Here is a 55,218-nt window from a genome sequence, read left to right on the forward strand (position 1 = left end):
GCCAGTACGAGCGCGCCACCGACCGCTACTCGCCGTACCGCAAGATGCTGGCCGCGCTGTGGCGCGAGTCTCCGGTCAACCACCTCCGGGAGGGCGAGCGCCTGGCGACGATGGCCTCGCTGCTGCACGTCGACTCCGAGGGCAAGTCCTTCGTCGGCGCGCTGATCGAGGAGTCGGGCCTGACCCCGTCGGAGTGGCTGAAGCCGTACCTGAAGGCCTACCTCCTCCCGCTCCTGCACTGCTTCTACCAGTACGACCTCGCGTACATGCCGCACGGCGAGAACACGATCCTCGTCATCGAGAACGGCGTGGTGAAGCGGGCGATCTTCAAGGACATCGCCGAGGAGATCGTGGTCATGGACCCCGACGCGGTCCTCCCGCCGGCCGTCGAGCGCGTCAGGGCCGACATCCCGGAGGACATGAAGCTCCTGTCGATCTTCACGGACGTCTTCGACTGCTTCTTCCGCTTCCTGGGCTCGATCCTCGTCACGGAGGGCATCTGCGAGGAGGACACCTTCTGGCGGGCGGTCGCGGACTGCGGCCACGCCTACCAGGAGTCGATGCCGCAGCTCGCGGAGCGCTTCGAGCGGTACGACCTGTTCGCCGAGGAGTTCCAGCTGTCCTGCCTGAACCGGCTCCAGCTGCGCAACAACAAGCAGATGGTGGACCTCGCCGACCCGGCGGCCGCCCTCCAGCTGATCGGCACCCTCAAGAACCCCGTCGCGCGGTTCGCTGCGCGACGGTGACGAAGGAGCGGGCGGGCAGCCGAGCCGCCCGCCCGTCGGCTACGACCACGGCACGTCCGGCGCCCGGTGGTAGTTCACGTCCTGCGCGTCCAGGCGCGGGCCCTGGGCCGCCACCCGCCGGGAGTACTCGGTCCAGTTCCGCGGGCCCGGGCTCCAGCCCAGTTCCGCCAGGCCGAGGACCCGCGGGAAGGCCATGAACTCCAGGTCCGAGCGGGTCGCGATCGTCTCCGTCCACAGCGGCGCCTCGACGCCGAGGACCGCGGACTCCGGCACTCCGGAAGCGGCCAGGTAGGTCCCCGGGTTCCAGTCGTAGGCCCTGCGCACCGGGACGAAGCCCGCCCAGGCCAGTCCCGGCTTCGTCGTCAGGTCGTACTTCATGTCCAGGTACAGCCGGTCCGCCGGCGACAGGATCAGCGGGTGGCCCGCCTTCGCCGCCGCTGCCACCGCCGCCTTCTCGGCGGCCGTGGTCCTGTCGTGGCCCCAGTACTGGAGCACCGCCCCCGGCGCCGGCCGCGCCGTCGCCAGCTGGTGCCAGGCCACCACCGTCTTGCCGTGGCGCGCCACCACCTGCTGGGCCCGGTCCATGAACGCCGCGTAGTCCGCCGCCGGCGTGGAGAGCGCCTCGTCGCCGCCGATGTGCAGGTAGCGGCCCGGCGTCAGCCCGGCCAGCTCGCCGAGCACCTCGTCGATGAACTCGTACGTCCGCTCCTTGCCGACGCACAGCGAGCTGAAGCCGACCTTGATCCCGGTGTAGCGCTCGCGCGCCTTCCCGTCGCAGTTCAGCTCCGCGTACGAGGCCAGGGCGGCGTTCGCGTGCCCCGGCATGTCGATCTCCGGGACCACGTCCACGTACCGCTGCGCCGCGTACGCCACGAGGTCGCGGTACTGGTCCTTCGTCCAGTACCCGCCCGGCCCGCCGCCGACCTCGCTGCCGCCCCCGTACTCCGCCAGCCGCGGCCAGGAGTCGACCGCGATCCGCCAGCCCTGGTCGTCGGTCAGGTGCAGGTGCAGCGTGTTGACCTTGTACTGGGCGAGCTGGTCGACGTACCGCTCGACCTGCTCGGCCGTGAAGTGGTGGCGGGCGATGTCGAGCATGGCGCCCCGGTACGCGAAGCGCGGCTCGTCGGTGATCTCGCCGCCGGGCACCGTGCCCGGGCCGGCCACCGGCAGCAGCTGGCGCAGCGTCTGCCCGGCGTGGAAGAGCCCCGCCGGGGTCCGGGCGGTCAGCGTGACCCCGCCCGGGCCGGACTCCAGCCGGTACCCCTCGGCGCCGGTGCCCTCGGCCGCCCCGTCGAGGCGCAGCCGGATCCCGTCGCCCTCCGCCCCGTCGACCACCGGCAGCGGGAGCCCGCTGGGGCCCCGGAGCTGCTCCGCGAGGAGCTCGCCGACCCGGCGGACCTCTTCGCCGCCGCTCGCGCCGGTACGGATGACCGTGCCCGCCCCGACGGCGTACCCGGGGCCGTCGGCTCGCATGGAGGCGGGCGCCGGCAGGAGCTGTTCGTAGGGGGCGAGGACGGCGGGGCGCGCGGCCCCGGGTCTGGCGTCGTCGCCGGGGGACGTGGCGCAGGAGACGGCCGCGCCGAGGAGGAGGAGGGTGCCGAGCGTGCGTCGCAGGACTCTCATAGGGCAGGTATAGGCCAACTGGCCTGCTGTGGCCGGTGCGAGAATCGTCGGATGGCGGAAATCATCCAGAAGGACGGCACATGGACCTTCGACGGGGACGCGGTGCGTATCGTGCCCGGTCGCGACAAGGGGGTGGGGCTGCTGCGCCAGACGCTGGGCGAAGTGGTCGTACCGCTGCGCGCGCTCGCCGGGGTCAGTTACGAACCGGGCCGCAAGACGGGCCGGTTGAGGCTGAAGCTGCGTGACGGCGCCGACCCGCTGCTCCAGGTGACGGGCGGGCGGCTGCCGGAGGCCTCCGACCCGTACCGGCTGACCGTGGAGGCGGACCGGACGGGCGTGGCGGAGTACTTCGTGGACGAGGTCCGCAATGCGCTGCTGCTGGACCAGGTGGACCCCGGCCCGGCGGACGCGTACCTGCTGCCGGGGCCGGCCGTGCCGATCACGGTGGCCGCGGGGGACGGGACGGTGGCCTTCGACGGGGATCGGGTGGGGCTGGACTGGAACTGGACGACGGAGGAGGCCAAGAGCTCCGGCGGGCCGCGCGAGTTCCGGGTCGCGGACCTGAGGGCCGTGGAGTGGTCCCCCTCGAAGGGCCTGGACAACGGATGGATCCGGTTCACGCTGGCGGGTGCCCCGGCGGCTCCGGCGCCCAAGTACGACCCGTACACGGTGGAACTGTTCGGTTTCAAGAAGGACCCGCTGATGGCGCTGGTCGCGGCGGCCGTGGCGGTGCGGATGCCCCACCCCCGCGGCTCCTCGGCGTCGGCCGAGGCCGCCACGGTCCTGTCCTCGGCGCCGGTGCCGGAGCTCGCGGCCTCGGCCCCCGAGCCGACGGCCCCCGAGGACCACGACGCGCTGCTGCGCCGGCTGCGCGAGCTCGGCGATCTGCATCAGGGGGGCATCCTCACGGCCGAGGAGTTCGCCGCAGCCAAGCAGGCCGTTTTGCGCCGGTTCTAACCCTTTGGTGAGTGGATTTACGCATTCCGCTGGTCTGGACCAGATAGATCCTGCCCGATTCCGGGCAGGATCTTTGCGTTCGCGGCCGCGGCCCGTCAGTATCTACGAGTGCTCGACCGCCGCCCGTCTCATGACGATCTTGTCGACCACCTGGTGCGCAGCACCGCGCTGCAGCGCGGCGAAGCCGTCCGGGTGGTGCTCGACGTCCTCGCGTACTTCGACGAGACGACCGAGGAATTCGTGCGCCGCCGCCACCGGGAGCTCCAGTCCGGCGGCGCGGTCAACGCGGAGATCTTCGAACGGATCGCGGCCGAGCTGCCGCACCGCGCCGTGGCGCCGCCGGAGCTCTCGCTCCGGCAGCTGCGCCGCATCGTCTACGGCTGAGCGACAGGGCCGGCCGACGGCCAGGCGCGGCGACGACAGCGGCAAGGGCAACCGAACTTCAGGAGGGGCAAGACTTTATGTGCGGAATCGTGGGTTACATCGGCAAGCGTGACGTGGCACCGCTGCTGCTGGAAGGCCTGCAGCGACTGGAGTACCGCGGATACGACTCCGCGGGCATCGTCGTCAACAGCCCGAAGTCCCCCGCGCTGAAGGTGGTCAAGGCCAAGGGCCGCGTCCGCGAGCTGGAGTCGCGGGTCCCCAAGCGCTTCACCGGCACCACCGGCATCGCCCACACCCGCTGGGCCACCCACGGCGCGCCGAGCGACATCAACTCCCACCCGCACCTGGACGCCGAGAGCAAGGTCGCGGTCGTCCACAACGGCATCGTCGACAACGCCGACGAGCTCCGCGCCAAGCTGGAGTCCGAGGGCGTCGTCTTCGTCTCGGAGACCGACACCGAGGTGATCGTCCACCTGGTCGCCCGCTCCCAGGCCGACACCCTCGAGGAGAAGGTCCGCGAGGCCGTCAAGGCCATCGAGGGCACCTACGGCATCGCCGTCATGCACGCCGACTTCGCCGACCGCATCGTCGTGGCGCGCAACGGCTCCCCGGTCGTCCTCGGCATCGGCGAGAAGGAGATGTTCGTCGCCTCGGACGTCGCCGCACTCGTCGCCCACACCCGCCAGGTCGTCACCCTCGACGACGGCGAGATGGCCACCCTCAAGGCCGACGACTTCCGCACGTACACCACCAGCGGTGCCACCACCACGGCCACGCCGGAGACCGTGGAGTGGGAGGCCGCCTCGTACGACATGGGCGGCCACGACACGTACATGCACAAGGAGATCTCCGAGCAGCCCGACGCGGTCGACCGCGTGCTGCGCGGCCGGATCGACGACCGCTTCAACACGGTGCACCTGGGCGGCCTGAACCTGGACCCGCGCGAGGCGCGCGGCATCCGCCGGGTCAAGATCCTGGGCTGCGGCACCTCGTACCACGCGGGTCTGATCGGCGCCGGCCTCATCGAGAGCATGGCCCGCATCCCCGCGGACGCCGAGCCGGCCTCCGAGTTCCGCTACCGCAACCCGGTCGTGGACCCCGACACGCTGTACATCGCCGTCTCGCAGTCCGGTGAGACGTACGACGTGCTCGCCGCCGTGCAGGAGCTCAAGCGCAAGGGCGCCCGCGTCCTCGGCGTCGTCAACGTGGTGGGCTCCGCGATCGCCCGCGAGGCCGACGGCGGCGTGTACGTGCACGCCGGTCCCGAGGTCTGCGTCGTCTCCACCAAGTGCTTCACCAACACGGTCGTGGCCTTCGCGCTGCTCGCCGTGCACCTGGGCCGGATCCGGGACCTGTCGGTCACCGACGGCAAGCGGATCATCGAGGGCCTGCGCAAGCTGCCCGCGCAGATCCAGGAGATCCTCGAGGGCGAAGAGGACATCAAGAAGCTGGCGGCCGATTACGCCGAGGCCAAGTCGATGATGTTCATCGGCCGGGTCCGCGGCTACCCGGTGGCCCTGGAGGCCTCCCTCAAGCTGAAGGAGATCTCCTACATCCACGCCGAGGCCTACCCGGCCTCCGAGCTCAAGCACGGTCCGCTCGCGCTCATCGAGCCGGCGATGCCGACGGTCGCGATCGTCCCGGACGACGACCTGCTGGAGAAGAACCGCGCGGCGCTGGAGGAGATCAAGGCCCGCAGCGGCCGGATCCTTGCGGTCGCCCACCGCGAGCAGGAGAAGGCCGACCACACCATCCTCGTGCCCAAGAACGAGGACGAGCTGGACCCGATCCTGATGGGCATCCCGCTCCAGCTGCTGGCGTACCACACGGCCCTGGCCCTGGGCCGGGACATCGACAAGCCGCGGAACCTGGCGAAGTCGGTCACCGTCGAGTAGGCGCACCGAGCACGCGGAACGGCCCCCGGGGGGATTCCCCCGGGGGCCGTTCCCGTGGTGCGGGGCTCAGCCCGCGGCGACCGCGCCGCGGCGGGAGGCCTTGCCCAGTGCGGTGGGCCAGTGGGCCAGCGCCGCGGTGGCGCCGTACCAGAACAGCAGCCCGGAGACCGCGGCCACCCAGCCGGCGACCTTGGCGAGCCCGCCGACGTCGGCGAAGGAGCCGACCGCGAGGAGCAGCAGGGAGAGGGTGAGCAGGGCGTACGCGCCCTGACCGAACAGTCCGCTCGAGGCACTGACCGTGAGGGTCAGCGCGAGCAGGGCGAAGAGGACCAGGAACAGTCCGGCCGCGTGTGCCGAAACCTTTCCGTCCGCCCCCGCGGCCCAGGTGAACCAGAAGGCGCCGAGGCCCGCGTACGCCGTGCCGTTGAAGCCGTTGCCGCCGCGGAACTCGAGGATTCCGAGGACGAACAGGGCGAGACCGCCGACGTAGGTCGCGAGTGACACGGAGTTGGCGACGGACACGCCGCTGACGATTGCGGTGTGGCCGATACCGAATGCGAGAAGGGTGAGACCCAGGGCTATGTTCCCGAGGGTCGAAGTCGAGGCCGTGCTTCCCGCAGAGACACCATTGTCCACGGCGGGCTCCCTTCGATCTGCAGTTGTTTGCTGCGTCCCAGCAGCATTTATCTACCCTTTACATGGGGGTTCACAACCGCACAACCGACGTACAGCGGGTTACGGAATGACAACAACCGGTCGCTGTGCGCGCTTGGCCAGCCGGCCCGCCACGGACCCGAAGATCCGGCCCACGATCCCGTGCGTGGAGCCGACCACGATGGCGTCCGCCGAGTACTCCCGGCCGACCTCCTCCAGCTCGTGGCAGATGTCCCCGCCCCGCTCGACCAGGATCCACGGCACCTCGGCCAGATAGTCCGCGCAGGCGAGCTCCAGCCCCAGCACCTCGGTGCGGTGGTCCGGTACGTCAACGAAGACGGGCGGCTCGCAGCCGGCCCACACGGTGGTGGGCAGCCGGTTGGCCACGTGCACGATGATCAGGCCGGATCCGGACCGGCGGGCCATCCCGATCGCGTACGCCAGGGCGCGCTCACTGGACGTGGAGCCGTCGAACCCCACCACGACCCCGTGCCGGAAGGCCGGGTCGCAGGGATGACGTGTCTGTTCCGCCGCGCGCAGGTCGCTCGACGCGTGGTCGGCGAGGGGTTTGCGCTTGCGGTCCGCGGGTTCGGGGAATTCGTGACCGGCCATGGGTGTCTCGGCGAAGGGGTCCTCGGGGGAAGGGACAAGGCGACGGGGCGGCAAATGGGCGGAAGCGACGATTGAAAAACGACGACTCAGGGTGACGGAGCTCTGTCCGGGAAGCATCTTCCCAAGCCCATACCCACCAGGGTACGGCGACACTCCTGTCCTGCACAGGGCATGCCGCCCTTGGAGAGCGTCCCAGGGAGCATGCCGGAGCGAGGGCTCCTTGGCAATGGCCGCTGCCCCCTACAGCCAGTGACGAGCGGCGGCACGCGCCACCCGTGCGCGCAGTGACCGAGCACCGCCGCACACCGTTGGACAGGCGTCCGACCGTCCAGGAAGAGCCCGCAGGGAGCACGCCGTGCCCGGCCATCCGGTCCACCCCGTCCAGCCCGCTCAGCCGACCCAGTCCGCCCGCTCCGTCCGGACCGCGCAGCACACCGACACGACCCCGCACTTCACCCACGCCGCCGTTCACCCTTCCGTGCACCACGGCAGACGCCCCCATGACGACCCCGCGGGTGACGTGGTGCGCTGGGCCGCCTTCAGCTGCCTGCTCGTCCCCGTGGTGCTCGTCGTCTACGGGACCTCGTTCGACGGAGCGGCCGTTGCCACGCTCGGGCTGGTCGCCGTCACGGCCGCGTGCCGGGCGATGCTGCGGTACTCGGAGAAGGCGGAGCGGGCCTCCCTGGTCCTCGCGGAGGACCGGCTGCCGCCGGGCGGGCACCGCCGGCGTTCGCGCGCCGGAGCCGCGTCCGGGACCGGCGCCGGGAGCCGTGCGCGCCGCGGCTGTCACACCTCTGGTGGAATTTCCCCTGAGGACTGACTGATTCGTACACCCACACCCGCATGTTTTCAGCCAACTTCCCGGCACAGTGGCGTTCTTGCCGGAATGCCCCGTCAACCCCCCTACCACCAGCGACTACACCGCCAGGGGGGCTCCGAGACCCTACGGGTACTGGCCATGGCCGGACGGCGAGCTTCCCACTCCGGTAGCGGAGTGGAAGGCTTCCTGATCGAATGCTTTTCGCCAAGTTGCCAAGTCGACATAGCGCTGCGTGCTGAACTTGTCACGCCGACACCACGGGACGCAGTAGATTCGATCATGTATTTACGGCGGGGGATCCACGTGCAAGGCCGAGGGGAAACGTGCAGGTGCGACCAGACCAAGGAGTCGCGACACCCAAGGGGGGCTTAGCCATGAGCCAGGATTCCACCGCCGTCGTCGCGGACGCCGGCAGGAAGCTCGCGGGGCGTCGCCGCAGGGAGATCGTCGCGGTGCTGCTGTTCAGCGGCGGGCCGATCTTCGAGAGCTCCATTCCACTTTCCGTGTTCGGCATCGACCGGCAGGACGCGGGAGTTCCACGCTATCGACTGCTCGTATGCGCCGGGGAAGACGGTCCGCTGCGGACCACCGGCGGACTCGAGCTCACCGCGCCGTACGGGTTGGAGGCGATCGCCCGGGCAGGCACGGTCGTCGTTCCGGCCTGGCGCTCGATCACTTCACCGCCGCCTCCGGAAGCGCTCGACGCACTGCGTCTGGCGCACGAGGAGGGCGCCCGGATCGTCGGACTGTGCACGGGAGCCTTCGTGCTCGCCGCCGCCGGTCTGCTGGACGGCCGGCCCGCGACGACGCACTGGATGTACGCGCCGACGCTGGCCAAGCGGTACCCGTCCGTCCACGTCGATCCGCGCGAGCTGTTCGTCGACGACGGCGACGTGCTGACGTCCGCGGGCACCGCGGCCGGAATCGACCTGTGCCTGCACATCGTGCGCACGGACCACGGCAGCGAGGCGGCCGGGGCACTGGCCCGCCGGCTCGTCGTCCCGCCGCGCCGCACCGGCGGCCAGGAGCGCTATCTCGACCGGTCGCTGCCGGAGGAGATCGGCGCCGACCCGCTGGCCGAGGTCGTCGCCTGGGCACTGGAGCACCTCCACGAGCAGTTCGACGTGGAGACGCTCGCCGCCCGCGCGTACATGAGCCGGCGCACGTTCGACCGGCGCTTCCGCTCGCTGACCGGCAGCGCGCCGCTGCAGTGGCTGATCACCCAGCGGGTGCTCCAGGCGCAGCGGCTGCTGGAGACCTCCGACTACTCGGTCGACGAGGTCGCCGGGCGCTGCGGGTTCCGCTCGCCGGTCGCCCTGCGCGGGCACTTCCGGCGGCAGCTGGGGTCCTCCCCGGCCGCGTACCGCTCGGCGTACCGGGCGCGCCGGCCGCAGGCCGACGTGTCCCAGGTGGCCGAGATCCAGGGGTCCCCGGTACCGCACCAGCGCACGCCGCAGCCCCAGCGGGCGGCGGCGGCCCTGGCCGCGGCCGGCCCGACGGTGACCGAGCTGTACGCCCCGAACCGGGTCCTGCGCGAGCACGCGTAGCTCCCGCGACGGGCACTGCCTGACGAAGGTCCCCCGCATCGGTCGTCACCGAGGCGGGGGACCCTCCGCGTAATCCGCATAAGCTGGGCCGCATGAACGATCGCATGGTGTGGATCGACTGCGAGATGACCGGGCTCTCGTTGACGGACGACGCACTTATCGAGGTGGCCGCACTGGTCACCGACTCGGAGCTCAACGTGCTCGGCGAAGGCGTGGACCTCGTGATCCGCCCGCCGGACGCGGCCCTGGAGACCATGCCCGACGTGGTGCGCGAGATGCACACCGCCTCCGGACTGCTCGACGAGCTGGCCGGCGGGATCACCCTCGCGGACGCCGAGGCACAGGTCCTGGCGTACGTACGGGAACACGTGAAGGAGCCCCGCAAGGCTCCTCTCTGCGGGAACTCGGTCGGCACCGACCGCGGCTTCCTGCTGCGTGACATGCCCGCGCTGGAGAGCCATCTGCACTACCGGATCGTGGACGTGTCCTCGGTCAAGGAGCTGGCGCGCCGCTGGTACCCGCGGGCCTACTTCAACAGCCCGCCGAAGACCGGCAACCACCGGGCGCTCGCGGACATCAAGGAGTCCATCGCCGAGCTGCGCTACTACCGGGAGGCGGTCTTCGTGCCGCAGCCCGGGCCCGACTCGGACACCGCCCGGGCCATCGCCGCCAAGCACACCCTGTCCGCCGAATAGGACCCGGCACGACCCTCCGGAGACGGGTCGGGGAAAAGGGGGGAGCGAGCACCCTTCCGGACCCTGTACCCTTTTCTTCGGCCGGTCGGTTTTCCGACCGGACATGGTGGGTGTAGCTCAGTTGGTAGAGCACCTGGTTGTGGTCCAGGTGGCCGCGGGTTCAAGTCCCGTCACTCACCCTGCGAGAGGTCCCCGGCCCGCGAAAGCGGACCGGGGACCTCTGCGTTTTCCTGGGGCTGTGTCCGGTCACCAGCCGCCGGTCAGGAGGGTGGAGCCGGCGAAGGAGGCATCGCCGTGGCCGGCCCAGCTGCGGAGCTCGCCGGTGCTGTCGTCGCGGGCGATCAGGTCTGTCCTGCCGTCGCCGGTGAAGTCGGCCGCCACGGTCTGGGAGAAGGTCCAGCCTCCGGTGACGGTGACCGGGGCGTTGAAGTAGCCGCCGGCGTTGTGGGTCCACATCTTGAGCGTGCCGGAGCCGTCGCGGGCGATGATGTCGGCCTGGTGGTCGCCGTTGAAGTCCGCCGCGGCGGTCTGGGTGAAGTTCCAGCCGGCGGTCAGGACCACACCGGCGCCGAACGTGCCGTTGCCGCGGCCGGCCCAGATCTTCAGGTTCCCGGAGGAGTCGCGGGCGATGAGGTCGGCCTTGCCGTCGCCGTCGAAGTCGGCGGCCGCGGTCTGCGAGAAGTCCCAGCCGCCCGTCACCGTGACGCCCGAGCCGAACGTGCCGTCGCCGCGGCCGTTCCAGAGCTTCAGGTTGCCAGAGGGGTCGCGTGCGATGAGGTCGGCCTTGTCGTCGCCGGTGAAGTCGGCCGCCACGGTCTGCGAGAAGGGGCGCCAGCCGCTGGTCACGTCGACGGCGGAGGCGAAGGTGCCGTTGCCGCGACCGAGCCACATCTTGAGGATGCCCGTGGAGTCCTGGCGTGCGACGAGGTCCCGGACTCCGTCGCCGTCGAAGTCCGCAGCCGCGGTCTGGGACATGTTCACGCTGGGGCCGTCGGTCCCCCGGAGCAGGGTGTCCGCGAGGACCTTGGTGCCCGCGTCGCCGAAGTGCAGGTGGTCGTCGCCGCCCGGCTTGAGCATGCTCGCCAGGAGCTGGGAGGGCATGTCGGGGTCCCGGGTGACGAGGTCGAAGTCGGTTCGGGCGTCGGCCTCGGCCGTCGTCCTGATGAAGGCGTTGACCTGCTGGCGGGCGTTCTCCTTGGCGTCACCGTAGGCCGAGTACCCGCCGAACGCGGGGATGGTGGCGACGACCGCGCGGATGCCGCGCGCCTTCGCCTGGGCGCAGATGCGGCGGATGGCGTCCTTCACGGACTCCGCGGACGCGCTGTCGTGGGCGAGGTCGTTGATGCCTTCGTAGAGGACGACCGTACGGACGTTGCTCTGGGCGAAGACGTCGCGGTCCAGCCTGCTCAGTGCGGCGGGTCCCGCGGTGTCCGCGCGGTCGCTCAGCAGACGGTTCGCGCTGATGCCGGAATTGACGACGCCGGCCGTCTGGGAGCTGCTGTTCAGGGCCGCCGCGTAGTGGTCGGGCCAGCGCTGGTTCTTGTCCGGGGTGGAATGCCCCCCGTCGGTCTGGGAGTCGCCCAGGGCGACGACCGTTCCGATGTTGTCGGCCGCGGCGACGTCGACACCGCTGACCAGGGTCCAGTACGAGAGGGTGCCCGGGAACGCGGCCCCGCCGGTGTCCGTGGTGTGGTCGCCTGCCAGGCGGCTGCTGACGAAGGAGGTCGTCAGGGCGTAGTCGTGCGTGGGGACCGTGGTGACCGGATCGGGAAGGTAGATGCTGACCAGGAGGTTCTTCCCGGCGGTGACGGGGAAGGCTACGGGGTCGCTGTAGATTTCGCCGCCGGCCGGGAGGATCGTCTCCTGGCTGCCTCCGAAGGTGAGGGAGAGGGGTGCCTGCGTTGCGGCCGCGCCGCCGGCCTGGACCTGGGAGGCCACGGTCACGTGGCCGAGTCTGATCGGTTGCGGCGAGAAGGTGTTGGCGAACCGGATCCGGGCCGTGCCGCCGCTGGTGTGCGGGTTCACGACCATGCGCAGGGTCTGCTGGGCCCAGCCCTGCGGGGCCGGCTGCTGGGCCGAGCCGAAGGCGGCGCCCCAGCTTCCCGCCCAGAACTTTCCGCCCGGAGCGGCGGGTGTGCTGCGTATCGCGATGTCGAACACGTGCAGGGCGGAGGCTCCCGGAGCGGCGGCGCTGCCGGTCTTCGGCAGGGTCACCGACGTGATGGTCTTCCTCGGGTCGAGCGGCACGGTGACCGCGTACAGGCGGGCCGGGGCCGCCTGCTGCCCGGATGCGGTGTTGCGGTGGTCCAGGCTGAGCGCCGCGGTTGCCGTCCCGCCCGCGCTCCAGTCGCCGACCTCCAGGGTCTGCTGCGCCGAAGTGCCGTCGGCGTAGGTCACGGTGACGGGGGCGGCAACAGAGCCGGAAGTCGCCGATGCCAGGAATCCGAGAGCGTTGCCGGAGCCCCGTACCGCGAGGGTCTGGCCCGTCGCCAGCACGTTGTCCGGCCGGCCGGGGGCGACGTCCGCCCGTGTGTAGGTCGTTCCGCTGAGCGTGACGCGCGTGCCCCGCAGCCAGCCGGCCTGGTCCAGGTCGGTGGCCGACAGGCTGCGCCCCGCGGCGTCGAAGTCGGCCGCGCCGGCTTCGCCGTCCGGGCTGATCGCCGTGTTGTTGAACGCCTCGCGCACGGAGCTGTACGTCGCGGCGTTCGCGGTGGCGGCGGTGGCGGTGACCAGCCCGCCGGCGGCCAGGGAGAGGACGAGCGGCAGGGCCGTGGTCCGCATCCGGCGGTGGGTGCGTGTCGCAAAGGGCATCGGAGGGTTCCTCGGGTCTGGGACGGCGCTGCCGCCCGGGCGTCATGGCACCGGGCGGCAGCGTGGGGCGGAGGGTTACCAGCCGCCGGTGAGCTTGGCGGCCGCGCCGAAGGTCGTGTCGCCGTGACCGGCCCAGATGTTGAGGTTGCCGGTGGCGGTGTCGCGGCCGATCAGGTCCGCCTTGCCGTTGCCGTCGAAGTCGGCCGCGGTCGTCTGGGTGAAGTCCCAGCCTCCGGTGACGGTGACCGGGGCGTTGAAGTAGCCGCCGGCGTTGTGGGTCCACATCTTGAGGTTTCCGGAGCCGTCGCGGGCGATGATGTCGGCCTGGTGGTCGCCGTTGAAGTCCGCCGCAGCGGTCTGGGTGAAGTCCCAGCCGGAGCTCAGCTGCACGCCGGCGCCGAACGTACCGTCGCCGCGACCCGCCCAGATCTTCAGGTTCCCCGAACCGTCACGGGCGATCAGATCCGCCTTGCCGTCACCATCGAAGTCCGCCGCCGCGGTCTGCGTGAAGGCCCAGCCGCCCGTCACCTGGACCGCCGCACCGAAGGTCCCGTCACCACGACCGCTCCACCGCTTCAGGTTCCCCGAACCGTCACGGGCGATCAGATCCGCCTTGCCGTCACCGTCGAAGTCCGCCGCCACCGTCTGCGTGAAGCTCCAACCGCTCGTCACCTGCACGGCAGCGTTGAAGTAGCCACCCGCATTGTGCGTCCACATCTTCAGGTTCCCCGACCCGTCCCGGGCCACGATGTCCGCCTGACCGTCACCGTTGAAATCCGCCCCCGCCGTCTGGGAGTTGACCGGGGCAGGCAGGCTGTCCTCCGGGTACGGATCTGCGTGGTCCGCCGCGAGACCGGCCGCCGGCCCGCAGTTCGGCCAGGCCCCCTGGCCCTGGACCTTCAGGACCTTCTCGGCTATCAGGATCTGCTGCTTCTTCGTGGCCAGATCGGCCCGGGCGGCGTACGCGGTGCCCCCGAAGGCCTGCCAGGTGGACTGCGAGAACTGCACTCCGCCGTAGAAGCCGTTGCCGGTGTTGATGGCCCAGTTCCCGCCGGACTCGCACTGGGCGACCTTGTCCCAGGTGCTGACGGCGGCGGCCTGAGCGGTGCCGGCCGTGGCGACGAGCCCGAGGACGGTGGTGCAGGTGGCGAGCGCGGCGGCGGATGCCACGACCATGCGGGAGGAGAACGGTCGGAACGACATGCTGGGAGTCCCCTTGAGGGCAGATGCGGTGGGATCGGGCTGATGTGCGCACGGGAGCAGCGGCTCGCTCGACGCCGTGAGCGTGTCACGGCGAAGGGGCTCTGGCTCTGGAGCCGCTCAGGCGCGAGGCGTCTCGGGGCTGGCGCCCGGGTGGGTTCTCCCGGGCGGCAGCGTGGGGCGGAGGGTTACCAGCCGCCGGTGAGCTTGGCGGCCGCGCCGAAGGTCGTGTCGCCGTGACCGGCCCAGATGTTGAGGTTGCCGGTGTTGTCGTCCCGAGCGATGAGGTCGGCCTTGCCGTTGCCGTCGAAGTCGGCCGTGGCGGTCTGCGAGAAGTTCCAGCCGCCCGTCACCTGGACGGGGGCGTTGAAGTAGCCGCCGGCGTTGTGCGTCCACATCTTGAGGTTTCCGGAGCCGTCGCGGGCGATGATGTCGGCCTGGTGGTCGCCGTTGAAGTCCGCCGCAGCGGTCTGGGTGAAGTCCCAGCCGGAGCTCAGCTGCACGCCGGCGCCGAACGTACCGTCGCCGCGACCCGCCCAGATCTTCAGGTTCCCCGAACCGTCACGGGCGATCAGATCCGCCTTGCCGTCACCATCGAAGTCCGCCGCCGCGGTCTGCGAGAAGTCCCAGCCGCCCGTCACCTGGACCGCCGCACCGAAGGTCCCGTCACCACGACCGCTCCACCGCTTCAGGTTCCCCGAACCGTCACGGGCGATCAGATCCGCCTTGCCGTCACCATCGAAGTCCGCGGCCACCGTCTGCGTGAAGCTCCAACCGCTCGTCACCTGCACGGCAGCGTTGAAGTAGCCACCCGCATTGTGCGTCCACATCTTCAGGTTCCCCGACCCGTCCCGGGCCACGATGTCCGCCTGACCGTCACCGTTGAAATCCGCCCCCGCCGTCTGGGAGTTGTTCAGCTGCACGTCTTCGACGATCTTGTCGTAGCGGCGGGGGCTGAAGGTGCCGTGCCCGGACCAGTACGGGTAGGGGATCTCGCGGTGGACCGCGCCGACGCTGCCGGCCTGCTCGTAGGCGTCGTAGTGGGTGTGCTCGGCGTTCGCCCAGCCGTTGAAGATGACCACGTGGCCGCTGGCACCCGGGTCCGGGTTGAGCATGATGTCGCCCGGCTTGAGGGAGTCCTTGCTGATGGACGACGTGAAGTCCAGCAGGGTGCCCGTCGTCTCCCCGTAGTTGTTGGCCGAGGAGGAGGCGAGGTGCCAGGCCATGGAGACGAAGCCGGAGCAGTCGGTGCGGTAGCGGCCGTTCGCATCGGTGCGGTAGCTGGTCATGCTGTAGGGAACACCCGCTTCCACCCAGGTCTTGGCCCGCGCTATGACCTCGCTCCGGCTGATCTGGCCGCCCACGCTCGAGTCGGCGGCGGTCTGTGCCTGCGGGGCCAGGAACATCCGGCTGGTCTTGGCGGTCTTGGCGGCCTTGGCGGCGGCCGCGTCCAGCTCGGCCTTCGTGGCGGTGGTCGGGTTGGGCACGGTCGGGGTGAACGGCGTGATCGTGCCGGTGTCGGCCTGAACCGACTGCGAGCCGGCCGGCGCCATGGGAACGTCTGCTGCCTGCGCCGGAACCGTGGTGGTCAGGACGACGGAGGCCAGGCCCGCGGCGAGGAGGGCGGCGGCGGACGAACGGCGCAGAGAGCGGGACATCGAAGAGCTCCAGAGGGGTAGGTGAATCGAAGAAGGCTGTGGGCCGGCGAGCGAGGGCGCGACAGGGCAGCCCTGAGCGGCCGGGCGGCGAAATGGCGGCGAAGTGGCGGCGCCTACACGGCTGGTGAAAGACCGTCGTTCAGGGGGCGACGGTGTAACCGTGCGCGGCGATGGGGGTGTCCACCCGGGTGAGCAGGGTGCGCATCTGCTCGAGGGCCGAGGCGTCGCAGGCGGCGCGTACGAAGAGGAAGAGGTCCAGACCGTGCTCGGTGGGGCGGGGCCGGATGTGCTCCAGGCCCTCTGCCTGCGTGGCGTGCGCCCAGAGCAGGTCGTGGATGAGGTGGGAGGACCCCTCGGGGGGCGGTCCGGGGAGCGTGCGGTGCAGGGAGGCTTGGATCACCCGCACGGGTCGTCAGTCCCAGCCGATCACGTGCTTGTCGGCGGCCGCGGAGTCCCACCCGATGACGGAGGCGGAGGCGGAGGCCGCGTGGTACGAGTCCCAGCCGATCACGCCGGTGCCTGCGGCGGGTGCGGCGACGGCGGCGGAGGCGGCGCCGATCGAGAACAGAGCGGTGAGGCCGGCGGCAGCGATGAAGTGCGCGGTGCGAGACATGACGTTCCCCTGAGCGTGAGAGCGGTGCGATGCGGGTGGTGCGCGCTGCTCCGGTCCGGCCTTGCGGCCCTGGCCTGGGGTGGGGCTTCCGTGCCCCGCCGTCCCGGTGATCAATATCTTGCTGCCCAGGTCAGAGGCCTGGAAGGGGTTCGGGCTGGCAGCCAGCTGCCTGGCAGCTTGGTGTCGCCCGGCCCGAACACCGGTCGCCCGCTTAAGATCATCGACAGACGGTCCGACGTGCCCGTCTGTAGGGATCAGCTGGGGGGCTGGGCATGCTGGAAGCTTTGGGGCTCGATGGGGACGTGGAGTCCGTGTACCGGGGGATGCTGGCGGATCCGTCGGGCGGGCTGGCCGAATTGGGCGCACGCCTCGCCCTGCCGGAGGGCCGCATACGGGACGCACTGGACCGGCTCGTCGACCTGAACCTCCTGACCTCCTCGCGTGAGAGCTCCGGCGGACTGCGCGCCGTGAGCCCCGAGGTGGGCCTGGAGCTGATCCTGCGCCGCCAGGAGGAGGATCTGGCGCGGCGCCAGCAACAGCTCGCCGCGAGCAAGGCCGCGGCCGCGCAGGCCATCGCCGAGTACGCCGGCCTGCGGCCGAACACGGAGACCGACGGAACCGAGCGGCTGGTGGGGATCGACGCCATCCAGGCACGGCTGGAGATCCTGACCCACGACCTCGCCGAGGAATGCCTCGCGATCATCCCGGGCGGCGCCCAGTCGCAGGCCAGCCTCGACGCCTCGCGCCCGCTGGACGAACGGGCGATGGCCCAGGGCGTCGAGTTGCGGGCCGTCTACCAGGACAGCGTCCGCAACGACCCGCCCACGCTGGGCTACGCCCAGTGGACCACCGAACGCGGCGGCCAGGTGCGCACCAGCCCCATGCTGCCGCCGCGGCTGCTGATCTTCGACCGGACGACCGCCATCGTCCCGATCGACCCGGCCAACTCCCGGCTCGGGGCGCTGTGCACGACGGCGCCGGGCATCGTCGCCTCGCTGATCACGCTGTTCGAGCAGACGTGGGAGACCGCGGTACCGCTCGGCGCGGACCGCAAGCAGCCGACGGAGGACGGGATCAGCGCGGGCGAACGGGAACTGCTGAAGCTGCTGGCGTCCGGGCTGACGGACGAGGTCGCGGGCAAGCGCCTCGGCGTCTCGCTGCGCACCGTACGCCGTCAGATGGCCGGAATGATGGAACGCCTGCACGCCACCAGCCGGTTCGAGGCCGGCCTGAAGGCAGCCCAGCGCGGCTGGCTCTGACCGTACGGCCTGAGCAGGCGCGGAAGGGGATCGCGGCGGTCAGGCGCGGAAGGCATCCGCGTGGTCCTCGGCCCAGGTTTCGAAGGAGCGGGCCGGGTGGCCGGTGAGACGCTCGACGGCGTCGGTGATCTCGACCGGGAGCCCGTCGCTCGCGGCCCAGTAGTCGAGGAGCGCATCGGCATAGGGGCCGGGTATGTAGCCCTCGACCCCGGACTTCCACTGCTCGGCGGTGACGGACTCGAAGGGCACGGGGGCACCGAGCACCCTGCCGAGTAGCGCCAGTTGGGTCGCGAACGTCAGGGAGTGCGGGCCGGTCAGGTGGTACGCGCGGCCGCCGAGGGCGGCGTCGGTGAGGACGGCGAAGGCGGCCTCGGCGAGGTCGGCCTCATGGACCGGGTCGCAGTGGGCGCCCGGGTAGGGCAGCTGGACCGCGCGGCCGGACTTCAGCGACCAGGCCCAGCCGAGGGCGTTGCTCGCGAACGAGCCGGGTCGCAGCAGGGTGGTGCGCAGCGGGGAGGCCAGCAGCGCCTCCTCGACGGCGAGATGGGAGGCGGACAGCGGGCTGTCGGCAGCGCCCGGCCCGAGCACCGAGGAGGAGGACAGGAGCACGACGTGCTCGACTCCGGCGGCGACGGCCTCCTTGACGAAGGCGCCGATGGCGGCGGCCTCGGCGTAGAGGAAGACGGACCGGACGTCGGCCAGGGCGCCAGGGAAGGTCGACGGATCGGTGAGATCACAGTGGACGGCATCGGGCGTGTCCGGCTCGCGGGAGGCGAGGCGGTGAGGGATGCCGCGGGCGGCGAGGAGGGAGACGAGGCCGCGGGCGACGGTGCCGCGGGCACCGGTGACGAGGATCGACATGGCGGGTTCCTGTTCCTGTTCTTGTCGTTGCTCTTGTTGCTGATCTGGTTGCTGTTCTGCTTGATGTCCTGGCGTGCGGCACACGCTAGGATGGGTACGTGACACAGATTCTGCACGATCAACATTCTGCGTCACACAGATAAATTTCAGGCATGGAGAAGCCGATGTCAACCGATTCCCCTCGTTCGAGTGACACCCGTGCTGAGTGGAGCCGCGCCGAGCTGCTCACGCGCATCGTCACCGAGAGCCAGCGGCACTACGCCGACTACTCGCTCTTCAACCAGGCCATGGCCGACCACGTCGGGCTGCACCCCACCGACATGCAGTGCGTCGCCCTCCTCGACATGGAACCCGGCCCCGTCAGCACCGGCGACATCGCCCGCCTCACCGGCCTGACCTCCGGCTCCGCCACCCGCCTCGTCGACCGGCTGGTCAAGGCCGGAATCGTCGAGCGGCACGCCGACCCCCACGACCGCCGCCGCTCCCTCGTCTCCCTCGCCCCCGAGGCCCGCCGACGCATCGGCGAGGCCTGGGACACCCCCGGCCGGGCCTTCGGCGCGGTCCTGGAGAGCTACTCCGACGCCGAACTCGCGGTCATCGCCGACTACCTGCACCGCGCCGCCGAGGTCGGCCGGTCCCAGGCGCAGCGCCTCAACTCCGGCGGCTGAGTTCCGGGCCGCACCTCCCCCGGAAGAACGGGCGGGACTGCCGAGGCCCGCATTCCGCGGCTACGGTCTGTCCAACGGGCAACGGTGCGCGCCGGAGACACGGGAGGGTCGGCGTGCGGATGGAGGTTGTCCGTGTCCGGATCCGACGCCGCCCCCGGCGGCTTCCGCGGAGTGTTCGCACTCGGCGGCAGCGCCTTGCCCGTCTGCGCGTTCCTCGCGCGGCTGCCCGCCGCACTGTGCCCCATCGGAACGCTCCTGCTCATCAACGAACGCGACGGCATCGGCGAGGCCGGCACCGTCGCGGCCGCCCTCTGGCTCGGCCAGGCCCTCGGCGGCCCGGTCATCGGCCGGCTCGCCGACCGGCGCGGCCACCGCCCCGTGCTCCTCGTCGCCTGCGTCGCGAACGCCGCCGTCCTGGCCGCCCTCGTCGCGGGCGTCCTGGCCGGGCTGCCGCTGCCCGCCCGGACGGCCCTCGCCGTCGCCGCCGGGCTCACCGTGCCGCAGGTCGGCCCGCTGGCCCGGGCCCGCTGGGCGCACCTGGCGGGCGAGGACAAGGCCCTGGTCGGTGCGGCCCTGTCCTTCGACACCACCCTCGACGAGGTCGGGTTCGTGGTCGGGCCCGCGCTCGCCGGGATCCTGGCCGTGGCCGTGCACCCGGCCTCCGCGCTCGTGCTCGCCGCCGGGCTGATCCTGCTCTTCGGGACCCTGTTCGCCGTCCACCCGACTGCGCCCGGCCCCCTCGGCGCACCGGATGCCGGTGCTCGTGCCGACGTACGACTGTGGTCGCCGGAGCTCGTGCTGCTGTGCGTGATGGCCGTGCTGCAGGGCGCCGCGTGGAGCGGGGCCAACACCGGGGTCAACGCGCTCGCCCAGTCGTTGGGCGAGCCGGGAACGGCCGGGCTGGTGTGGGCGGCGATGGCCGTGACCAGCTCGATCGCCGGCTTCGTGACGGTCGCCCGCCCCGGTTCCGCGGACCTGGGCGTACGGCTGCGCCGGACCATCGCCGTACAGGCGCTGCTCACGCTGCCGCTGCTCGCCGTGTCGGGGCTGCTCGGCGCCGCCCTGGCGGTCGCCGGGATCGGGCTGGCCGTGGCCCCGCACCTGATCGCGCTGTTCGGGCTCGTCGAGCGGGCCGGCCCGGTGCAGCGGAGGGGCGAGGCCATGACCGTGGTGGGCAGCGGCCTGATCGTCGGTCAGGCGCTGGCCGCTGCGGCCGCCGGACCGCTGGCGGCGGCGTACGGCCACCGGGCCGCGTTCGCCGTGGCGTGCGCGGCGGCGGCCGCCTCCGCGGTGCTCGCGTGGGCGGCCGCCGGCCGGGAGTGGGGCGGGATCCCGGCCCGATCTACGAGGACTTCATCGCCCCGAGACCCTTCGCCAGGTCCTCGGCGTTCATCACAGGACCGACCTCGAGCTCGGCGTTGAACTGTGCGAACAGATCCTCCATCAGCGACGGCATCTGCCAGCTGTCCTGGAGGTCGAAGACCATCCAGCAGGACCGGACGCCCTCGTGGAGCCCGAAGTAGGCGGCCTCCGGCTTGATGGTGTCCATGAGCTTCTTCATGGCCTGCTGCAGGGCGCCGCTCTTGATCCCCTCGTTCGTGGCCGCCGTGTCCAAGTGGGCCCGGAGCATGACTCTCATGCCTGACTCCTTCCGTCAGGCCCACATTCGGCGCGGCCACCCGGACCGGCAACATCTCGGCGCCCATCCGGGACGGGCCGGTTCTCAGCCGCCCGGCTGCGTGCTCGGCTGCGCGCTGTCCTGCTGCGCGCCCTGGATGTGGAAGTTGAAGTCCGTGTGGCCGAGGGTCCCCATCAGACGTAGCCAGATGGGGAGCAGCATCTCCGTGCCCCGCGCCGTCTCGATGCCGCCGAGATCCAGGACGCTCGTCTCCGGCCAGCCGAAGGAGTACAGCAGCTCGCGTACGGACTTTTTGGCGTCGGCGTCCTCGCCCGAGAGGAACACGGTGTGCTCGCCCGGCACGCGGGCCGGCTCGACCATGATCCGGCAGTTCATCGTGTTCAGCGTCTTGACCACCCGCAGCCGCGGGAACGTCCTCTGGAGCAGCTCGCCCAGGCTGTCGTCGTCCACCGGGTCGAGGGTGGGCGGGAACCCCTGCGAGAAGTCCAGCGGGTTGGCGATGTCGATCAGCACCTTGCCGTCCAGGTGCGCGGCGTCCGCCTCCGTCAGGGCGGCGACGCTGACCTGCCCGCCGGTGGCGTTGACCAGGACCTCGCCCTGCCGGGCGGCTTCCGGGAACGAGGCGAGGCCGGCCTGCGGGTGGGCCTCCCGCCATGCGGCGTACTCGGGGCGGGCGAGGGTGGCCTCGGGGTCCCGGGTGCCGATGACCACCTCGTGTCCGAGCGAGACGAGGCGGCCGGCCACCGTGCGGCCGACGATCCCGGTGCCGAGGACTGCGTAGCGCATGACCAGTTCCATTCCGTTCGGGGGAAGGACAACCAACCACCCCGTACGGTATGCCGCCCGCGCCCGCCGCGGGCGAAGGCAGGCGAACCGGCGAACCGGCGAACCGCCCGTCAGCCGCCGCGCCGCTTGCGGCGGCCGCGGCGCGTCCGCACACCGCCCGCACCGCCCCGCGCCCGGTCGTCCAGGGCGATCCACACCCGGACCTCGGTCCCGCCGAGCATCGAGCGGCCGATCCGCACGTCGCCGCCCGTCGATTCCGCGACCCGGCGCACGATGTCCAGGCCGAGGCCCGTCGAGCCGTCCCGCCCGCCGTCGTTGCCGCGCCGCAGCGCCGCGTCCGGATCGGCGATGCCGGGGCCCGCGTCCGAGACGAGGACGATGACCGCGTCCCCCGCGTCGTGGACGTCCACCGCGAAGGGGGTTCCCTCGGGGGTGTGCCGGAACACGTTGCCGAGCAGGGCGTCGAGGGCGGCCGCGAGCTCCGGCCGGGCGACCGGGAGCCGTACCGTACGGTCCACGCCCGCGAGCCGCACCTCGCGTCCCTCGTCCTCCGCCAGCGCCGACCAGAAGTCCATCCGGTCGCGGATCACCTCGGAGGCGTCGCAGCCCGCCCCGACCCCGCCCGCGGCGGCCGCGGGTGCGCGCTGTTCACGGGCCGTACGGATGATCGTGTCGACCTCCCGCTCCAGCTGTTCCACCGCAGCCCGGGTCTGCTCCGCGGCCGGCCCGTCGCCGAGCGAGGCCGTGTTGAGCCGCAGCACCGTCAGCGGCGTCCGCAGCCGGTGCGAGAGGTCGGCGGCCAGCTCCCGCTCGTTGGCGAGGAGTTCCACCACCTGGTCCGCCATCGAGTTGAACGCGACGGCCGCCGAGCGGAGTTCCTTCGGCCCGTCCTCCGGCACCCGCGCCCCCAGCCGTCCCTCCCCCAGCTGGTGCGCGGCGTCCGCGAGCCGCTCGGCCGGCCGCACCAGCCGGGCGCCGAGCCGGTCGGCGACCGCCACCGAGCCCACGATCAGCGCCAGACCGACGCCGGCGAGGACCACCCAGGCCGTCGCGACGCCGTTGCTGACCTCGCTCTCCGGTACGAAGATCTCCACGACGGCGATGTCCCCCGACCCGAGGGCGGTCGGCTGGAGCAGCGCCGAACCGCCGCCTGCCAGCGGGGCCGTCATCGCCCGGCCCATCCGCCGGGTCTCCTCCACGGCGTGCGCCCCGGCCCGGCCGGTGCCGATCTCCACCGGCGCGCTGCCGCCGATCGCGGGCACGTGGACCGCCATCCGCTGGGCCGCGCCCATCTGCGTGGACTCCACGGCCTTGCGCAGCTGTACCGGGTCGGTGGTGATGGACAGGGTCGGCCCGATGGTGGCCGCCTGCCGCTCGGCGTTGGAGAAGGCCCGGTCGCTGGCCATCTCCTGGACGACCAGCCCGAGCGGCACGGCGAAGGCCACGACCACCATGGCCGTGACCGCGAGGCACACCTTGACCAGCGCCCATCTCACAGCGGCGGCTCCGACACGGGCTGCTCCGACACCGGCGGCTCCAGCTTGACCCCGACCCCCCGCAGCGTGTGCAGATAGCGAGGACGGGCGGCGGTCTCGCCGAGCTTGCGGCGCAGCCAGGACAGGTGCACGTCGATGGTCTGGTCGTCCCCGTACGACTGCTGCCAGACCTCGGCGAGCAGTTCGCGCCGGGCCACGACCACCCCGGGCCGCCCGGCGAGGAAGGCCAGCAGGTCGAACTCCCGCCGGGTCAGGTCCAGCACGGCCCCGTCCAGCTCGGCCTGCCGCCGCAGCGGGTCGATGGCCAGCCCGCCCACCCGCAGGACCCGCGAGGGCGGCTCGGCCCCGGCGGCCGCGCGGGCGCGGCGCAGGACGGCGGACATCCGGGCGGAGAGGTGCTCCACGGAGAAGGGTTTGGTCAGGTAGTCGTCGGCTCCGTCGTTGAGGAGCCGGACGATCTCGGCCTCGTCGTCGCGCGCGGTGGCGATGATCACCGGTACGTCGGTGATGCCGCGCAGCATCTTGAGCGCCTCCGACCCGTCGAGGTCGGGCAGCCCGAGGTCGAGGATGACCACGTCGAACCGGTGGTGGGCGACCTCGCGCAGCGCCTCGAGGGCCGTGCCGACGCTCCGCACGGTGTGCGAAGCCTCGGTCAGGTGCCGGATCAGGGCGGAACGTACGAACTGGTCGTCCTCGACCACGAGCACACTTGCCATGGGCGGCACCGTAGTCCATTCGAGGGACCACACGGGGTGTCGGGACGCCTCTGGGGCGAGTGGTGCAGTATGTGCCCTGATGCACCGAGGACTTGTTCATGCTCTCGCCTGGACGCTGGCGACCGGGGCGGCGGTGACGCTGTCCTGGTGGGGCGTGCACACCGTCATGTCCGGAACGGCCTACGATCCGCCGCTGGCCGTGCCGCTGACCACGCAGCCACTGTCCTCCTCGACGCACAGCGCGGCGCCGTCGCCCGAACCGGCCTCGGACTCCCCGTCCCCGTCCGCCTCCCCCTCGGCGTCGCCCTCCGCCGCCGCCTCCTCCGCGAGGCCCGCGCAGAAGGCGGCCCCGCCGAGCCCGCCCCCGGAGGAGCAGCAGGACGGCGGCGGGGACCCGGGCAAGGTGAAGGCCTACCCGGTCACGGGTGGCCGGGTGGTCTTCGACCTCGGCACGTCCTCGGCCGAGCTCGTCTCGGCGACGCCGGACGCCGGCTGGCAGATGCAGGTGTGGAAGCAGCCGTACTGGATCCGGGTCACCTTCACGAAGGCGGGCCGGGAGATGTCGGTCTTCTGCACCTGGAACGGCCATCCGCCGCTGGTGGAGACGTACGAGGGTTAGGCGTGTCCGGCCAGGCGTGTCCGGCTAGCCGAAGCGCCTCGTCACATCGCGCGGATGTTCGTCGCCTGCGGCCCCTTGGTTCCCTGGCCGAGGTCGTACGCGACCTTCTGGTTCTCCTGGAGTTCCTTGAAGCCGCTCCCCTGGATCTCGCTGTAGTGCGCGAAGACGTCCGCGCTGCCGTCCTCGGGCGCGATGAACCCGAAACCCTTCTCCGCGTTGAACCACTTGACGGTGCCCTGAGCCATGCCGCTGTCTCCCTGCTGTCGGTACCGAGTGCCCCGACGGGGCACTCGAGACGAAGACCTACCCGCCCCCGGGCCGATCGGAGCGCAAGGTCATCCGTACGAGGGCGTGTCGCGGCCGGTCACGTCCCCTCAGCGGAAGACGGACGGCGGGGGCTCGGGCGAGGCCACCGCCGAGGCGTCGGCGACCGGGGACGCGCCGCCCGCGAAGTCGGCGAGGGCCCGGCCGTGCTCGACCCGGCCGGGATGCGGGTCGCTCGCCACCCGGCGGGTGAACTCGGCGACCGGAAGCTCCCGGTCGGCGGCCGCCAGCACCGCATTGCCGAACCGTTTCCCCCGCCACACCACCGGGTCGGCGGCCAGCGCCAGGTGCGCGAAGCGGGACGCGGCCGTCGCGATCTGGCCCTTCAGGTGCGCCAGCGGCGGGCCGTCCGCGAGGTTGGCCACGTACCACCCGCCGGGCGCGAGGGCACGGCGTACGTCGTCCAGGAACTCGGCGCTCGTCAGGTGCGCCGGGGTCCGCGCGCCGCTGAACACGTCCGCGATCACCAGGTCCGCCCAGCCGTCCGGGACCTTGGCCAGGCCCGCCCGCGCGTCCACCGCCCGGACCCGGACCCGCGCCTGCGGGTCCAGCGGCAGGTGTTCCCGTACGAAGGCCACCAGCGCGGCGTCGATCTCCACGACCTGCTGGGTCGAGCGGGGGCGGGCGGCGGCCGTGTAGCGCGCGAGGGTGAAGGCGCCGCCGCCCAGGTGCACCACGTTCAGGGGCTGCCGGGCGGGCGCGACGAGGTCGATCAGGTGGCCGATCCGCCGCTGGTACGCGAAGTCCAGGTACCCCGGATCGGCCAGGTCCACGTGCGACTGCGGGGCCCCGTCGATGAGCAGCGTCCAGGCGTCGGCGCGCTCGCGGTCGGGAGCCAGCTCCGCCGTGCCGCCGGCCACCTGCCCGACGACCGCCTCGGCGGTACCGCGCCCGCGCTGTCTGCTGCTGCCTCTGCCCTTGCCTGCCACCACCCCATTGTCGCCGGTCAGCGGCAGTTGTCCGCCGCCTCGATCAGGCGGGCCGCCTCGCCGAGCGCCGCGCGCAGCACGTCGGGGTCGGTGACCGGCCCGACGGCCTCCGGGGGGAGCAGCCAGCCGGTGTCTCCGGCGGTGGGCGACACGTCGACGTCGCCGAAGCGCATGCCGCGCCCGTTGGTCTGGGTGCACGCGCTGCCCGGCAGGTCCCAGGCGTCGGCGGTGCCGGGCGGGACGAGGAAGCCGAGGGTGTCGCCGGACCCGTCGTGCAGCACCGGGCCGACCCCGCCGGCCAGGCTGGCGGCGCGGCGGATGATGTCCACGGCCTCCAGGCCCTGCCGGGTGGGCACGGTCACCAGGTCCGGTGCCTCCGCCGGGGCGACCGCTACGGCCACGACGCCCGGGGCGACCGCGACGGCCGGGACGGGGGTCGCATCCGAAGACGCGGGCGCGGTGTTCGTTGCAGTGCTCTCCATGCCGCCCTCCACCAAGGGAACCCCTCCTCGATCCGCGTACGAACGGGGCGGGAGTCAGCTCACACCCCGCATGGGCTCAACGCGCCAAAACGTCAACGGGTGCGGTGGCAAGACGCTGCAAAGGATGGCAGTTCATGGCGGATCGCGGGTGAGATATCCCTTTTGTAGCCAAACACCGCATGAGCCGTCCGTCGCTGGCGGTACGTTCATGCGCGCCGGGCCCGGCTCCATCCCGCGGAACCGGCGGTGCGTCCCTTGCCAGAGAGGCCACGTCCATGGCGGCGTTCCCCCACTCACCGAATCAGACGTTCCGGCGGCTGCGCGGGCAGCACTCCCCGGCCGAGTTCGCGGCCATGGTGCGCCGGGCCGCGAAGGAGATCGGAGAAACGGTTTCCTGCGACGCCCGCTACATCGGCCGGGTCGAGTCCGGCGAGATCCGCTGCCCCAACTACGCGTACGAGCGGGTCTTGCTCCACATGTTCCCCGGCCGGACCCTGGCCGACCTGGGCTTCTCCCCGCGCGAGGAGGTGCGCGGCCGGTCGGCGCAGCGCACCGGCCCCATCACCCACAAGGAGAGCGACGTGCTGCGTCGCGCGTTCATGGCGGGCGGCTCCGCGACCGTGGCGGCCGCGACGATCGGCCTCCCCCTGCTCGGCGACACCCGACGGCCGCCCTCCCGGGCCGGTGAGTCCGAGGCGGCGGCGGTCGAGGAGGCCGTACGCCAGATCCGGCTGCTGGACGACCGGCACGGGGCCGACGCCCTCTACCGCAGGGCCGCCGAACCCCTGCGCGCCGCCTACGCACTGCTGGATGCGGGAGCCACCCGGCAGTCCACCGAGGACCGGCTGCACGCGGGCGCGGGCGAACTGGCCATCTCGGTGGGCTGGCTGGCCCACGACTCCGGCCGCTTCGAGGACGCCCGCTCGCACTACGCGGAAGCCCTGGCAACGGCCCGGGTCGCCGGGGACGCGGGCCTGGAGGCGCACGCGTTCAGCAACATGGCCTTCCTGGCCCGGGACTGCGGGCGGCCGCGCGAGTCGGTACGGGCGGCCCAGGCGGGCCGCCGCGCCGCCCGCTCCCTCGGTTCCCCCCGGCTGCTCTCGCTGCTCGCCCTGCGCGAGGCGGGCGGCTGGGCGGGCTTGACCGACCGCAAGGCCTGCGAGGAGGCGCTGACCCGGGCGCACACGGAGTTCTCCCGCGGTGAGGCGGGCGCGGACCCGGAGTGGATGTCCTTCTTCGGCGAGGCCGAACTGGAGTCCCTGGAGTCGCGTTGCTGGGCGGCCCTCGGGGAGCACGCCCGCGCAGCCCGGCACGCCCGCCGCGCGGCGGACCTCCAGGATCCGCACTTCGCCCGGAACGTGGCCCTCTACACCGCCGAGCTGGCCGACGACCTGGCCCGGGCCGGCGCCCCGGACGAGGCGGCCTGGGCGGGCGGGCGGGTCCTGGACCTGCTCACCGAAGTCCAGTCCACGCGGATCCGGTCCATGCTGTCGGGGACGGCCCGGACCCTGGTCCCGCACCAGCGCAGCCCCCGCGTGGCGGACTTCCTGACCCGCCACGCCACGGCCTGACGGGCCGCGCCCCCGCTGACCGGCAGCCGCGCCACGGCCCGACCGGCCCCCGCCGGGCGGCCCGGTCGCGTCAGCCGCCGACGTACTCGTACACCGCGCCGTCCGGGTGCCGGAGCACGGCCCGCCGCCCGTTGGGCGTGTCGGCGGGCGCGGCGACGACCTCGGCCCCGGCCGCCTCGCCCTGCGCGACGACCGCGTCGAGGTCCGAAACGCCCAGGGTCGCCGCCACCCCCGCGAACCGCTCCGCGACCGCGTCCGGTCCGCTGAAGAGGAGGAAGGGGCCGACGGCCGCCAGCTCCAGGCCGGCGAACGCGAACCGGTTCGCCGGCTCGCCGGTCAGCTTTTCGTAGAAGGCCGAGGCCGTGTCGAGGTCGTCCACACGCCGTCGCAGCACCACGGAAGTGATCGTCATGACCCCATCCTCGCAGCCGAGCCGATCGCTCAACCACCCGCCCTGTCAAGGGACTTCGGACTGCGGTCAGACGTCCAGGTGGCCCGTGTCGTTCCAGCGCTCCAGTGCGGGGGCCCCGTACGCCCAGCCCAGGACCGAGAGTGAGGTGGGCTCCAGGCGGATGCGGGCGCCGAAGGAGGCCTCGAAGCCGAGCCAGCGGGCGGCCAGGGTGCGCAGGACGTGGCCGTGGGCGAAGACCAGCACGTCGCGCTCCGCCGAACGGGCCCAGGCGACCACCTCGTCGGCGCGGGCCGCGACGTCGGCCACGGACTCGCCGCCCGGGACGCCGTCGCGCCAGATCAGCCAACCCGGGCGCACCGCCTGGATCTCGGCCGGGGTCATGCCCTCGTAGTCGCCGTAGTCCCACTCCATCAGCGCGTCCCACGGCTCCGCCCGGGCGCCGAAGCCCGCCAGGTCGCAGCTCTCGCTCGCGCGGACCAGCGGGCTGGTGCGGACCTCCACGCCGGGCAGCCCGTTCCACGGGGCGCGGGCCAGCCGCTCGCCGAGCAGCTTCGCGCCCCGCTTGCCCTCCTCCAGCATGGGCACGTCGGTGCGTCCGGTGTGCTTGCCGAGCTGGGACCACGCCGTCTGGCCGTGGCGGGCCAGGAGGATGCGGGGGGCCATAGGAGATTCTCCCGGTACGTAAGGGCGTAAGAACTCAAGGGTTCGGGTGCTTTTGTGGTGCTTCGGGCGATTGCGTCGTCCGTCCATCATCCAACACGTGAACACCAGGCAACCCACCCAGTCGCACAAGCGTCCTACACCGTATGACTGATCGGCAGAAGCCCACCCGCTGGTGGGCCGAACTGCTGCTCCTGGGGCTCGTCTACGGCGCGTACACCGGTGGCAGACTCCTCGCCCGGGGCGACGTGCACCTCGCCGTCGGCCACGGGCTCGCGATCCTCCGGGCGGAGGAGCTGGTGGGGATCGATTTCGAACGGCCGCTCAACCGGCTGTTCTCCCACGAGGGACTGCTCGGCATACCCGCCGACTTCGTCTACGCCTCCCTGCACTACCTCGTCACCCCCGCGGTGCTGGTCTGGCTGTACCTGCGTAGGCCGCAGCAGTACCGCAGCGCCCGCACCTGGCTGGTGGTCTCCACCCTCCTCGGGCTCGTCGGCTTCACCCTGATGCCCACCTGCCCGCCCCGGCTGCTGGACGCCGCGTACGGGTTCACCGACACGATGGCCCAGTACAGCGCGTACGGCTGGTGGGGCGCCGAGGCCAGTGCGCCGCGCGGGCTCGGGGGGCTGACCAACCAGTACGCGGCCATGCCGAGCCTGCACGTCGGCTGGGCCCTGTGGTGCGGGGTCCTGCTCTGGCGGTACGGGCGCCACCCGCTGCTGCGGGGGCTCGGCATCGCCTATCCCGCGGTCACCACGCTCGTGGTCATGGGAACGGCCAACCACTACTTCCTGGACGCGGCCGCCGGGGCCGCCGCGATGGCCGCCGGGTACGCGATCTCGCGCCGGCTACCGGTCCGTACGGCCGGTTTCCGCGGTAAGACCACGATTGTCAGTGGCGGATGGGACACTTCCGCCCGTGAGCTCCTACCCGCCCAGCGGCCCGCCCCGGAAGACGACTCTGCGGCAGCGGCTCGCTGACCTGCGCGGCCCCGCCGTGCCGCCCCGACCGCTCGACGCCCGCGCGCTGGCGGCGCTCGCCGCCAACCCCGGATGCGGCAGACGGGCCCTGCTCGACGGCGCCGGCGTGGACAAGACCGCCTTGGCCGCGGCCCTCGGCTCGCCCGCCGCCTTCGGCCAGTCGCAGTTCGCCATCGTCCGCGGGAACTCCTTCGAGGCCAGGGTCAAGGGCGACGGCGGAGCCGTTCTGCTGGAGCTGGTCCACCGGCACCTGGGCGCCGGCGCCGAGCCGCCCGGCCCGGGCGCCCGCGTCCCCGACCTGACCGCCGCCGGGCCCGAGGGCCGCGCCGCGCGCACCGCGCTCGCCCTGCGCGAGGCCACCGCCGCCGCGGCCGCCTCCGGGGCCTGGACCCTGCTGGACCACCCGATGCTGGCCCTGGAGGTGGCGGGCACCCCCGCCTATCTGGAGCCGGACGCCGTCGTGGTGCATCCCGACGGCCGCTGGACCGTCGTGGAGATCAAGTCGTTCCCGCTGATCGACGGGGCCGCCGATCCCGCGAAGGTGGGCGCCGCCGCCCGGCAGGCCGCCGTGTACGTCCTGGCCCTGGAGAACACCGCCGAGAAGCTGGCCTCCGCCGTGGTCGGGCACACCGTGCTGCTCGTCTGCCCGAAGGACTTCTCCAACCTGCCCGCCGCCGCGCCCGTCGACGTCCGCCGCGAGCGCGCCGTGACCCGGCGCCAGCTGGACCGGCTGACGCGGGTCGAGGAGCTGGCCGAGGCTCTGCCCGAGGGGCTCAGCTTCGACCCGGCGCGGCCCGCCGAGGAGCTGACCGAGGCGGTCGCGGCCGTCTCCGCCGCCTACGCCCCCGAGTGCCTGGCCGCCTGCGAACTGGCCTTCCACTGCCGGGAGCGGGCCCGCGCCGCCGCCGAGGTGACCGCCCTCGGCCGCTCCGTACGGGGGGAGCTCGGCGCGCTCGCCACCGTCGGGGAGGCCCTCGCGGCCGCCGCCGGCGGCCGGTGCACCGACGACCCGACCGCGGCCGCGCTGCACCGGGCGGCCCGGCTGCGCGCCGAGGCCCTGGAGGCGGCCGCATGTCCCTCCTGAACACCCTCGCGCGCCTCGAAGCCGTCCGGGCGGGCCGGGCCCGCGCGCTGGCGACCGTACGGCACCGGCATCTGAGCGAGCGCCCGCTGGTCCTCGTACCCCTGACGACGGCGGGCGAGGCCGGGGCCCCGCTCGGCGCGCTGATCGGCACCGATCCCGCGGAGCCGCGGCTGCTGGTGGTGCCGCAGCCGCGCGACCGGGACCTGCGCTGGGCGTTCCTGGCGGAGCTGGCCGACGTGGTCCTGCCGTACGTGGACGGGTACGCGGACGACGTCGAGTACGTGGAGCGGACCGAGACCGATCCGGAGACCGGCGCGAAGAGCAAGGTCTCCGCCGAGCTGTGCCTGGACGCGCCCCAGGTGATCGTGCCGAGCCGGGCGGGCATCGAGTACGTCCGGCTGCTGGGGCGGTCGATGCGGTTCCGGCGGACGGCCGAGGAGGATCCGGAGAACCCGTATCCGGCGCCCACCCGGGTCCCGCTGCTGGGGCGCTGGTTCACGCACCTCGGCGAGCGCTCCCGGGTCCCGGGGGCCTCGATGCTGCTGTCGGCGACGGAGCTGCTGGGGCGGCACTGGGCCACCGGCCAGAGCAACCTCGAGGACCAGCACCTGGGCGCGCTGCTGTCGTGGATAGCCCCGCCGGAAGGGGAGTCGGGCGCCGAGGCGGCGCTGCGGGCCGAACTGGGCCGCGACCGGGACGGACAGCTGCTCGTCCCGCCCGCCGGACCGGCCACCGACCCGGCCTTCGACAACAAGCTGCTCGCCCCGGCGATGGCCCGCTACGACGCGGCGCGCACCGGGGACGATCCGAAGGCGCTGGACCGCGCCGAGGCGGCCGTCCGGGAGCTCGTCGCGGAGCAGATGCGGCCGACCTGGCGGGCGGTGTGGCAGTCCCTGGAGCTGCTGCGCGCGCTGCCGGCCGGGGAGCGGGCCGAGGAGCGCTGGACCCGCGACCGCTGGTCGTACACCGGCCACCGGGACCGCGTCCGGGCGGGCGAGCCCCCGCAGCCGCGCCGCGACGACGCGGTGACGGCGGCCCGGAAGCTGGCGACCCGGGAGACCGAGCAGGTACGGCTCGACGCCCAGGAGGCGCTGGACGATCCGCTGGTGATGGCGGGCCGGCGACTGTCGGGCGAGGCCTTCGCGGGCGAGGTCACCGAGGTGGTGATGGAATGGACGGAGTCGAAGCGGCCGAGCCCGCGCCCGCTGGTGACGGTGGCCACGGAGGACCGTCCGCAGCTCGCGGAGGGCGGCGGCGGCAAGGTGTTCCGCTCGCTGGAGGGCCGCCCGCAGGCGGCGCAGTTCGTCCGCTTCGAGGAGGACGGCCGGCTCGTGCTGCGGCTGCTGGACAAGATGGGCCGCGGCCGGGAGCCGGAGCCGGGCTCGGTGCCCGAGAAGGGCGACCGGGTCTGCTGGACGCTGTTCGAGCACGACGCGCGCGGCGGCCCGAAGCTGCCCGAGCCGGAGCAGACCCCGTGGACGCACGGCGGACCGCCGGGATCGGCGACCGCCGCCGTGCTGCCCGACGCCGCGCCCGACCCAGTGACCGCCGAGGACATCCTGTGAGCACCGCTTTCGATCCGGGCGCGGCCGCCGCCGAGGCGACCGCCGCCATCCTGCGCGACACGCTGCACGGGAGCGAGCGCGGCGTGGTCGTCGACTCCCCGCCCGGCGCCGGCAAGTCCACGCTCGTGGTGCGGGCCGCCCGGGAGCTGGCCGCGGCCGGGCGCCGGCTGATGGTGGTCGCGCAGACCAACGCGCAGGTCGACGACCTGGTGCTGCGGCTCGCCGAGAAGGACCCGGAGCTGAAGGTCGGCCGGCTGCACAGCAGTGACGGCGACGCGTACGACCCGGCGCTGCGCGAGCTGCCCTCGGTCACCCTCTCGGCCAAGCCGGGGGACCTGGCCGAACTGCCGATCACCATCTCGACGGCGGCGAAGTGGGCGTACGTGAAGGACACGGAGCCCTGGGAGCACGCGATCGTCGACGAGGCGTACCAGATGCGCTCGGACGCGCTGCTGGCCGTGGCCGGGCTGTTCGAGCGGGCACTGTTCGTCGGCGACCCGGGACAGCTGGACCCGTTCAGCGTGGTCGGCGCCGAGCAGTGGGCGGGGCTGTCGTACGACCCGTCGGCGTCGGCGGTCAGCACCCTGCTGGCCCACAACCCGCAGCTGCCGCAGCACCGGCTGCCCGTGTCCTGGCGGCTCCCGGCGACGGCCGCGCCGCTGGTCTCGAAGGCGTTCTACCCGTACACGCAGTTCCGCAGCGGTACGGGTCCGGGCGAGCGGCGGCTTTCGTACGGGGTCGCGGGCGACGGCTCGGGCCCGGACCGGGTGCTGGACGAGGCCGCCGAGTCGGGCTGGGGCCTGCTGGAGCTGCCCGCACGGCACACCCCGCGCACCGACCCGGAGGCCGTACGGGCGGTGGCCCTGGTGGTCCGCCGGGCGCTGGACCGGGGGGCGGTGACGGCGGACGAGCAGTCCGAGGCCCCGGCCCCGCTGACCGCCGACCGGATCGCGGTCGGCACGGCGCACCGCGACCAGGCGGCGGCGGTCCGCGCCGCCCTGGCGGAACTGGGCGTCGCCGGGGTCACGGTGGACACCGCGAACCGGCTCCAGGGCCGGGAGTACGACCTCACGGTGGTGCTCCACCCGCTGTCGGGCCGCCCGGACGCGACGGCGTTCCACCTGGAGACGGGCCGCCTGTGCGTCCTGGCCTCGCGGCACCGGCACGCGTGCGTGGTCGTGGCCCGGGCGGGGATAGCCGAACTGCTGGACGACCACCCGTCCACGGAACCGGTCCAGTTGGGGGTGACGGTGAAGTTCCCCGATGGCTGGGAGGCGAACCATTCGGTCCTGGCACACCTGGCCGAGCACCGGGTGGCCTGGAAGCCCTGAGGGGCGGCGCTCTTGCGCGGCGTTGGACAATGGAGGGTGGCCCGGAAGGATCCCGAACGCGCAGCAGGAGGACACGCATGGCAGAGCCCGAGCGGACGACCGAGCGGAAGCTGCGGCCCGCGCCGCTGCTCTTCGAGCCCTCGGAGGCCGCCACGGACCCGGAGCACTTCTTCGACCTGGAGTCGATCGAGGACCCGCGGGAGCTGCTGGCCCGCGCCACCGAGCTGACGCTCGCGTTCCGGGCGGCGCAGGACCGGGCGGTGGAGTTCCAGGCCCTGGCGGCCGCGCAGCTCGCCGATCCGCGCCGGTTCGACCGGCTGCCGCCGGCGGCGATCGCCGCGCAGGCGGAGTGGACCGAGGACTACGCGCGCAAGATGATCGAGTTCGGTGAGTCCCTGCAGCGCGAGGCGGGCCCGGAGGCCTCCTAGGGGTGTCCTGCCGACCAGGGGGCGTCCTGCCGACTAGGGGGTGTCCTGCCGATCAGCCCGCCGCGGTCTCGGGGCGGGGCAGGGGCTCGGGACGGGCTCGGCTACTGGGGCGCCTCGCGGCACGCCGCGGTCGCGACGATCCCCGCCACGCCGGCCTGGGTCAGCCCGTTGGTGCAGCCGCCCTCGTCTCCCACGAGACCCACGTAGCACGCGATCCGGATGGCGTCCGTGACCTCGGCACCCTGCAGCTGGACGATGTCCTGGCAGGCCTCGATGTCGGCATGGGCCACCGGAGCGGCGACGACGACGCCGCCCAGGGCGAGGGCCAGGGCGGCGAGGACACCGGGGATACGAGCCGAACGACGCATGGGAATGCACCTGCTCTCGGTCGGGACCGCGGTCCCGGGTGTCCCGTCGACCGCGCGCGGGGGCGGCGGCCGGGCCGGCGCCCGAGACGGCCCAGGCCGGAGGCCGGAGGCCGGATCCCCGGTGCCGGCGAGCGGGCCCACCGGCACCGCCGAGCGGGCGAACCCCCGCTCATACGACGCTAGAACAGTTCCGGAACGCACGCACGCGCGACCGGCGGCGCCGGTCCCGCCCCGCCCTCGCGGCGGGCACGGCAGATGACGCAGCTGGCATATGCGGGGCGCAACATAGCCCACCATCCCCCGTCCTGTCCCGGTTTTCCGTAACTCCCGGAAACCGGATCGCTACGCCCGGTAGACCGGTCCGCATGACGACGCTGACGACGGCACCCGCCCACCCCACCCGCGACGCCCGCACCGCGACGCACGTCACACCCCAGGGCGCCGCCTGGCTCGCCTCCGCGTCCGCGCACCCGCACAGCACCCTCACCCTCTGGGAGGCCCGGGCCACCGCGCCCGCCACGCTGCCCTGCGGGACCGCCTTCGACGTCGTCAACGTCCCGCTCGTCCTCGGACGCCGCATGCTCGACCTGCTCCGGGCCGAGGGCCCCGGCTCGGGGCCCGTCGCCGTGCACCGGGGGCGGATGCTGCTCTTCGCCGCCACCGGGACCGCCCACCGGCTCCCCGCACTGCTCGCCTGGGAAGAGTGGGGCAGCTCGGCGCCCGCGCCGCTGTGCCACGGCCGCGGCGACGCCGTCACCGTGCCGCCGCTCGCGGCCACTCCCGGGCCGTCGCGCTGGCTCGTCGCCCCCGACACCCGCACCCCCTGGCTCCCCGGACCCGAGGCACTCCTGTGGGCGTACGTCCGCGCCGCCCGAGCTGCGGATATCGATTTTTCGTTCCGGCCATCTCCCTGCTAATGTCTTCCTCGTCAGCAAGCGCCGCTAGCTCAGTTGGTTAGAGCAGCTGACTCTTAATCAGCGGGTCCGGGGTTCGAGTCCCTGGCGGCGCACAGACGGAAGAAGGCCCCCACGCGAGTGGGGGCCTTCTTCGTGTTCCGGTGCACGTTCCTGTGCGCGCTCCGGCTGCACTGCGCTACGTGGTGATCTTGACCGTGTACGCGCCCGACGGGGTGCGGTCCGCCACCTCGATCCTGATCCGCTCCCCGGGCACCGTGAACGCCTGCCCCACCTCCAGCGGCGCGTCCGCCAGCGGCGGGTACACCGAGCGGTCCCAGCACGCCTCCGTGTCCGGGTGCCCGTCGAGCACCTCGATCGGCCCGCCGCCCGACGCCGCCTCGTTGCGCACCCGGTAGACCAGGACGCCCTCCGTACAGGTGTCCCCGTCGTTGCCGGCGGACCCCCGCGCCTCGACGGCGATCGCACTGCCGGCGCCCGTACGGATCACCGCGAGCCGGGTCCCGCCCGTGGCGCCGGCCTCCGGGGCCTGGGCCAGCGGCAGCAGGGTGTGCAGCGAGGACCCCGACTGCACGCAGTCCACCTGGGACGCGTCGAGCCAGCCGAGCTTCCACTTGTGCCAGGCGAACAGGTCCGGGGCCATCCCGAACTGGCTGCCCATGACGTCCCAGTCCCCGACGTGCGTGTCCCAGTCACCCTTGCCGTCCGTCGGCCGGTGGTAGAGGTCGGGCAGGTCGAAGACGTGCCCGGTCTCGTGCGCCAGCACGTTCCGGTCCGGCGGGTGCCGCTCGAAGACGGTCACGATCCGCCGCAGCTCCGTCCCGTCCGCCCTGATCGGCCGGTCGAAGTTGACGACCTTGGTGGCGTCCGAGTCCACTCCCGGCGCGTCCGGATCGGCGACGAAGTACACGACGTCGTACCGGGAGAAGTCCACCTCCCGGTCGGCGGCGGCGACCGCGTCCCGCAGGTACGCGGCCCGGTCCTGGGCCGCCCAGTCGCGCTGTATCCCGTACGCCGTGGACGGCTTGGGCATCCGGATCCACTGCTTCTGCGGGTGCGGGACCAGCCGGAACCTCCCGTACGAGGCCCGTTCGAAGAAGTCGCCGGTCGCGGGGAAGTAGTCGCCGGTCAGCTGCTCGGTCGTCAAGGTGGTGCGGTGGTCGGGGAAGGAGAGGAAGACCATGACCGCGTCGAGCGTGCGCTCCGGCTTGGGGTAGGCGCGGTTCCAGCTGTCCAGGCCGAGGGAGTGGTGCGCGGACGTACGGGTCAGGGCGCACGGCGCGGCCCCCGGAACGGCGACCGCGGGACCCGCGACGAGCGACATGGCGGCGAGCGCCGTCAGGGAGGTGAGCGCAGCCGCCGTGCTTCTCATGCGGGAGCGTTCCACTCCCCCGGGTGTCTGCTGTCGCGGCACATCGACCTCCGGTGGTGGATTCGTACCATCTCGTTCCACCTTGGGGGGATTGTCTTACTAATGCCCTGTTCCGCTGCCCCACACGAGTGAGCACTACGGCAAGCCGGTGACCCCGGGGGTTCACCCACATGCCTACAGAACGTCACGACCGATCACGGGAGATCAGCAGGGGGCTTCCGCTGCTCAGAGCTGCGCAGAAACGATCGCCCGGGAGCCGCCCGGCGAGGCGTCAGCACGCCGAAGTCCCGTGCCCCGCACGGCGACGCCGCTGGATAGGGCCGTACGGTGCCTCTATGATCGGCACACTTTCCTGCACGGACACTCACGAGCACTGCGGGAGCCAACGGTGAGCGGAACCTCAGAGGGAACCGGTTCGGCGGCCGACAGCATCCGATCGGCCATTACGGAGCGTCACCAAGCAGTGCCGGCCGTGCCGTCGTCGCCGCCCCGCACCGAGTCCGAACTGCGCGATTACCGGGCCGCCTTCAACGCGGCCCACCTGGCGATGGCCGTCGTCGACCGCTCCGGCTACGTCGTCGCCGCCAACGCGGCGCTGGCCGGGCTGCTGGGCACCGAGCCGGACGCGCTCGTCGAGCAGTGCGCGGCCGACCTGGTCGACCTGGGCGCGGAGGCCCGTACCTGGCAGGCCTACCAGGAGGTGTTGCGCGGTCGGCAGGCCAGACTGCGCTGCACCCGCCGGCTCAAACATCCGGACGGGCACTCGCTGTGGACCGAGGTCACCCTCGGACCCGTGCCCGGCACCCGGGACGTGCTGCTGTCCGTCGCCGACATCAGCGACCGCCGCGACCTCCAGGCCCGGCTGCGGCACCTCCAGATGCACGACCCGGTGACCCGGCTGCCCAACCGGGCGCTGTTCTTCGAGCGGCTCTCCGCCGCCCTGGAGGCCTCCTCGTACGAGCAGGGCGGCACCGGCCGGATCGGCCTGTGCTACCTCGACCTCGACGGGTTCAAGGCCGTCAACGACACCCTGGGCCACCGGGTCGGCGACCGGCTGCTGACCGCCGTCGCGGCCCGGCTGACCCAGTGCGCCGACCAGTCCGGCTACGGGCGCACCGGCGGGCACCTCGTGGCGCGGCTCGGCGGCGACGAGTTCGCCCTGCTGGTCGAGGACTCCACCGGCACCGAGCAGCTCGCCGACCTGGCGCGCAGCGTACTGGCCGCCGTACAGGAGCCGTTCGACCTGGCGGGGCAGCGGCTGTCGGTCTCGGCGTCGATCGGCGTGGTGGAGCGGGCCACGGACGGGACCTCGGCGACCGGGCTGATGCAGGCCGCGGACACGACCCTGTACTGGGCGAAGGCGGACGGCAAGGCCCGCTGGACGCTGTTCGACCCGGAGCGCAACGCGCACCGGATGACCCGCCAGGCGCTCAGCTCGACGCTGCGGCCGGCCGTGGAGCGGGGTGAGTTCGCGCTCGAGTACCAGCCGCTCGTGGACCTGGAGAGCGGTGCGGTGCGCGGGGTGGAGGCCCTGGTGCGCTGGAACCACCCGCAGTTCGGCACGCTGACGCCGAATCGGTTCATCGGAATTGCGGAAGAGGACGGCTCCATCGTCCAGTTGGGGCGGTGGGTGCTGCGGACCGCCTGCCGGCAGGCCCGGCGCTGGCAGATCGAGCAGCCGAGCGACTGCCCCGTCTTCGTCTCCGTCAACGTGGCGGTACGGCAGGTGTGGGACTCGGACCTGGTCGGCGACGTGGCGGAGATCCTGGCCGAGACCGGGCTGGCCCCGCAGCTGCTCCAGCTGGAGCTGACCGAGTCGGCGGTGATGGGCTCCGCGGGGCGGCCGCTGCAGGCCCTCCAGGCGCTGAGCGACATGGGGGTGCGGATCGCCATCGACGACTTCGGCACGGGGTACTCGAACCTGGCGTACCTGAGCCGGCTGCCCGTGTCCGTGCTGAAGCTGGACGGCTCCTTCGTACGGGGCTTCCGCTACGACGAGGGCACCCACCCGAACCCGGCCGACGAGACCATCGTCGAGGCCCTGGTGCAGCTCGCGCACCGGCTCGGCCTGACGGTGACCGCCGAGTGCGTGGAGACGGCCGGCCAGGCGGCCCGGCTGCGACGCGTCGGCTGCGACACCGGCCAGGGCTGGCTGTACTCGCGCGCGGTGGCCCCGGAGCTGATCGCCGAGATGATCGGCACCCGCCCCGGAGCCTGACCCGCCCGCGGTGGAGCACACCCGCCCCGTACCCCTGTGCAGGGGTACGGGGCGGGCTGCCGCTCGGCGCGGGGTGGGGGGAGATCAGCAGGCGCCGAGGTCCTTCCAGACACCCCATTCACCGGTCGTGCCGGGCTCCTCGTTCTGCGTCCACCACTGGGCCTTCCACTTGTGGCCCTTGTGCGAGACCTCGTTGCCGCCGGTGTAGACGGTCCCCGCCACGTACGCCGGCGCCGTGCAGCCCGAGGTGGGCGGCGTGGTCGGCGGGGTCGTCGGAGGCGTGGTCGGCGGGGTGGTCGGAGGCGTGGTGGGCGGAGTCGTCGGAGGCTGCGTGGTGCCGCCGAGGGCGTCCGAGATCTGGTTGAGCAGCGTGGTGTTGGCGTCCAGGCCGAGCAGGGAGTACATCATCGCGCCGGCCAGGCCGCGCTGCTTGCCGTAGTCCACCCGGGCCTGGACGGACCGCTGGTTCAGGCCGGTGAAGAACTCGCCGTCCTTGTAGAAGTACGAGGCTTTCGCCTGGTCGTCCCAGAAGGTGGTCGCCGGGTTGTCGACGATCCCGCCGAGCTCCTTGTAGTTGGCGATGCCTGCCTGCTGGCTGGTGGGACGGGCCGCGGAGGGTCCGGTCGCGCTCTGGGCGAGGCCGCCCGCGGTCCCTGCGGGGACGCCCTTCCAGCCGCGGTAGTAGAACTCGTAGCCCAGCGTCAGCTTGCCCGCGGGGAAGCCGCCGGCGATGCCGTACGCCGCGTTGCCGTCGATCCAGGAGTCGATGGCGTTCTTGATGCCGTACTTCTGGGTGCCCGGCGCGATCGGGTCGGTCGGGTCGGCCGCCGAGTTGTCCAGGGGGGACTGGTGGTACGTGGGCCCGTCGCCGTCCCAGGCGCCGTGCATGTCGTACGTCATGATGTTCGCGTAGTCGAGGTACGAACCGATCTTGTCCGTCTCGATGTACTTGATCTTGTCCTGGCCCGCCGGGAGCGCCGCGGTCAGCAGGTACTTCTTGCCGCCGTTGGCCGCTCCGTACGCGTCGAGCTGCTCGCGGAACTCCTTGAGCAGGAGCGTGAAGTTCTGCTTGTCCTCGGGGGCGTAGTGGTTGCCCAGGTGCCCGCCGGAGGAGCCGGGGTACTCCCAGTCGATGTCGATGCCGTCGAAGATGCCGGCCGCCGCGCCCGGGCCGCCGTAGCCGCCCTCGACCGGCAGGTTGCCCTTGATGTACTGGTCGATGCAGGAGGAGACCAGCTTCTTGCGGGAGGCGTCGGTCTTCGCCGCGTCGCTGAAGTACTTCGAGTACGTCCAGCCGCCGATCGAAATGTTGATCTTGAGGTTGGGGTACTTGGCCTTCAGCTGCTTGAACTGGTTGAAGACGCCGACGATCGACTGGTCCCACTTGTCGGCGACGCCGCTGACGCTGTCCGCCGCGGCGAAGGACTTCTGGTAGTCGGCGTACGAGTCGCCCGCGCCGTCACCGGCGTTGGGGTTGTTGTCGTCGCCCGCGGCCTTGTTCGCCTCGAAACAGGTGAGGTTCGTGGGGTGGATGTTGCCGAACGAGTAGTTGATGACGTCCAGCTTGCCCGCTATGCCACGGGTGTCGAGGTGCTTGGGATAGAAGGCGTTCCCGTACACGCTCCACTGGTCGTAGTACGCGATCTTGACGTTGCCGCCTGCGCCCGCGGTGGTGGCCGCGCCGGCGGCCTGCGCGGTGCCGAGCCCCGCGAAGCCGGCCAGCGCTCCGGCTGCCAGCGCGGCCGTGGCGGCGGCCGCGATGAGGGGTTTACGGAAGTGCATGAACTGCCTCCGGGGGGTGGGAGGGGGAAGCAAGAGGTTCGGGTGGGAGAAGTGATAGCGATCACCCGAGGGTCGCGTCAATGGTTTGGACCAAAGAAGGACTAGACCACTCGCCGAGCAAATCCCCTCGTCAGAGGCTTGGAGGCACAGCAGAAACCGCCCGCCACCCCGGGTGACGAGCGGTTTAAGGGTGCCTTAGGACACCCTCGCGCAAGGTTTCGGCAACAAACCAGCCGAACTGCGTTTGCGGGCGATCAATCAGCTCGCGGCGCCTGGACCGGCATCCCGTACACATCTGCGACGAGCTCGTAGGAGCGCAACCGGGCTGCGCCGCTGTGCGCGTTGGAGGTCAGCATCAGCTCGTCGGCGCCCGTGCGCTTCACGAGGTCGTCGAGCCCGGCGGCCACCTCGTCGGGGGTGCCGTGGACGACGTTCGCGAGCCAGCCGTCCACGAACTCCCGCTCCGGCGGGGAGAAGTCGTACGCCGCCGCCTCCTCGGGCGTCGGGATCAGCCCCGGCCGGCCGCTGCGCAGCCGCAGCATCGACAGCGCCCCCGTGAGCACCTGGGCGCGGGCCTGCCCGTCGGTGTCGGCGGCGAGCGCCGAGACGCCGATCACGGCGTACGGGGCGTCCAGTACGGCCGAGGGGCGGAAGGCCTGCCGGTAGAGCTCCAGCGCGGGCAGGGTGCCGGCCGCCGAGAAGTGGTGGGCGTACGCGAAGGGCAGGCCGAGCTCGGCGGCGAGGCGGGCGCTGAACCCGGAGGACCCGAGCAGCCACAGCGGCGGCCGCCCGGCGCGGCCCTGCACGGGACCGGGCACCGCGTGGACGCGGGCGTACGGGTGCCCGTCGGGGAAGTCGTCGTCGAGGAAGCGGGTCAGCTCCACGAGCTGCCGGGGGAACTCCTGCGCGGCCTCGTCGAGCCGGCCGGGCCCGCGCAGGGCCGCGGCCGTGCGGCCGTCGGTGCCGGGCGCGCGGCCGAGCCCGAGGTCGATCCGCCCGGGGGCGAGCGCCTCCAGGGTGCCGAACTGCTCGGCGACGGCGAGCGGGGCGTGGTTGGGCAGCATGACGCCGCCCGAGCCGAGCCGGATGCGGGTGGTGTGGGCGGCGAGGTGGGCCAGGATCACCGCCGGGGAGGAGCTGGCCACCCCGGGCATGGAGTGGTGCTCGGCGACCCAGTGGCGGTGGTAGCCGCGGGACTCGGCGAGCCGGGCGATCGCGACGCTGGTGCGCAGGGAGTCGTGGGCGGTGCTGCCGCTGCCGACCGTGACGAGGTCGAGCACCGAGAGCGGCACCGGCGCGCTGCCGCGTACCGCACCCCGGATCGGATCTCCGCGGCCGTCCCCGTCCGCACCCCGACCCGCGTCCCCGGTGTCACTCATAGTCGCTCCCGTCTCGGTTCGCCGTCCGTACGAAGAACTCGAACCATCGGCGGCCTGTGGTCATTCCCGGCATCCCGGGACAGCAGGCGTGACCTTGGCATATGCCAGTGGATTAGCCACAGGCGAGGGGACACGATCGAGCCATCAATCTCATCAACAGGCGCTCCACGTGGGCCTCTTGATGGCTATCGTGGTAGGGCAAGCGGTAACAACCTGCTAGGGGGAAAACCGTGGCGCTGAAGCCCGAGCCGACCGCGCCGTTCCACTCGGTGCAGTACGCCCTGCGCGTACTCGAAACGATCGCCCGCCACACCGGCGGTGTGACCGATGTACAGATCGCGCGTGAGACCGGCCTGCCCGCGGTCCATCTCGCCCCCATGCTCCTCATGCTGCGCCGTGAGGGGTACGTCCTCCAAGTGGCGGACGGCGCCTATGCCATAGGGGACTCCCTGGTCCTGCTCGGCTCAGGCATAGACAGGCAGCAAGCCCTCCAGAACAAGCTGCAGGACACCCTGGACCGGCTGCGGGACTCGGTGGGCGCGGCGGTCTACATCAGCCGGTACGTGGACGGCGAAGTCAAGATCACGCAGTTCGCGGACAGCCCGCGCACCCCGAAGGTGCACGAGTGGGTCGACTTCCGCTCCGCTGCGCACGCCAGCGCGGTCGGCAAGTGCCTGCTGACCCAGCTCGACCAGAACGGGCGGCGCGACCACCTCTCGCGGCACAAGATCGCCCGTCTCACGTCGAAGACGATCGTGAACGAGCGGATCCTCTTCTCCAAGCTGGACGCCCAGCCGGCCACGGTGCCGATGCTGGACCTGCAGGAGTACGCGGTGGGCACCGTCTGCGCCGCGGTGCCGATCACGGCCGGGGCCTCGGTGGGCTGCCTGGCCCTGTCGATGCCCGTCGAGCACGCCCACCGGCTGCGGGCCGCCGCGGACGCACTGAACCGGAAGGCCGCGCCGCTGCTGCTGTCGCTCACCTTGTGACACCGGAGCGGGGCCCGGAAACACTTCGGGCGGTTCCCGGTGAACCGGAAACCGCCCGAAGTACAGGTGCGCCGCCAGGGACTCGAACCCCGGACCCGCTGATTAAGAGTCAGCTGCTCTAACCAACTGAGCTAGCGGCGCCTGACAGAGAAAATACTACCTGCTTCTCAAGGGTGCTCAAAACCAATACCCGCGGTCTCCGGATCAGCGCTCCAGGAGCTCGCTGCGGCCGTGGGCCCCGTACGCCGCCAGCAGACCGGAGAGGTCCGCCGGATCCAGGAGGCGGTAGCCGGCGGTGCCCGGCGGGGACCACCAGACCGGGTCGGGGCAGCGGAAACCGGCGCGGCGCAGGGCGACCCGGTGGACCTTGTTCGTCGCCGTGGTCGGCATGGACTCCACGATCCGGACGTAGCGCGGGGACATCTTCGTGCCCAGGTCCGGCTGGGCGGCCAGGAACGCCGAGAAGGCCTCCGGCGAGAACCGCTGCCCCTCCTCGAGGGCGACCGCCGCCATCACCTGGTCGCCGGCCGCCTCGTCCGGCACCGCGTACACGGCGACCGCGGCCGCCGGGGACCAGCGCGCCAGGATGTTCTCGATCACCGCCGCGGCGAGGTTCTCGCTGTCGACCCGCAGCCGGTCGTCGGTGCGGCCCGCGAAGTAGAGGAACCCGTCCGCGTCGCGGAAGAAGAGGTCGCCCGTCCAGTACCAGCCCTCCCGGGTCCGCGCGGCCTCCGCCTCGGGGTTGCGCCAGTAGCCCTCGAACAGGCTCCGGCCGCGGTTGACCAGCTCGCCGATCGCCGCGGAGCCGTTGAGCAGGCGGCCCTGCGCGTCCAGGACGGCCGGCGGGCACTCCGCGCCGGTCTCCGGATCGATCACCACCACGTCGTCCCCGGCTCCCGCCCGCCCCAGGGCGCCCGGTGGGGTGTCCGGAGTCCGCTGCACGGAGGCCCCGCCCTCGGTGGCCCCGTAGCCCTCCACCAGCCGGACGCCGAACCGCTCGGCGAAGCGGGCCGCGTCCACCGCACCGGCCTCGGTGCCGAAGCCGAGGCGCAGGCTGTGCACGCGGTCGTCGGGGCGGGGCTCGGTGGCCAGCAGGTACTGGACGGCCCGGCCGACGTAGGTGAAGTACGTCGCCCCGTACGCGCGGACGTCGTCCAGGAACGCGGAGGCGGAGAACCGGGGGCGCAGCGCCACGGACGCGCCCCCGGCGAGGGCGGGCAGCCAGTCGGCGATGACCGCGTTGCCGTGGAAGAGCGGCATGCAGACGTAGTGGACGTCGTCCGGGGTGACCGAGAACTGCCGGGCCAGGGAGTCGCCGGCGGCGGCGATCCGGCCCTGGCTGCACAGGGCGGCCTTGGGGGCGCCGGTGGAGCCCGAGGTGAAGTAGAGGAGGAAGCGGGAGCCGGGACCGGGGGCGGCGATCACCGCCTCGCCCGGCTTCGCGGCGGCGTACGGGGCGAGCAGGTCCGCGTACTCCTGGGTGTCGGTCACGAGGATCCGTACGCCCGGCAGGTCGAGCCCGCGCAGCAGCGGCAGGTGGGCGCACTCGGTGACCAGGATCCGGCAGTCGGTGTGCAGGACGTCGCGCGCGAGCTCGGGGCCGCGCCGGGTGGGGTTGATCCCGGCGACGGCGGCCCCGGCGAGGGCCGCCGCGCCGAGCCAGAACGGGAACTCGGGGGTGTTGTCGAGCAGCACCCCGATGTGCGGTTCGGCGTCCGCCGGCAGCAGGTCGACGAGCAGCGCGGCGCGCGCGGCGGCCTCCTGGGCGGTCCGGTGGCGGCTGAGGACGGCGGTGTGCGTGCTGCCGCCGTACTGCAGCCCGGGCCGGTGGTCGCCCCATTGGCGTGCGATGAGCTCCGCGACGGTTTCGGGTGTCGTCCGCATGCCGCCGGAGGATAGCTGACGTGCCGTCAGAAATGAATCGGCCCGAAGCCCGAAGGTCAGAACTGGACGTCGGAGCAGGCGTAGAAGGCCATGGCCGTGTCGTTGACCGTCCAGACGGCCAGGATCATGTGCCGGCCCGTCTTGCCGCTCGGCATGGTGCCCTGGTGGACGGTGGTCATGGGGGGCCGGGCGCCGTTGTAGGCGACGGTGAGGAAGGGCTGGGATTCGAGGGCGGCGCGGGTGAGGGGCTTGGTGGGGTCCCAGCCGTTCTTGGTGACGTAGTACTTGAAGTCGGTGGTGGAGTGGTTGGCGGTGAACTGCCACCGGAAGCCGTAGCTCTGCCCGCTGGTCACCTTGGTGGTGGGCCAGGTCCCGCCGCGCGGGTCGTCGAGCTGCGCGAACTCACTGTGCCCGCCGGCGCATATCTTGCCGTCGGCCGGACCGGCGGCGGGGAAGCCCTTGTAGCCCTCGACGCTCTGCGGCTCCCACTGGATCGGGCCGCAGTCGGAGACCGTCTTGTTGGCGCAGAGCTTCTGGCGGCTGATGGGGGTGTCCGTGTAGCCGTGGCTGCTCGCGGTGGGGGCGGTGAGGAGCGCCAGGGAGGCGACGACACCGAGGCCGAGCGTGGCGGCGCCGGCTCGTCTGGACAGGTGAACGGGCATGCGGATGGGACGCATGATGCTCCTTGAACGTGGGGGGAGTTCGGCGAGAGCGTGCGCACGCGTGGGGTGGGGCGTGGGGATTCAGGTCTAGACCAAGTACCAGACTATTGACGGGAGTTGGCCATGTCCAGACCAATGGGGGAACGGGTGGTCCGGTCGAATCCGGCCACCCGTTCCGTATGCGATGTGCGTCCGTTGGTCCGTCCTATTCCGGACGTCCCGTGTAGAAGGCGACGGTGAGGTCCTTCACGAGGGCCTTGCGCTCGTAGTCGTCGAGCTCGACCAGCCCGCGCGAGGTCAGCCGGTGGACGGTGTCGTCGACCGCGTCCACGATCGAGGTCAGCACCGTGTCCCGGTGCTTGGCGTCGATGGCCGCGACCCGGCGCCGGCGCATGGCCTCGGCGACGTCGGGGGCGTACTCGATCCGGGTCGGCTGGGCCGAGTACACCTCGATGCCGACCGCCTCGGTCTCGGTCGCCAGCATCCGGGTCAGCGCGTCACCGACGGCCTCGGAGTCGCGCAGCGTCGGGGCGTCCTCGTGGAAGGCGTCGGCGGGCAGCTGGGACAGGACCCGGGCCATCGCCGATTCGACCTGCTCGGCGAGGTAGTCGGTGTGGTCCTCGACGGCGAGGGTGGCCCGGGCGGTGTCCTTGACCTGCCAGACGACCTGGACGACGACCCGCAGGGCCAGGCCGCCGGAGTCCACGGCCGGCATGGGCTCGCTGCGCCAGTGCCGCAGCCGTACGTCGACACGGCGGCGCAGCAGGAGGGGGCTGACCCAGGTGAGGCCGGTACGGCGCACCGTGCCGCGGTAGCGGCCGAAGAGGGTGAGCACCCAGGCGTGGCCGGCCTTGGCGCGGCCCAGTCCGCCGAGCGCGAGCAGCGCGACGACGCCGAGGAAGGCGAGCGGCGGCCAGTCGGTGGCACGGAGCCCCTGGTAGGCGCGGGGGGCCGCGCCGAACGCGGCCACGAAGGTGGCCGGGACCGCCCCGGCCCGCCAGAGCACCGCCAGGCAGCCGGCGAGGGCGAGCCCGCCGACACCGACGCCGACCCAGCCGGGCAGCACGGGCCCGCGGTGCTCCCGGAGCCGGTCGTCGCCGCGCGGAACCCGGCGGCCGGGGGCGGGGCGGGGGGCGCGGGACCGCGGCGCGGCGGCGGGGGCCCGGCCACCGCCCGGGGGCCGGGCCTGGGCTCGGGCCGGCCGGGACTCCCCGGGGAACGGCAGGTGTACCGGCACCTCGGTGGCCGCGGCCCCGCGGGCGGGCGCGGTGCGGGGCAGGTCCTGCGCGTCGTGCCCCTCGCGCTCCGCCCCCATCCCGCGGGCCACGGCCTGCGCGACGATGTCCGCGACCGCGGGACCGGGCACCCCGGCGGGCAGTCCGGGCCGGCCGGACGGCACCCCGGGCCCTGCTTCACCGTGCCCGTGGGCGGACTCGGAGGCGGCTTGGAGGCCGACCTCGCCGTACGCGTGAGCGGACTCGGGATCGGCCTCGAGGCCGACGTGGCCGTGCTGGGGCGCCGAGTCGGGGGCCGTCCGGAGCCCGGCCTGACCGTGCAGGTGCACCGGCTCGGGATCGGCCTGGGGGCCGGCGGGCGGCCACGCCTCGCCGTGGCGCCGCGCGGGGCCGCCCGTCACCGGCTCGGTCCCGGCGGCCGCCTCGGGACCTGCGGGCGGCCAGACGTGCCCGAGCGGGGGCAGCGGCTCGCCGCCGCCGAAGCCCCGCAGGCGCAGGGTGGGCACGCCCCCGTGCGCCGGCGCGGCTTCGTCGGGGCCGGGCCCCGCCGGTGCCGGCACGCAGACCGGCGGATCGGGTTCGTGGCCGTACGAGCCCCCGCCGGACTCGGCGCGGTCGAGGGCCCCGGCCAGTGCGGGCACCGGCTCGGCCTCGGCCCGGATCCGGGCCGCCGGGACCTCGCTCCGGGCGGCGTCCGCCGCCGGGCGCCCGTGCGGCAGGGCGACCTCGCGCGGCGCGGCCACGAGCCTGACCGGAATCCCGGCAGCCCACCCCCGCCCGCCGGACCACCCCTGCCGACCGGAGTCCCGCGCCTCGGCAACTCCGCCAGAAAGCCCGACTTCAGGGCCGGTCACAGGCGCGTCCGGGCCCTCGGACGCCGCAACGGCCTGCGCCGCGTGCGGGAGCGGATCCACGAGCCGCATGGGTTCGGCGAGAGGCTCGGCCCCCGCCCCGGCCGGGTACGGAGGCGGGTCCGCCGCCGCATCGGCCGGCCGACCGCCCTGCGCCGCGTACGGGAGGGCCGGGGCCGCGGCGCCTCCGGCCGGTGGCCCGGCCGCCGGGGCGGTCTGCGCCGCGTACGGGAGCGGGGCCGCCGTCACGTCGGCCGCGGCCGGGCGTGCCGCCGCCGGGGCGGTCTGCGCCGCGTGCGGGAGCGGATCCGCGAGGCGCAGGACCTCGGCGGGGACGGCCAGGGGGCGGGGCGGGGTGGGGTACAGGTCGCCCGTGCCCCGGAGTGCCGGGGCCTGTGGGGCGGTCGGGGGTACGGCTGCCGCGGACGGGATGCGGAAGGTGCCCGTCGTCGAGGTGGTGTGCGTGGGGTACATCGTTGCCTCCGTCATGCGAACAGCCGGCGCCAGGTTTCCGGGCCCGGGTAGCCGTCGGCCGCGGCGCCGCGCCAGCCCTGGGCGCGCTGGAAGGCCTCGACGCCGCGGCGGTCGGCCTCGCTCCAGCGGGACCCCGGGCCGGACGGGTAGTTCTTGCCGAAGCCCTTCTTCACCAGCTGGCGGCCCAGGACGGCGATGAACGGGTGGGTGGACCCGGGGCGGAACGCCGACGGGCCCGGATAGGCCGGCACCCCGGCAGGGCCCGGAGCGGCGTCCACCGTCGGCCGGATGTCATTGCCCTTGTGTTCGACGAGCAGTTGCCAGGTGTGCGCGCCCGGGATCCCGTCTGCGTCCGCGCCCGTCCAGCCCTGGGCGGTCTGGAAGGCCTGGGTGGCCAGCCGGTCGGCGTCGCTCCACGCCGTGCTCGCGCCCTTGGGGTAGAAGCGGCGGCCGCCCCGGTCGATCAGCATCCGGCCCAGCTGGGCGACGTACTCGTTGTTCGCGCCCGGACCGAACTGCGTGGCGCCGGGGAAGACCGTCGGGACCGCCGGCTTGGGGTCGGTGGCCGGGTCCGGCTCGGTGATGCCGCCCGTCACCCCGTTGAACCGGTACGGCAGGTACTTCGTCGCGTTGGTCCAGTAGCCGTACGGGGTGGCCCCCTTCCGCGTGGTCGGACGGGTCTGCTCGTACGCGACGTAGTGCGTGCGCGTCTCGTCGACCCATCCGCCGAAGAGCACCACGTGCGAGCCGTTGGTGGGGTTCGACGGGTTGTGGAAGAGCAGCATGTCGCCCGGCAGCAGCTCCTCCTTGGTGATCTTGGTGGCGAATTTGTCGAGGCTGCCGGTCCACTCGTTCGTACCAAGGTTCCAGGCCATCGAGACGAAGCCGGAGCAGTCCTGGCGGTAGCCGTCGGACCAGTACGTGGACATGCTGTACGGGACCTGCGCGTCCAGCCACACCTTCGCCCGGGTGATGATCGACGTCCGGTCGATCCGCTTGACGGCCGACGGCGCCCCGGGCAGGCCCGCCGGCTTCGCCGGCGCAGGGCGCCCGTGCAGCGGGGACCGGCCGCCCTGCGGGGAGCCGGGGGCGTCGGGAGCGGGGGCGTCGGCGGCGGGGGCGTCCGGGGCGGGGGCGTCGGGGGCGGGGGTCTCGAGGGTGACCGGCACCGGCTCCGGGCCGGGGACCGGCGTGGCCGCCGCCAGTGCGGCCGAGCCGCCACCGCTCAGGACCACGCCCGCCGCGGTGGCCAGCACCAGCGCCCGGCGGGTCCCACGGGCGGCCGGGTGGCCGCCGTCACGGAGCGGTATGGCCCGCGCGCGGGCGAGGGCGCGACGGCGCTGCGTACAGCCGAGGCAGGCGCAGTCGCCTGCGGGCTCGTACTCCTCGAAAACGGGCATCGGCATCGCTGCAGGCATGGGTGCAGGCATCTGCACATGCATCGGCGGCTGGATCGTCATGCGGTTCCGTCCACTCCCCTGCTCGTCGCTGGTCCGGCGGGCCACACATCTGTCGGGGCATCAGATTCGGTTCGACCCAGACATATCGTGCACGATAAACCCCTCAAACATGGGTTAATCGGACAAGGCGGGCGCGGCTGGTCACGAGCACCACTCGAGGTGGGGTAGAGTTTTCCCTGTCAGCAAGCGCCGCTAGCTCAGTTGGTTAGAGCAGCTGACTCTTAATCAGCGGGTCCGGGGTTCGAGTCCCTGGCGGCGCACAGACAAGGGAAAGCCCCTCGCAGCGAAAGCTGCGAGGGGCTTTTTCGTCGTGTCGTACGGCCCTACAGTGGCGGGCGGGCCTCCCGCGCCGGTCCCCGGACTCCTCCCGCGGTCCGGGCGCGCCGCGCGGTCGAGGACCGGACGGCCGGCGGTGCCGGGGGCGGTGCGCGCGACCGTGCGCGTGTCGCCTCACGCCGCCGCGCCGGACCGGACTCCCGCTCCGGCCCCGGCGCCACCACCCGCGCCCGCACCCGGCCCCGCGGGCGGGGTCGTGCCCGTCAGGTAGGCCGAGACGACCACGTTCGCCGTGTACTCCTTCGCCGCCTTGTCGTACGTTCCCCCGCAGGTCACCAGGCGCAGCTCGGCCCGGCCCGGGACCCGCGGGCCGTAGGCCCGGTGCGCGTCGAAGCGGGCCCGCTCGTAGACCCGTACGTCCTCGATCGTGAACTCGGCGACCGAACCGTCCATCCGCACCACGCGCACCGTGCCGCCCGGGCGCGCCGAGCTCAGACCGTAGAACACCGCCGGCTTCGAGGCGGTGTCCACGTGCCCGACGAGCAGCGCGGTCCCCGCCTCACCCGGCTTGGCGCCGCCGCCCCACCAGCCGACGGTGCCGGGGCGCTCGAACGGCGGCGGCTCGATGGCGCCCTGGGCGTCGAGGCCCCGGGAGATCACCGGGGCCTGGATGCCCATCGACGGCACGTCGACGCGCGTCGGCACGGACGCCCCCAGCGGTGTGTGCGCGACGGGCAGCCCCGGGATCGGGATCGACGAGCCGCCGGCCAGTCCGGCCGACGGGCTCGGCGGGACACCGGTGATCTCGCGGCCCCACAGCCACAGGCCGAGGACCAGTACGGACCATGCGGCGAAGGTCAGCAGCCGCCCGCCGCCGGAGGACCTGGGCTCCCCCGGGCCGGTCACCGGCGGGCCCTCACTCGCCGCTGCGGCGCCGGCGCAGCGTCAGCGCCCGGAACGCGACGGCCAGGGTGGCCGCGGCGGCGAGCACGGCGCCGATCACGGTGTGCGGGAGGCCGGGGCCGTCGCCCCCGTGGTTCTTCTTGGCCGCCGCGGCCGCGTCCTGCGCCGCGAGCTCGGCGGACATGCCGCCGCCGCCCGCGTGGACCGGCCAGACGGGAGACTGGTGGGGGTTCGGCCGGTCGTGCTCCTTCTCCCGCCCCTTCTCACGGTCCTTGTCGCGGTCCTTCTCGCGGTCGTCGCGGCGGCGGACGACCTCGATGGAGCCGCGGACGCGGTCCTCGCCCCCGTCGCACTTCACCCGGATGTCGTGCCAGCCGGGCTGGGCCGTGGAGCTGACCATCGCATCGCCCGTCAGCGTCCTGTCCCCGTCGCGGCCGGAGGACAGGTGGACCTCCGACACGAAGACGGCGGACCTGGCGGACGCCCATTTGTCCTCACAACCGCGGACGCGCAGCTTGACCTGCGCCCCCGGCTCGGCCTGGTGCGGATCGACCGAGACGCCGCCGCGGTTCTCCTCGCCCGCGAGGGCGGTGGGCGCGGACACGGCGGTGAGCGCCGTCAGGGCGACGGCCACCCCGGTGGCACGGAGAGCGATCAGAGCACTGCGCATGGTGAACCTCCTCAACAAGGAGGTTCACGCGCGGCGCGGCGCTCCGCATCCGGAGCGCCGCGGGCTTGACCCGTTCGGATCAGACGAGATCGACCAGGTCGGCGATGGAGTCGACGGTCTTGGTCGGGCGGTAGGGGAACTTCTCGGTGTCCGCGGCGGAGGTCAGTCCGGTCAGGACGAGGAAGGTCTGCATGCCGGCCTCGAGGCCGGCCAGGACGTCGGTGTCCATCCGGTCGCCGATCATCGCGCTGCTCTCCGAGTGCGCACCGATGGCGTTCAGGCCGGTCCGCATCATCAGCGGGTTGGGCTTGCCGGCGAAGTACGGCTGCTTGCCGGTCGCCTTGGTGATCAGCGCGGCGACGGCGCCGGTGGCGGGCAGCGGTCCCTCGGTGGAGGGGCCGGTCTCGTCCGGGTTGGTGCAGATGAAGCGGGCGCCCGCGTTGATCAGGCGGACCGCCTTCGTCATCGCCTCGAAGCTGTACGTCCGGGTCTCGCCCAAGACGACGTAGTCGGGCTCGTGGTCGGTCAGGATGTAGCCGATGTCGTGCAGGGCGGTGGTGAGGCCGGCCTCGCCGATGACGTACGCGGTGCCGCCCGGGCGCTGGTCGTCGAGGAACTTGGCGGTGGCCAGCGCCGAGGTCCAGATGTTCTCGACGGGGACGTCGAGGCCCATGCGGGACAGCCGGGCCTGGAGGTCGCGCGGGGTGTAGATGGAGTTGTTGGTCAGGACCAGGAACGGCTTGCCGGATTCGCGCAGCCGCTTGATGAAGGCATCGGCGCCCGGGATCGGGGTGCCCTCGTGGATGAGGACCCCGTCCATGTCGGTGAGCCAGGATTCGATCGGCTTGCGCTCTGCCACTGGACTGTTCTCCGCTCTCGGTGGCCGTGACCTCTGACCGTGACCTCAGACCGTCACCCTTTGGCCTGTGACCGCTGGTCTGTACCACCCTATCGGGGCCGGGCCGTGGACGCTGCGGGCGTCCACAGCCCGGACCGCGGGGGGCCTGGATCAGCCGAGCTTGACGTTGTCGACGGTCCAGTACCAGTTGTTGCCGCCTGCGTAGCGGAAGCGGATCTGGACGTCGGTGGCGCCGGCCGGGACCTGGAGGGCCAGGGACTCCGCCTGGGCGACCGCGTCGGCGGTGTAGCTCTTGACGACCGTCGGCGTACCGCCGTTGTAGGAGACCAGGACCTGGGCGGTCTGGCCGGCTTCGTGGTGGTAGTGCGTCTGGAAGGTCAGGTTCTTCGTCGTGCCGCCGGTCACGGCCCACTTGGGGGTGATCAGGGTGGAGTCGTAGGAACCGGTGTGGGACTTGTCGTCCCACTCGTCGGAGTCGGCGACGGCGAACACGTCACGGGAGCGGACGTTGAGCTCGCGCCACTGGTCGCGCTGGGCCTGGCTCCAGAACTCGTCGGTCGCGAAGGCCCAGCCGGCCCACTCGGTGACGCCGCCGGTGCCCATCTTGGAGTTGTCGACGGCCCAGCCGGCCGGCGGGGTGTGGGTGAAGCCCTTGACGCCGGCGGGGATGCCCGTCTCGTCCACACGGCCCTGGAGGTTCGGCCGCAGGGTGTCGAACGGGTCGTTGTCGTCGGGGGCGTTCAGCGGGATGCCGTCGATCGCGGAGCCGGGGTTGACGCCGACCTGCGCGAGGGCGGTGGCCGCCACGTCGACGAGCTTGACGTCCGTGCGCACCGAACCGGCCGCGATGCCCGCGCCCTTGGCGATGACGAAGGTGCCGCGCTCCTGCAGGGTGGAGCCACCGTGGCCGCCGGCGTCGGTGTGCCCGTGGTCGGTGGTGACCAGGATCTTCCAGTTCTCCTGGGCGTACGTGGGGCGGTTCTGCACTGCGGTGAGCAGCTGGCCGACCATCACGTCGACCCGGCCGATCGCGTCGAGGTACTGCTGGCTGGCGGCGCCGTACGCGTGCCCGGCGCCGTCGACCTGGCCGAAGTACACGAACGCGGCGTCCGGGTTCTGGCCCTGCAGTTCGGCGGAGGCCGCGGCGGCGATCTTCGGGTCCTCGGTGCCGTAGCCGTCGCGGTCGCCCTTGAGGCTGAGGCGCTTGTCGACCTTGGCGGAGAAGATCGGGCCGCCCGCGTCGGTGGAGGTGATGGGCTCCCAGCCGGCAGCCGCGTACGTGTTGAGCGACGGCTTGGCGTTCTCGATGCGGGTCAGGAAGTCGGGGTAGGCCGTGTAGTTCTTGCCGATGAAGGTGTTGTCCTTCACGCCGTGCTTGTCGGGCCAGACGCCGGTGGCGATGGTGGACCAGCCGGGGCCCGAGGAGGTGGCGGCCATCGGGTTCGCGTACAGGGTGCTCTTGGCGGTCAGGCCCTGGGCCATCAGGCCGTTCAGGTGGGGGGCGTTGGCGGCCTTGACGCGGTCCAGGACCGTACCGTCGATGCCGATGACGAGGACCTTGTCGGTGAGGGTCGCAGCCGTGGTGGCCGCCGCGGGGGTTTCGGCGGTGGCGGCGTGCGCGGTGAGGGCGGTGGCGAGCAGGGCCGTGGCGGTGGCGGTCACGGCGAGGGCGCGTCCTGACAGGACAGTGGGCACGTACTCCTCCGGGAGTAATCGTGGGGAAGGCGCAGGTGGACTTGCATGGGGGCGTACCTGAGGGCGTACGCCGCGAAGGGCGCGTGGACGTGCGCCGGGTCCGGACCGAAGGTGCGGTCTTCGGTCCAGACCCGTTATGCAAGCGTCACTTTCCTGGTCGTGGATGACCAGGAGGCAACCGGTCAGCTTCCGGTGGCCGACTTCCACGCGTCCACGTAGCCCGCGAGGTTCTTGTCGATGTCGGCCCAGTCCGGCTCGAAGACCTCGACACCGGTCATCAGCTTGGTGAGTTCGACGGCGTTGGCGTCGGTCGGCTTGACGTCGGTACGCGCGGGGAAGCCGCCGCCGACCTCGCTGACCAGCTTCTGGGCGTCCTCGCTGAGCAGGTGGTCGAGGAGCTTCTTGCCGTTCTCGGTGTGCGGTGCCTTGTCCACCAGGCCGGCCGCGTACGGGAGGGCGAAGGTGGTCGGCCTGCCGCCTTCCTTGGCGGGAAACCAGATGCCCAGGTTCGGCATGGACTTGGACTGCGCGAAGTTCATCTGCACGTCGCCGTTGGCGACGAGCAGCTCGCCCTTGTCGGTCTTCGGCGCGAGCTTGCTGGTGGAGGAGGACGGGCCGACGTTGTTGGCCTGGAGCTTCTTCAGGTACTCCAGCGCCGGCTCCTTGCCGCCGAAGTCGTGCATCGCCTTGATGAGGACGGCGGTGCCGTCGCCCGCGACGCCCGGGGTGGAGTACTGGAGCTTGCCCTTGTACGTGCCGTCCAGCAGCTCCTCCCAGGTCGTGGGCGCCTCGGCGAGCTCCTTCTTGTTGTGGACGAAGCCGAAGTAGTTGTTGACGACCGAGGTCCACTTGCCGTCGGCGGCCTTGTTCGCCCCGTTGACCTTGTCGGAGCCCTGCGGCTCGTAGGCTTGGAGCAGGCCCTTGCCGTCCGCCTGCTGGATGAACGGCGGCAGGGTGACCAGTACGTCGGCCTGCGTGTTGGTCTTCTCGCGGACGGCGCGCTGCACCATCTCGCCCGAGCCGCCCTCGACGTACTTGACCTCGATGCCGGTCTTCTTCGTGAAGTCCGCGAAGACCTTGTCGTACCAGCCGTCGCCCTTGTCGCTCTTGAGGCCGTCGGCGCTGTAGACGGTGACGATCTTCTCGCCGCCCTTGGACCCGTCGGAGGACGAGCCGCCGCAGGCGGTGAGACCGGCGGC

At 72.6% G+C, this 55,218-nt stretch carries 50 protein-coding genes, 4 tRNA genes and 1 pseudogene (2 of these 55 running past the window's edge); 23 read left to right on the top strand and 32 right to left on the bottom strand.

Annotation, left to right across the window (positions count from 1 at the left end; translation table 11 throughout):
- Nucleotides 1-746: the end of an IucA/IucC family protein gene (locus ACZ49B_RS18510; RefSeq protein WP_468306868.1), read on the top strand. The gene continues 1,039 nt to the left of window position 1, outside the view; 746 of the gene's 1,785 nt are visible here — the last part of the coding sequence; the start codon falls outside the window, past its left edge; it ends in the stop codon at nt 744-746.
- Between the two features lie 39 nt (nt 747-785).
- Here ACZ49B_RS18510 and ACZ49B_RS18515 read toward each other — a convergent pair whose 3' ends face one another.
- Nucleotides 786-2,369 carry a beta-N-acetylhexosaminidase gene (locus tag ACZ49B_RS18515; RefSeq protein WP_468306870.1) on the bottom strand — a complete coding sequence of 528 codons (1,584 nt, stop codon included), beginning with the start codon at nt 2,367-2,369 and terminating at the stop codon, nt 786-788.
- 51 nt (nt 2,370-2,420) lie between these two features.
- Between ACZ49B_RS18515 and ACZ49B_RS18520 the strand changes: the two genes are divergently transcribed.
- The 3 genes from ACZ49B_RS18520 (at nt 2,421) to glmS (ending at nt 5,605) form a co-directional block, all read left to right on the top strand.
- Complete coding sequence (locus ACZ49B_RS18520; RefSeq protein WP_468306873.1) at nt 2,421-3,326, top strand: DUF4429 domain-containing protein; 906 nt, start codon at nt 2,421-2,423, stop codon at nt 3,324-3,326.
- A 108-nt stretch (nt 3,327-3,434) separates the two neighbouring features.
- Nucleotides 3,435-3,710 (top strand): hypothetical protein, encoded by a 276-nt coding sequence (locus ACZ49B_RS18525; RefSeq protein ID WP_030716129.1) that lies wholly within the window; start codon nt 3,435-3,437, stop codon nt 3,708-3,710.
- Between the two features lie 77 nt (nt 3,711-3,787).
- The gene (gene glmS, locus ACZ49B_RS18530) at nt 3,788-5,605 is read left to right on the top strand and encodes a glutamine--fructose-6-phosphate transaminase (isomerizing) (protein WP_468306876.1); all 1,818 of its coding nucleotides are present in this window, start codon (nt 3,788-3,790) and stop codon (nt 5,603-5,605) included.
- A gap of 66 nt (nt 5,606-5,671) precedes the next feature.
- Here the strand turns inward: glmS and ACZ49B_RS18535 are convergent, their stop codons facing one another.
- On the bottom strand, nt 5,672-6,241 hold the full coding sequence (locus ACZ49B_RS18535) for a GPR1/FUN34/YaaH family transporter (RefSeq protein ID WP_468306878.1): 570 nt from the start codon (nt 6,239-6,241) through the stop codon (nt 5,672-5,674).
- Between the two features lie 99 nt (nt 6,242-6,340).
- Nucleotides 6,341-6,871, bottom strand: coding sequence for a universal stress protein (locus ACZ49B_RS18540; RefSeq protein WP_366101580.1), 531 nt, complete (start codon nt 6,869-6,871; stop codon nt 6,341-6,343).
- 355 nt (nt 6,872-7,226) lie between these two features.
- Here ACZ49B_RS18540 and ACZ49B_RS18545 point away from each other — a divergent pair, with 355 nt between their 5' ends.
- The 4 genes from ACZ49B_RS18545 to ACZ49B_RS18560 all read left to right on the top strand — a co-directional run bounded on the left by ACZ49B_RS18545 (nt 7,227) and on the right by ACZ49B_RS18560 (nt 10,112).
- Complete coding sequence (locus ACZ49B_RS18545) at nt 7,227-7,691, top strand: hypothetical protein (RefSeq protein WP_468306880.1); 465 nt, start codon at nt 7,227-7,229, stop codon at nt 7,689-7,691.
- 374 nt (nt 7,692-8,065) lie between these two features.
- The gene (locus ACZ49B_RS18550) at nt 8,066-9,238 is read left to right on the top strand and encodes a helix-turn-helix domain-containing protein (RefSeq protein WP_030297869.1); all 1,173 of its coding nucleotides are present in this window, start codon (nt 8,066-8,068) and stop codon (nt 9,236-9,238) included.
- Nucleotides 9,239-9,330: 92 nt separating this feature from the next.
- Complete coding sequence (gene orn, locus ACZ49B_RS18555) at nt 9,331-9,933, top strand: oligoribonuclease (protein ID WP_383513354.1); 603 nt, start codon at nt 9,331-9,333, stop codon at nt 9,931-9,933.
- A 106-nt stretch (nt 9,934-10,039) separates the two neighbouring features.
- Nucleotides 10,040-10,112: transfer RNA gene (locus ACZ49B_RS18560), tRNA-His, on the top strand.
- Between the two features lie 67 nt (nt 10,113-10,179).
- Here the strand turns inward: ACZ49B_RS18560 and ACZ49B_RS18565 are convergent.
- The 5 genes from ACZ49B_RS18565 to ACZ49B_RS18585 form a co-directional block, all read right to left on the bottom strand.
- Nucleotides 10,180-12,744 (bottom strand): FG-GAP-like repeat-containing protein, encoded by a 2,565-nt coding sequence (locus tag ACZ49B_RS18565; protein WP_468306884.1) that lies wholly within the window; start codon nt 12,742-12,744, stop codon nt 10,180-10,182.
- Between the two features lie 75 nt (nt 12,745-12,819).
- Nucleotides 12,820-13,947, bottom strand: a complete 1,128-nt coding sequence (locus ACZ49B_RS18570) for an FG-GAP-like repeat-containing protein (protein ID WP_468306887.1) — start codon at nt 13,945-13,947, stop codon at nt 12,820-12,822.
- Between the two features lie 185 nt (nt 13,948-14,132).
- Nucleotides 14,133-15,602, bottom strand: a complete 1,470-nt coding sequence (locus ACZ49B_RS18575; RefSeq protein WP_468306889.1) for a C40 family peptidase — start codon at nt 15,600-15,602, stop codon at nt 14,133-14,135.
- A 139-nt stretch (nt 15,603-15,741) separates the two neighbouring features.
- Nucleotides 15,742-16,008, bottom strand: a complete 267-nt coding sequence (locus tag ACZ49B_RS18580) for a hypothetical protein (protein ID WP_468306892.1) — start codon at nt 16,006-16,008, stop codon at nt 15,742-15,744.
- A 6-nt stretch (nt 16,009-16,014) separates the two neighbouring features.
- Entirely contained in the window at nt 16,015-16,215 is a 201-nt protein-coding gene (locus ACZ49B_RS18585) for a hypothetical protein (protein WP_468306895.1), read from the bottom strand.
- A 272-nt stretch (nt 16,216-16,487) separates the two neighbouring features.
- Here ACZ49B_RS18585 and ACZ49B_RS18590 point away from each other — a divergent pair, with 272 nt between their 5' ends.
- Complete coding sequence (locus tag ACZ49B_RS18590; protein WP_468306898.1) at nt 16,488-17,474, top strand: helix-turn-helix transcriptional regulator; 987 nt, start codon at nt 16,488-16,490, stop codon at nt 17,472-17,474.
- Between the two features lie 39 nt (nt 17,475-17,513).
- Here ACZ49B_RS18590 and ACZ49B_RS18595 read toward each other — a convergent pair whose 3' ends face one another.
- On the bottom strand, nt 17,514-18,335 hold the full coding sequence (locus ACZ49B_RS18595) for an NAD(P)H-binding protein (RefSeq protein WP_468306901.1): 822 nt from the start codon (nt 18,333-18,335) through the stop codon (nt 17,514-17,516).
- 164 nt (nt 18,336-18,499) lie between these two features.
- Between ACZ49B_RS18595 and ACZ49B_RS18600 the strand changes: the two genes are divergently transcribed.
- Both ACZ49B_RS18600 and ACZ49B_RS18605 read left to right on the top strand, forming a co-directional pair.
- The gene (locus ACZ49B_RS18600; RefSeq protein WP_468306904.1) at nt 18,500-19,003 is read left to right on the top strand and encodes a MarR family winged helix-turn-helix transcriptional regulator; all 504 of its coding nucleotides are present in this window, start codon (nt 18,500-18,502) and stop codon (nt 19,001-19,003) included.
- Between the two features lie 132 nt (nt 19,004-19,135).
- A complete protein-coding gene (locus ACZ49B_RS18605) occupies nt 19,136-20,425 on the top strand; it encodes an MFS transporter (RefSeq protein ID WP_468306907.1) in 1,290 nt (429 codons plus the stop codon).
- Here the strand turns inward: ACZ49B_RS18605 and ACZ49B_RS18610 are convergent.
- The 4 genes from ACZ49B_RS18610 to ACZ49B_RS18625 form a co-directional block, all read right to left on the bottom strand.
- Nucleotides 20,346-20,642 carry a hypothetical protein gene (locus ACZ49B_RS18610; protein ID WP_468306910.1) on the bottom strand — a complete coding sequence of 99 codons (297 nt, stop codon included), beginning with the start codon at nt 20,640-20,642 and terminating at the stop codon, nt 20,346-20,348. The genes ACZ49B_RS18605 and ACZ49B_RS18610 overlap by 80 nt on opposite strands.
- An 84-nt stretch (nt 20,643-20,726) precedes the next feature.
- On the bottom strand, nt 20,727-21,428 hold the full coding sequence (locus tag ACZ49B_RS18615; protein ID WP_468306912.1) for an NADPH-dependent F420 reductase: 702 nt from the start codon (nt 21,426-21,428) through the stop codon (nt 20,727-20,729).
- A gap of 110 nt (nt 21,429-21,538) precedes the next feature.
- A complete protein-coding gene (locus ACZ49B_RS18620) occupies nt 21,539-22,924 on the bottom strand; it encodes a sensor histidine kinase (RefSeq protein WP_468306913.1) in 1,386 nt (461 codons plus the stop codon).
- Entirely contained in the window at nt 22,921-23,640 is a 720-nt protein-coding gene (locus ACZ49B_RS18625; protein ID WP_468306916.1) for a response regulator transcription factor, read from the bottom strand. Before ACZ49B_RS18625 ends, ACZ49B_RS18620 begins: the two co-directional genes overlap by 4 nt.
- 79 nt (nt 23,641-23,719) lie before the next feature.
- Between ACZ49B_RS18625 and ACZ49B_RS18630 the strand changes: the two genes are divergently transcribed.
- A complete protein-coding gene (locus ACZ49B_RS18630) occupies nt 23,720-24,259 on the top strand; it encodes a hypothetical protein (RefSeq protein ID WP_468306918.1) in 540 nt (179 codons plus the stop codon).
- A gap of 41 nt (nt 24,260-24,300) precedes the next feature.
- Here ACZ49B_RS18630 and ACZ49B_RS18635 read toward each other — a convergent pair whose 3' ends face one another.
- From ACZ49B_RS18635 to ACZ49B_RS18645, 3 genes are all read right to left on the bottom strand, one after another.
- Nucleotides 24,301-24,504: a cold-shock protein gene (locus ACZ49B_RS18635; RefSeq protein ID WP_468306920.1), complete on the bottom strand. Its 204-nt coding sequence runs from the start codon at nt 24,502-24,504 to the stop codon at nt 24,301-24,303.
- Nucleotides 24,505-24,633: 129 nt separating this feature from the next.
- Nucleotides 24,634-25,533 (bottom strand): spermidine synthase, encoded by a 900-nt coding sequence (locus ACZ49B_RS18640; RefSeq protein WP_468307250.1) that lies wholly within the window; start codon nt 25,531-25,533, stop codon nt 24,634-24,636.
- Nucleotides 25,530-25,994 (bottom strand): hypothetical protein, encoded by a 465-nt coding sequence (locus tag ACZ49B_RS18645; RefSeq protein ID WP_468306922.1) that lies wholly within the window; start codon nt 25,992-25,994, stop codon nt 25,530-25,532. Before ACZ49B_RS18645 ends, ACZ49B_RS18640 begins: the two co-directional genes overlap by 4 nt.
- Before the next feature lie 275 nt (nt 25,995-26,269).
- Between ACZ49B_RS18645 and ACZ49B_RS18650 the strand changes: the two genes are divergently transcribed.
- On the top strand, nt 26,270-27,565 hold the full coding sequence (locus tag ACZ49B_RS18650) for a tetratricopeptide repeat protein (RefSeq protein ID WP_468306925.1): 1,296 nt from the start codon (nt 26,270-26,272) through the stop codon (nt 27,563-27,565).
- A gap of 70 nt (nt 27,566-27,635) precedes the next feature.
- On the opposite strand, the gene ACZ49B_RS18655 is transcribed toward ACZ49B_RS18650, so the two are convergent.
- Together ACZ49B_RS18655 and ACZ49B_RS18660 are read right to left on the bottom strand one after the other, a co-directional pair.
- Nucleotides 27,636-27,977 (bottom strand): VOC family protein, encoded by a 342-nt coding sequence (locus ACZ49B_RS18655; RefSeq protein ID WP_468306928.1) that lies wholly within the window; start codon nt 27,975-27,977, stop codon nt 27,636-27,638.
- A gap of 66 nt (nt 27,978-28,043) precedes the next feature.
- On the bottom strand, nt 28,044-28,640 hold the full coding sequence (locus tag ACZ49B_RS18660; protein ID WP_468306931.1) for a histidine phosphatase family protein: 597 nt from the start codon (nt 28,638-28,640) through the stop codon (nt 28,044-28,046).
- Between the two features lie 143 nt (nt 28,641-28,783).
- Here ACZ49B_RS18660 and ACZ49B_RS18665 point away from each other — a divergent pair, with 143 nt between their 5' ends.
- From ACZ49B_RS18665 to ACZ49B_RS18685, 5 genes are all read left to right on the top strand, one after another.
- Nucleotides 28,784-29,620, top strand: a complete 837-nt coding sequence (locus ACZ49B_RS18665) for a phosphatase PAP2 family protein (RefSeq protein ID WP_468306933.1) — start codon at nt 28,784-28,786, stop codon at nt 29,618-29,620.
- Complete coding sequence (locus ACZ49B_RS18670; RefSeq protein WP_468306936.1) at nt 29,529-30,704, top strand: hypothetical protein; 1,176 nt, start codon at nt 29,529-29,531, stop codon at nt 30,702-30,704. The genes ACZ49B_RS18665 and ACZ49B_RS18670 overlap by 92 nt, the downstream gene beginning before the upstream one ends.
- Nucleotides 30,692-32,269 carry a hypothetical protein gene (locus ACZ49B_RS18675; protein ID WP_468306939.1) on the top strand — a complete coding sequence of 526 codons (1,578 nt, stop codon included), beginning with the start codon at nt 30,692-30,694 and terminating at the stop codon, nt 32,267-32,269. Before ACZ49B_RS18670 ends, ACZ49B_RS18675 begins: the two co-directional genes overlap by 13 nt.
- Nucleotides 32,266-33,600 carry an AAA domain-containing protein gene (locus tag ACZ49B_RS18680; protein WP_468306942.1) on the top strand — a complete coding sequence of 445 codons (1,335 nt, stop codon included), beginning with the start codon at nt 32,266-32,268 and terminating at the stop codon, nt 33,598-33,600. The genes ACZ49B_RS18675 and ACZ49B_RS18680 overlap by 4 nt, the downstream gene beginning before the upstream one ends.
- A gap of 77 nt (nt 33,601-33,677) precedes the next feature.
- Complete coding sequence (locus ACZ49B_RS18685; RefSeq protein ID WP_468306945.1) at nt 33,678-34,028, top strand: hypothetical protein; 351 nt, start codon at nt 33,678-33,680, stop codon at nt 34,026-34,028.
- Nucleotides 34,029-34,129: 101 nt separating this feature from the next.
- On the opposite strand, the gene ACZ49B_RS18690 is transcribed toward ACZ49B_RS18685, so the two are convergent.
- Complete coding sequence (locus tag ACZ49B_RS18690) at nt 34,130-34,396, bottom strand: hypothetical protein (RefSeq protein WP_468306947.1); 267 nt, start codon at nt 34,394-34,396, stop codon at nt 34,130-34,132.
- A gap of 365 nt (nt 34,397-34,761) precedes the next feature.
- On the opposite strand from ACZ49B_RS18690, the pseudogene ACZ49B_RS18695 reads away from it, so the two are divergent.
- Nucleotides 34,762-35,341: pseudogene (locus ACZ49B_RS18695) on the top strand (bifunctional DNA primase/polymerase).
- A tRNA-Lys gene (locus tag ACZ49B_RS18700) sits at nt 35,332-35,405 on the top strand. The pseudogene ACZ49B_RS18695 and the gene ACZ49B_RS18700 overlap by 10 nt, the downstream one beginning before the upstream one ends.
- Nucleotides 35,406-35,488: 83 nt before the next feature.
- Here the strand turns inward: ACZ49B_RS18700 and ACZ49B_RS18705 are convergent.
- A complete protein-coding gene (locus ACZ49B_RS18705) occupies nt 35,489-36,682 on the bottom strand; it encodes a M6 family metalloprotease domain-containing protein (RefSeq protein WP_468306949.1) in 1,194 nt (397 codons plus the stop codon).
- A 388-nt stretch (nt 36,683-37,070) separates the two neighbouring features.
- On the opposite strand from ACZ49B_RS18705, the gene ACZ49B_RS18710 reads away from it, so the two are divergent.
- Nucleotides 37,071-38,900, top strand: a complete 1,830-nt coding sequence (locus tag ACZ49B_RS18710; protein ID WP_468306952.1) for a putative bifunctional diguanylate cyclase/phosphodiesterase — start codon at nt 37,071-37,073, stop codon at nt 38,898-38,900.
- An 84-nt stretch (nt 38,901-38,984) separates the two neighbouring features.
- Here ACZ49B_RS18710 and ACZ49B_RS18715 read toward each other — a convergent pair whose 3' ends face one another.
- Nucleotides 38,985-40,682, bottom strand: coding sequence for a glycosyl hydrolase family 18 protein (locus ACZ49B_RS18715; protein WP_468306954.1), 1,698 nt, complete (start codon nt 40,680-40,682; stop codon nt 38,985-38,987).
- A gap of 254 nt (nt 40,683-40,936) precedes the next feature.
- Entirely contained in the window at nt 40,937-42,061 is a 1,125-nt protein-coding gene (locus tag ACZ49B_RS18720; protein WP_468306956.1) for an LLM class flavin-dependent oxidoreductase, read from the bottom strand.
- A gap of 230 nt (nt 42,062-42,291) precedes the next feature.
- Between ACZ49B_RS18720 and ACZ49B_RS18725 the strand changes: the two genes are divergently transcribed.
- Nucleotides 42,292-43,050, top strand: coding sequence for an IclR family transcriptional regulator (locus ACZ49B_RS18725; RefSeq protein WP_266666760.1), 759 nt, complete (start codon nt 42,292-42,294; stop codon nt 43,048-43,050).
- A gap of 67 nt (nt 43,051-43,117) precedes the next feature.
- On the opposite strand, the gene ACZ49B_RS18730 is transcribed toward ACZ49B_RS18725, so the two are convergent.
- The 5 genes from ACZ49B_RS18730 to ACZ49B_RS18750 form a co-directional block, all read right to left on the bottom strand.
- Nucleotides 43,118-43,191 (bottom strand) — tRNA-Lys (locus tag ACZ49B_RS18730).
- Nucleotides 43,192-43,254: 63 nt separating this feature from the next.
- Nucleotides 43,255-44,934 (bottom strand): AMP-binding protein, encoded by a 1,680-nt coding sequence (locus ACZ49B_RS18735; RefSeq protein WP_468306959.1) that lies wholly within the window; start codon nt 44,932-44,934, stop codon nt 43,255-43,257.
- 56 nt (nt 44,935-44,990) lie between these two features.
- Complete coding sequence (locus ACZ49B_RS18740) at nt 44,991-45,584, bottom strand: lytic polysaccharide monooxygenase auxiliary activity family 9 protein (RefSeq protein ID WP_468307253.1); 594 nt, start codon at nt 45,582-45,584, stop codon at nt 44,991-44,993.
- Between the two features lie 217 nt (nt 45,585-45,801).
- Nucleotides 45,802-48,171, bottom strand: coding sequence for an SPFH domain-containing protein (locus ACZ49B_RS18745; RefSeq protein WP_468306962.1), 2,370 nt, complete (start codon nt 48,169-48,171; stop codon nt 45,802-45,804).
- Nucleotides 48,168-49,562, bottom strand: coding sequence for a peptidoglycan-binding protein (locus ACZ49B_RS18750; protein ID WP_468306963.1), 1,395 nt, complete (start codon nt 49,560-49,562; stop codon nt 48,168-48,170). The genes ACZ49B_RS18745 and ACZ49B_RS18750 overlap by 4 nt, the downstream gene beginning before the upstream one ends.
- 240 nt (nt 49,563-49,802) lie before the next feature.
- Here ACZ49B_RS18750 and ACZ49B_RS18755 point away from each other — a divergent pair.
- Nucleotides 49,803-49,876 (top strand) — tRNA-Lys (locus tag ACZ49B_RS18755).
- Between the two features lie 190 nt (nt 49,877-50,066).
- On the opposite strand, the gene ACZ49B_RS18760 is transcribed toward ACZ49B_RS18755, so the two are convergent.
- The 5 genes from ACZ49B_RS18760 to ACZ49B_RS18780 all read right to left on the bottom strand — a co-directional run.
- Nucleotides 50,067-50,798, bottom strand: a complete 732-nt coding sequence (locus tag ACZ49B_RS18760) for a class F sortase (RefSeq protein WP_468306966.1) — start codon at nt 50,796-50,798, stop codon at nt 50,067-50,069.
- Nucleotides 50,799-50,808: 10 nt separating this feature from the next.
- The gene (locus ACZ49B_RS18765) at nt 50,809-51,465 is read right to left on the bottom strand and encodes a hypothetical protein (RefSeq protein WP_468306968.1); all 657 of its coding nucleotides are present in this window, start codon (nt 51,463-51,465) and stop codon (nt 50,809-50,811) included.
- A 79-nt stretch (nt 51,466-51,544) separates the two neighbouring features.
- The gene (locus ACZ49B_RS18770; protein WP_053791198.1) at nt 51,545-52,324 is read right to left on the bottom strand and encodes an HAD-IIA family hydrolase; all 780 of its coding nucleotides are present in this window, start codon (nt 52,322-52,324) and stop codon (nt 51,545-51,547) included.
- Between the two features lie 150 nt (nt 52,325-52,474).
- Entirely contained in the window at nt 52,475-54,019 is a 1,545-nt protein-coding gene (locus tag ACZ49B_RS18775) for an alkaline phosphatase family protein (protein ID WP_468306971.1), read from the bottom strand.
- 182 nt (nt 54,020-54,201) lie between these two features.
- A protein-coding gene (locus ACZ49B_RS18780; RefSeq protein WP_468306974.1) for a 2-aminoethylphosphonate ABC transporter substrate-binding protein crosses the window boundary here: on the bottom strand, nt 54,202-55,218 show its 3' portion. 81 nt of this gene lie beyond the right edge of the window; 1,017 of the gene's 1,098 nt are visible here — the last part of the coding sequence; its start codon lies off the right edge, out of view — the gene reads right to left on this strand; it ends in the stop codon at nt 54,202-54,204.

The organism is Streptomyces sp. NPDC031132, from assembly GCF_055570595.1.

What these genes read in the sequence shown, in the direction of transcription:
- glmS (WP_468306876.1), top strand. Translation starts at nt 3,788, where the DNA reads ATGTGCGGAATCGTGGGTTACATCGGCAAGCGTGACGTGGCACCGCTG.
- ACZ49B_RS18630 (WP_468306918.1), top strand. Translation starts at nt 23,720, where the DNA reads ATGCACCGAGGACTTGTTCATGCTCTCGCCTGGACGCTGGCGACCGGG.
- ACZ49B_RS18655 (WP_468306928.1), bottom strand. Translation starts at nt 27,977, where the DNA reads ATGACGATCACTTCCGTGGTGCTGCGACGGCGTGTGGACGACCTCGAC.
- ACZ49B_RS18565 (WP_468306884.1), bottom strand. Translation starts at nt 12,744, where the DNA reads ATGCCCTTTGCGACACGCACCCACCGCCGGATGCGGACCACGGCCCTG.
- ACZ49B_RS18520 (WP_468306873.1), top strand. Translation starts at nt 2,421, where the DNA reads ATGGCGGAAATCATCCAGAAGGACGGCACATGGACCTTCGACGGGGAC.
- ACZ49B_RS18685 (WP_468306945.1), top strand. Translation starts at nt 33,678, where the DNA reads ATGGCAGAGCCCGAGCGGACGACCGAGCGGAAGCTGCGGCCCGCGCCG.
- ACZ49B_RS18600 (WP_468306904.1), top strand. Translation starts at nt 18,500, where the DNA reads ATGTCAACCGATTCCCCTCGTTCGAGTGACACCCGTGCTGAGTGGAGC.
- ACZ49B_RS18665 (WP_468306933.1), top strand. Translation starts at nt 28,784, where the DNA reads ATGACTGATCGGCAGAAGCCCACCCGCTGGTGGGCCGAACTGCTGCTC.
- ACZ49B_RS18585 (WP_468306895.1), bottom strand. Translation starts at nt 16,215, where the DNA reads ATGTCTCGCACCGCGCACTTCATCGCTGCCGCCGGCCTCACCGCTCTG.
- ACZ49B_RS18705 (WP_468306949.1), bottom strand. Translation starts at nt 36,682, where the DNA reads ATGAGAAGCACGGCGGCTGCGCTCACCTCCCTGACGGCGCTCGCCGCC.
- ACZ49B_RS18570 (WP_468306887.1), bottom strand. Translation starts at nt 13,947, where the DNA reads ATGTCGTTCCGACCGTTCTCCTCCCGCATGGTCGTGGCATCCGCCGCC.
- ACZ49B_RS18635 (WP_468306920.1), bottom strand. Translation starts at nt 24,504, where the DNA reads ATGGCTCAGGGCACCGTCAAGTGGTTCAACGCGGAGAAGGGTTTCGGG.
- ACZ49B_RS18715 (WP_468306954.1), bottom strand. Translation starts at nt 40,682, where the DNA reads ATGCACTTCCGTAAACCCCTCATCGCGGCCGCCGCCACGGCCGCGCTG.
- ACZ49B_RS18745 (WP_468306962.1), bottom strand. Translation starts at nt 48,171, where the DNA reads ATGACGGAGGCAACGATGTACCCCACGCACACCACCTCGACGACGGGC.
- ACZ49B_RS18650 (WP_468306925.1), top strand. Translation starts at nt 26,270, where the DNA reads ATGGCGGCGTTCCCCCACTCACCGAATCAGACGTTCCGGCGGCTGCGC.
- orn (WP_383513354.1), top strand. Translation starts at nt 9,331, where the DNA reads ATGAACGATCGCATGGTGTGGATCGACTGCGAGATGACCGGGCTCTCG.
- ACZ49B_RS18645 (WP_468306922.1), bottom strand. Translation starts at nt 25,994, where the DNA reads ATGGAGAGCACTGCAACGAACACCGCGCCCGCGTCTTCGGATGCGACC.
- ACZ49B_RS18660 (WP_468306931.1), bottom strand. Translation starts at nt 28,640, where the DNA reads ATGGCCCCCCGCATCCTCCTGGCCCGCCACGGCCAGACGGCGTGGTCC.
- ACZ49B_RS18590 (WP_468306898.1), top strand. Translation starts at nt 16,488, where the DNA reads ATGCTGGAAGCTTTGGGGCTCGATGGGGACGTGGAGTCCGTGTACCGG.
- ACZ49B_RS18595 (WP_468306901.1), bottom strand. Translation starts at nt 18,335, where the DNA reads ATGTCGATCCTCGTCACCGGTGCCCGCGGCACCGTCGCCCGCGGCCTC.
- ACZ49B_RS18735 (WP_468306959.1), bottom strand. Translation starts at nt 44,934, where the DNA reads ATGCGGACGACACCCGAAACCGTCGCGGAGCTCATCGCACGCCAATGG.
- ACZ49B_RS18515 (WP_468306870.1), bottom strand. Translation starts at nt 2,369, where the DNA reads ATGAGAGTCCTGCGACGCACGCTCGGCACCCTCCTCCTCCTCGGCGCG.
- ACZ49B_RS18610 (WP_468306910.1), bottom strand. Translation starts at nt 20,642, where the DNA reads ATGAGAGTCATGCTCCGGGCCCACTTGGACACGGCGGCCACGAACGAG.
- ACZ49B_RS18750 (WP_468306963.1), bottom strand. Translation starts at nt 49,562, where the DNA reads ATGCCGATGCCCGTTTTCGAGGAGTACGAGCCCGCAGGCGACTGCGCC.
- ACZ49B_RS18575 (WP_468306889.1), bottom strand. Translation starts at nt 15,602, where the DNA reads ATGTCCCGCTCTCTGCGCCGTTCGTCCGCCGCCGCCCTCCTCGCCGCG.
- ACZ49B_RS18615 (WP_468306912.1), bottom strand. Translation starts at nt 21,428, where the DNA reads ATGCGCTACGCAGTCCTCGGCACCGGGATCGTCGGCCGCACGGTGGCC.
- ACZ49B_RS18625 (WP_468306916.1), bottom strand. Translation starts at nt 23,640, where the DNA reads ATGGCAAGTGTGCTCGTGGTCGAGGACGACCAGTTCGTACGTTCCGCC.
- ACZ49B_RS18540 (WP_366101580.1), bottom strand. Translation starts at nt 6,871, where the DNA reads ATGGCCGGTCACGAATTCCCCGAACCCGCGGACCGCAAGCGCAAACCC.
- ACZ49B_RS18765 (WP_468306968.1), bottom strand. Translation starts at nt 51,465, where the DNA reads ATGCGCAGTGCTCTGATCGCTCTCCGTGCCACCGGGGTGGCCGTCGCC.
- ACZ49B_RS18690 (WP_468306947.1), bottom strand. Translation starts at nt 34,396, where the DNA reads ATGCGTCGTTCGGCTCGTATCCCCGGTGTCCTCGCCGCCCTGGCCCTC.
- ACZ49B_RS18550 (WP_030297869.1), top strand. Translation starts at nt 8,066, where the DNA reads ATGAGCCAGGATTCCACCGCCGTCGTCGCGGACGCCGGCAGGAAGCTC.
- ACZ49B_RS18675 (WP_468306939.1), top strand. Translation starts at nt 30,692, where the DNA reads ATGTCCCTCCTGAACACCCTCGCGCGCCTCGAAGCCGTCCGGGCGGGC.
- ACZ49B_RS18720 (WP_468306956.1), bottom strand. Translation starts at nt 42,061, where the DNA reads ATGAGTGACACCGGGGACGCGGGTCGGGGTGCGGACGGGGACGGCCGC.